This is a genomic window from Roseococcus sp. YIM B11640 (assembly GCF_049727625.1).
Taxonomy (GTDB): Bacteria; Pseudomonadota; Alphaproteobacteria; order Acetobacterales; family Acetobacteraceae; genus Roseococcus.
Window position 1 is genome coordinate 389176 of record NZ_JBBJOZ010000003.1, and the last position, 56241, is coordinate 445416.

Here is a 56241-nt window from a genome sequence, read left to right on the forward strand (position 1 = left end):
AGCGCGCAGTTCATCGACAAAAGCTGACCGCTCTGCGCTCCATATAACGCCACCGGCCTGCTCTCCGGCGCGCAACTGGCCAAGTTCGACCTTAGTCGCGGGGTCGGGTTCGGGGATCGTTGCCGCACGTGGAAGCCCCGCGCGTTGGTGTGCCATTGGGTTCATCAATGCCGCGATGCACTGCTGGGGAACGTCTTGCCATCCGGCCGGCGTCTTCCTCCGCACACAGAGGTTGGTCCTGGCCATGAGCGCCGCGCGGAGCCACCGAGCGTCGGCTTCGAGGGCGCAATGTGCCGCGCGAGAGAAGGGGGCCATCAGTTCAACGAGCTTTTCGCTCGGCGACCTAGTCACCGCCGCGGCTACCGCGCGCTTCGTGGCTTCAAGCGTTCGCTGAAGCGCTAGTGCCTCAGCGGGGTCCAGCGTGCTCATCCGGAGCAGGAACCAGCCCGGCTCCGCATGCTTCCACAACTCGTGATCATCAAAGTAGGTTACGTCCAGCGCCTCGAGCGATATCTGCTGGCTGGCCCAATTGTCGATGATCTCATCATGCAGTTGATCGCCAAAACTCGCGAACCTGAGTTTCCTCCGGATTGGTAGCGCATCGATCATCATCGTCACGCTTCGAAGCGGCGGAGTACCTATGTCTGCGCGGCGGGTGATGAACGCATGCGCATGCCGCGGGCTCCGCTCGTGTGCCGGGTCGGCGCCAAAAGTAAAAACCACCTTTGCGGTAACCGGCCTGTGTCCGAACATGCCGACCTCACCGAAGCGGTACCAGAGAGTGCGGAACCTCGTGCCCGTATCGGGGTCGCTGTTTGCCCGGATGTGATACTCGCCAGCCTTATCGAGCAGCCGCAGCATAGGCTCTATCGCCCGGTCCCAGGCTTTTGGCCCGGCGGACGAGTACTCAGGGATGTCGCCAATAACGGGCGCGACCGGACGCCAGCCTTCCAGGCGCTCGCGCAGGGCGGCCGCCCACCCCACGTGCCAAGGGAGGTGTGGACGCAGCGCTGACGTGAGTTCTTGGGAGGCATCCTCCGCTGCCATCACCGCCGTGCGCTCCTCCAGGCTGCGCCACCTGGCGCTCTCGGGACGCAGCGCCGCGTCCTCGATCGCCTTGGCGACCTCGGCGAGGTGCGCCCCGTCGAGATTGACGCTGCGCTCGAACGCGTTGAACCGGCCGAGAACGGTGACCACCTTCTCGTCCACGAGGCCGCACTGTGCGATCGTGTAGACATCAATCGTATGCGCGGCGCCCTCGCTCGAGAACGCTGCCGCGTTCCCAATTCGATCGAGCCGACCGATCCACTGCTCGACCTCCTCCGGTCTCCACGGAACGCTGTAGAGCACCAGTACACGCGCGCACTGGAGGTTGAGTCCGACCTGCGCGGCCTCCGGCGCGAACAGGACCTGGGCCTCGCCGCGTTGGAACGCCTCCAGGTTCTCGTTCGTCTCATTTCCGAACCCGCCAAGATCCTCGACGGCATCGGTTTCCATGCCCTGGCGCACGCGCGCCGCAACGAGACGGATGCGTGCGCCAATCGGACCGATCTCGGGGAGCCGCGACTGGACGAGCCCAAACAGGTAGTCGACGGTTAGATTATCCTGTGCCGCCACGAGAACACGCTCCTGAGGCGCGTCTGCCCAGATCTTGGCAAGCAGATCGACGAGAGCGTCGGCACGCGAATCTCCGGTACTCTTGTGGAGCAGTGGCTTCACTCTCTCGAGGAGCCCATCGCGCTCGTGGCCCCTTCGACGGAAGAAGTCGACGCGCTGCTCTATCGACGGCGGGCTCAGGATGGCGCGTTTTGCCAGCAGCACGGGATCAAACCGAGCACTGAGACTGTCAAGGTGGGTGAAGTACCTCCACAGGAGCGTCTGGCGGTCAACCTCTGCGCCCAGAGGCTCCACAACGATTGGGTGATGCTGCCGCCGAGGGAGAATGCCGCTGTAGTCGACACGTCGGGTACGGATCACGCGGCGATAGGCGCAAAGCGCCATCGCTGCGTCCTTCAGCGAGTTCTGCTCTGCAGTGGATGCCGCTGCACGATCGCGCTCGAGAAGCGCGTCTATGACTTGCTGCGCCGCCCACTCGGGCCACTTCGAAAGATCCTCATTGACTGTCAGTTCACGCGCCGCGTCTACGACCTCCCAGCGCGCTCGTGCGGCGCGCTCTGGCTCGAGGAGGGCGAACAGCTGTGCGTGCCGCTCAGGGCGTTGGAACGAAGGGGTGGCGGTCAGAACGAGCAAATGCTCGAACTCGCCCGACACGCGGACGATGCGATCCTGAAGGTCGGCGCGCAGTCGATGCAACTCGTCGACGATGAGGACCTGGTAACGCGTCGGGTCAATGTCTGAGAGCGCAAGCCGTAGTGCCCCGGCGGAGTCCTCCTGTCGGAGTTGGTCCTCCCACGCGAGCCTGACGTACTGACCATCTTCCGACTGATTCGTTTCGTACGGCGCGGCATGCGAACGGGTCATCAATTCGTCACGCCACTGCGGCACCAACCTGTCGGGCACGATGACGAGCGCGCGTAGGTCTCGGCGCTGCCTGCGAAGTGCATTCAGGATCATCAACGCCTGGACTGTCTTACCCAGGCCGACCTCGTCAGCAAGGAGGTGCCGGACTCGGACGTCCGTCAGCACTCGGAGCACGTTTGCGACTTGGTGGGTGTAAACTGAACCCGCCACTCCCAGCGCCGGCGCGACCGGAGTACGAATCTCCTCCGCCTGGCGGCGGAGGGCCTGCAACTGCAGACAGAGATCGACGTAAGGGTTTCGGCTCATGCGCCGCCCCAACGTGCTTCACGGGCCCTCAGCGCGAGGTAACGCGTTGCACGCGCAACGGAGCGCTCGACCAACAGCGTGTCGATGGCTGCTCGCCAGTCGGTGGTGAGCGCGAGTTCCGGCGCGATCCAGAGCGTATAGCTAGCCTTAAGTGCATCACGTGCCGGAACTGCGCCCGCGAAGGATCGACGCGCGGAGTTGGCCCAAGCCGATAGCTCATCGGCGACATCGTCCACTGTCATCGTGCCGACCTCGAGCGCCATGAGGCGAGGCGCGCTATCCGACGGCAACAGCATGGCTGCGAGCGCGCGTAACTCGACGCGCTCGCGCACACGGACGAATGCTTCATCCCAGCGCTCCGGACTCTCGCCAGGGTCTGCGTCTCCGAGTTCGACTGCGACGTCGTTCTGGCCGCGTGCGCGGTATCGCGCTGCTAACGCCTCGTATGCTGTCGAGCATGCGCCATCGAGCACCTCATAGTCGTCGTCACCGAGATCTGACGGCGGGCCGACGCGCGCCCATAGTGTCGGAAGCGATCGGCGGATCTCCGCGACAGCGAGTTGTCGGATCTGGGTCTCTTGCTCGTCCGATAGTTCTACAAGCCCGTCGCGACCAAGTGACATCTCCCGACACACCTGCTCGAGGACGCTCCAAGTGCTTCTGCGAGGGATCGTGGCCTCCTCATGCGTCCACTCGGGGCCGCAGCACACCTCCGTCATCCAGCCCTCAATGCGTGCGGCTACCTGACCGCGGTGGATCTCGCCGATCGCGCTGCGCGTCTCCGCCAACGACCAGCGCAGGTATGCCTCCACGAGATCCTCGAGTCCGACACCGTCGCGGCTTCCACGCCGCTGGCGCTTGAGCCTTGGCCTTGTCGCGCCTTCAACCGCGAGGTCGCGAAGCTGAAGGCGTTTGGGTGCTATGCAAAGCGTCGTAAAAGGGGCTGCGGCGCCTAACTCAAGGTGGTCGGCTTCGATCGGAGCTAGCAAGTAGGTCCGGCTCCCCAGCACGCCCTCAGTCGGCTTGCCGACAGGATCGTCGGCGCTGACTACGCCAAACCGGAGCGGGCCACCCTCGCAGAGGAGTTTCGGCTCATCCCGCCCCTGCCACCAACAGGGGCGGACGACGCGATCCAGTTCCCAGGCGGCGCCGGCGATGTGGCCAACCCGCGTACGGAAGGTCGCGGACTCCGCACCCGAGACGAAATCCCGCACGTCCTCGCTGAGGAGGGTCTTCATGACCGCGTGCTCTGATGAGACCGGTTGCGGGACCGGGCCGAGCGCGCCCGTCGCGGTGAAGACGCGTCCGCCAGCCTCCAGATCAATGGTTAGCGGGAGGCCGTCAATCGGCGCCGCACCGTCGACCACGAAACCGAAGCGTCCGCCCAAGAGGGCTTGTACAGTCCGTTCCTCGGACCGCAATTCGACGCGGACCGGAGCCGTCACGGGGGGCGGTGCACCGACGCCGCGGAATACATATTCGCGTGAATCAGTCTCACCGGAAACGCGAAGCCTTTGCTCGCCGAACTCGACAGCGACCCGCACAACCTCGGTCGCGCCTGCCGCCGCCGAGCGTCCGTTGAGATGCACAACAAGCGCCTCGTCGCCGGCTAAGCGTTGTGGGACCAGCACGCGCTTGTCCCCGGTTACGAATGTCGGGATGTCGTCCCCACGTCCCACTGGGGGCGTGCCTGCGAACCGGATTGACACGCCGCGGCGCACGTCAAAGCCGAGTTGCGCGAGTGCGCGGGCGCCGCCGGCAGTATCAGGTGCGAGTTGCAGGCATCTCAGCGGTCCGATCTCGCCAACGATCGGGCAACCACGAAGCGGTTCATCATCCTCACCGATCAGCGCCCAGTACTTCCGGTGGCCCGTGATGGTGCTCCCGTGCACCTGCCGCGCGACATCGCCCTCCGCGCTCACGGCGAACAGCTGCGGAGGTGCCAACTCCAACTCGAAGCCATGCAGGACGGCCAGATCCTGTGCCTCGAGTCCGGCCCTGTCGAGTTCAGGAAACAGCGGCGCATTGCCATCTGGGAGCGCCGTGAACTTCAATGGAAAGGGGAGGCCTGACAGCAACTGGTCGCTGACGACCCGCGCGGTGGTGCCCCAAAGCTGAGGCGCGAACCTCCTACGACGCAGGGAATGACGGAGTCGCTGAGCAATCGTCGCGTCTAGCAGCGGGAAACTCGCCTCAAGGAACAGCGCATCGTTAGTGAGTCGAAGTTGGAGGGCCCCTTTGATGCGAGTCACTGCTGGAAGTTGGACCGTGCTGTTAGTGCCGGACCTAGCTGCGCGCTGGATGCTCCGGGCCACCGCGACCCCACGGCGAGCGACATCGTCTGCCTCCAGATCGGCAGACAGCCGGCTGACGATCTCTGCACTAAGGTCGTGCCCATCTCGCCGCAGCAGGCTGCGAGTGAGCGACACAACCACTCCGAGGTCCTCCAGAAACGTGGCGAAGCGCGCGGTCGGATACGCTGCGGCGCTCCTGACGGCTCGATAGAGCGTAGCTTCGTCCGAGTCGCTCACGCCTACGCGCAGGTTTGCGAGCGTCGCCGCGAAGGGCCGGTGGAACTCGAGAGGCAGGAGCGCATGGGTAATCGGCCACGCAATGAGGTGAAACGCCTCGGCCCAAGCGGTTTTCGGTGGCTGTGCCCCTCGGAACTGCTCGGACGCGCGGACGAATAGATCCTTGATCCGTTGGCGCCCCATCGGCGGCAGTTCGACGCCCAGTTCACGGTCGAGAAGCGGCCAGAAGTCCGTGCCGGAGCCGCGGTACCGGTAGCCGACCTCCGTCGCCGCGACGAGGAGTGACAGATGGTTCTCGTCCCACCAGCCACTGTCGAGGGGATGGAACCGCAAGTAGGCCCGCACTGCCGCACGCAACTTGGTCAGTTCGTCGGCGTCCAGACCATGCTCCACGAAGAACACCGCGCTTTGGCGCGAGTCACGTAGCGCACTGAACCGCTCAGCAAGGAGACGCTGGAACTCTTTCAAGCAACACCGCCACCGACCACAGCAGCGACGGAGCGCCGACGCTGGCTGCTAGGGCAAGGAGCCTCACGACGCCAATCCGCCACCCTTGAGCAAGGGCTTCGATCCCGCAGGAACACGTGGCCCCCTCTAGATGCGGCTTTGAGACCTGGAGCATCTTCCATTACATGTTGGAGAGTATGATATTTGATGCGGAGCGCAACACAAGAGCGGGGCTCTAGACTCGCTTGCGGCGTCGTCGACGTTGTTCAAGATGTTTCGAAGAAGTTCCGGCCCTTACAGATCCTCGAAGAGCGACGTCTGGTTGGGATCCTCAGGCGGAAGCACGACGCGGGCCCCGTGTCGAATTGGCCGGACGAGCGAGTGATCCGCCACTTTGCGCAGTGCGTCATCATTCTGAAGCCGCGAGACGAGCCACCTCTCGATCCACCAGGACACGACAGTTCGCGTTCCCGCCTTTGGGTCACCTAAGTCGAAGAGATAGTCCGGTTCCGTGTCCATCCCGAGCAGGTACTCGCGGAGGTTCCGGATCAACGGTACGCCGTAGACGATGCGGTGGCGCCCGTGCATCAGGAGCGCGTCGGTCGGCAGTTTCAGTCGATCGAGACCGTCACGGATCTTCCGCAACTTCGGGCTTACCCCCTCACCGAAGATGCTGTTTACGCGCTGGCCGGTGAGTGACTGCTGTACGAGCGCCACCAGCGCCTCGACCGTCGCCGACCCAAAGTGAGACGTCCCGTACGATCCGGACCGACCGAGTTCAAGGAAGGCGAGTTGCTCGTCAGCCTTGCCGCCGAGCCGAGCGGCCGACATCCGGATGCGATTGTACTGGCTCGACCCCACGCCATAGAGCGACGTCGTACCAAGGAAGACCAGGTGCGATGGCCGCACGATCGGACGGCCAGCCATCGACGACGCAATCTCGCTCTGTTGGTCGGAATACCGCTGCCGATATGCAGCTATGACTTCTGGGCTCGCAGCCAGCATCGAGACCAGTTTCCCTCCAAGGATGGGGCCGTAAGGGGCAACCGCACCGCAGACCGTGATGTCAGCCATGGCTATGCCGACGCGGTCGGCCTTCGCCTTCCGCAGCACGGTCTTGACCGCTTGTCGGCCCTCTTGGTCCTTAAGCAGTGCACGCACGTCCTCGGCCGTCGGGCTCTCCGGCAGGAACTTCGTGAGGGCAATCTTGACGCGGAGCATGTCCGCCAGCGCGAGTGCCCGCTTGCTACGATACAGGTGTGACAGTGCCTGCTTGCGCCAGTGGGCTTCTGCGCTCTCGGCGCTTGGTCGCACGCTGCGCTTCATCTCTTTGCTGCGCACCAGCCTATGGTGCAGTTCGCGCTGCCGCTCGCCGTAGGTCGCGAGTAGCGTGATGACGTCGCTGGATGGGGCTCGGAAATCTCCCGGCGAAAGCAACTGCTCTTCAATGAAGTCTTCAATGTAGCACTCGCTGATGCTGGCATCGACGGTCTGCTTCAGCCAAGCCGCCAATGCTGCAGAGCCTTCTTCGGCAGCAAACTCGAGGAATGCGTCCGGGTGCCAGCCAATCCAGGCGTCCCGCTCGCGGATCTGCACGATGGGGCTGCCGAGTGCGCCGATGCCGACGATCGGGTGGCAATCGCACGCACGATCGCGGACGAGGAAGGCCATCGTCCGTCCTGGCGTGCTCGTGTACTGATTGCTCCACGTGTGGCGGAAGTACCGCCATATGTCCTGCAGAGCGAGGCCGGTGTGCTCGCACGTGGCTCCATCATCGACAAACTGGAGGTAGGGGTCGACGATCTGCCTCAGGCTTTCGACGACGCTCTCCGGATCCGACGACCGCACACGCCGAAGTCCAGCGGCGAGTTCACGGCCGTCTCGCATCAGTGAGAAGATTGAGACACGCCGACCCTTGTAGAGGCGGCTCGCTTCAAGCCCACTGACAAACCGACGGGTCGATGGCTCACGCAGTTGCTCGTCGCGCTTCACCAACTCCTGATTGCGGATGCGCTCCTTCTCGCGGAGCGGGTCGAGGAGTTCTTCCTCAGGGCGCCTGACTTCGACGGATCCGCCGGCCGTCACGCGAATGGGCCACCGCTGATGGGCCAGGTCGGTCAGGATGAGGAGCGCTGCGCGCAATGGTGCGGAGCGGGAGTGGCCGCCGAGGCTCCGCATTGCTTCGCTTGTAACGCGTTCTATCGCCCCGTCTTCGGGAGGCTGCGAAAGGCTCGACAGTCGTTCGGCGTGCGCGCGGAAGGCCGCGCGCGCACTCTCCTCTTCGGGCAGCGATGGCGCCAGCACGAACCACTCACCTTGGGCGAACTTGCTCATTGGCTAGCTGTCGAGGAGTGTTGCCAGCGTATCGCTCCAACCCTTCCGAATTGACTCAGCGACCTTGATGTCCGTCTCCTTCTCCAGGAGTGCCTCGGTTCGCGCCATGGCGAGGAGCAGGAGGTCGAGGTGTCCTCGTAGTGTCGCCTCGGCCGGGGTGTCTGCGTCGAGCAAGGGCTTGTAGATGATCTTGTAGAATGGGTGCTCCGGATTGATGACCAGCACGAATCGCCCATCGTCGCGGGCGTAGTTGAAGAAGAGCGTCTCGCTCAGCGACTTTGCGAGAATCCGGTACTCTGTCTTACGGTGCAGGTCGCCTGCGTCGCCAGCCGCCGGCAAGGTCTTCCCGAGGCCGCCAAGGACCTGCTCGTCACGAGGTCTGCGCCGCAGCGGCAGCGGAGGGAGCATCACGTCCTTCTCGCTGGCCCGCCCTTCCGATGCGCTGAACCGCTCGGCTGTTTTGACAGCGAGGTGCGCCTTCCGCGCCCGAGCGTTGAGCGCTCTGGCGATTGCCTCAATGTCTGGCGCGATGGCCTCGACCAGGTGCGGCATCGGGCGGATCTGCTGCTTGCTGTGCGTGATCCCGAAGGCTTCGTCGAGCACCGGATCGAAGGTCACCTCGCAGCGCCACCAGTCATCATAGTTCTCCCGCCGCTTGCCGTTCAGGAAGAACCAGCCGTAGTCGACCTCCCGGCCTGCCCGTACGACCGACACGCCAGCGCCTTTGGCGATGCCCCGAAGACGCTTCTCATCGTTTCCGAGTTTGGACCACGCCTCGACGGGCAGTTCTGAAAAGCGGATGCGCACAATGCCTGTTGTCGCCCGGTCGTCAGGTCTGGCTGCGACCTCAATGACCAGTTCATCTCCGAATTGCGTCGCGCCGGAGAATCGGCTGCTGGAATGCAGATACAGCGGATCAACCGGTTCGACGGGGTCTCCATTGATCGTCAACGACACTCCGCCCCAGAGAAAGTGTCGGAAGCGACGTCCGAGGGAGACCAGGAGCCGCTTGGTCAGCGTCGATATGCGGCGGTTGTCCAGACGGTCGCAGCGGGACCAGGTGACCGCGGTGCCGCTCGCGTGGCCGTTGATGAAGGTGGGCCGGGGCACGACTGCCGGCTCGGGAACCGCCGTGATCGCACCACTCGCGATCTCATCGATGTCGAGGTACGAACTGAGGACCTGGCCCCTGCGTGATCGCCACGTGTGGACCGTGACGCGCTTCGCCTGACTAAGCGAACTGTTCGGCAGCCCCATGCCGTAGCGTCCGAGACCGTTCCGATCATTGAACCGCGAACTGCCACCAAAACGCAGCGCGGTCCGTAACGTTCGGGCGTCCATTCCCGAGCCATTATCAACGACGGACAGAACCAAAGGGTGCTCGTCACATGTCTCGTCGACATTGATGGACACGGCGATTTCGGTCGCCCCGGCCTGCAGCGAATTGTCAATAAGTTCCGCCACCGCGCTGGATGTGCCCTTATAGCCGGAATCGCGGGTCGCCTGGATGAATTTATCCAGAGCGACAATCGAGTAATCTTCATCAGTACTTTTCGTCATTGGCCCCGCTCTACCGACTTCATTCATCTCCACCGAGTTTCCCAATATAGGCGCCGGTGTTTCAAGGCGATTTGGCGCGCCCGATCCCGGAATAACGGACGCCGTGCAGCTTTCAAGGTAGCTCTCGAACTCAGCCCGAATCGGCGCTTCGGATAGTAGGGCCCTGAATCAACGGCTGGCCATCTGCCGGATCTCGGGCTGACCGAGAGCCAAGGAGCCATGCTGGATCGTTGCACCAAGGCGCGCTGGCTCGATCTCGTCCGACGCCAAGTTCGATTTGCTGATTTTGCGACGCTCGATGGAACGCGCAGCGGTGTACCTGGGGAGGCACTCACGGGATGAGTCGCTTCCTCACCTGCACCGACAGCAGGGCCGAACCCAGGTCGAAGGTAGCCGCGGAGATATTCCTGGCCATGACGCGGACGGTGTTGTTGGACCACACCGCGGCGTCGAGTTCGATGAAGCGCGTCGACGAGGCGAGCGCCGCATCGGCGAGATCCCCCTGCCGCGCGCCGGTGACGGTGACGTCGAGCAGGCTGGTCGCCCCAGGCGCCAGCGACGGCAGGTCCCACGCCACCTCCGCGGCGAACTCGCGCTGCCCGACCGGCAGCGCGGAGGTGCCGCAGAGCAGCGCCGGCGCCGCTTCCGGCAGTCCGTAGAGCCGCAGCGCCTCGAACTCGATCTGCCCGTCGAAGCCGACGATGCCGATCTGCGCGAAGGCCACCGCGGGCCCGAGCCGCACCGTCATGCGCTTGTTCAGCGAGGCATCGGCCATGGCCGCGCCACCTGTCCAGGCCTTGGAGGGGACGTTCCACAGCAGCGTGGTGATCGAGGCCAGCGCGTCACCGGCGACGTTCTCGCGGACTTTCATCGCCGCATCGAAGCAGCGCACGAAGATCCGCCCGCCGTCCGCCCCGCCGACGAGGGAATGGACCAGGGCGAACTCCTTCGCCTGGCCGCACTCCACCACGAAGGCCAGCCCCCGCTGCGCCTCGAGTAGCAGCCCGCGCGCGGTCGGCGTGATGTCATCGAGCCCGTTGAAGGACAGCCCGGCCAAGGTGGCGGCGCTGGTGGTCGAGGTCGCGACCACTGCCAGCCCCTCGACGCCGATCTCGGTGGTGCCGTGCCGGAACGCCTTCGCTCGGACGTTCGGGACGGAGCCCAGCAGCCGCAGATGCCGCGAGGCCGGTGCCCGGTGGCGGTTGAGCACGCTGTTGCCGCAGCGCGTGGCCGTCGCGGTGTAGTCGATGCCGACCTGGTAGGTGTTGCTCCAGGCGACCTCGTACTCGCAGTCCTGCGCCGCGGCGGTGTGCCGGGCGACAATCGGCGAGCAGGCCTCCATGCGCAGCGCGCGACCGATGATTGCCGAGCCGCTGGTCTCGTTGAGGAAGGGGATCGCCACATTGGGGTCGAGCTGGCGCAGCTCGAAATTCGGCGCGTCGAAGATGTGCCGGTTGTGGTTGGAATAGGCGCCGTCCGCCTTCGACAGCCGGATCCCGAAGCGATCCAGGCTGGGGTTGATCCCGGTCGCGACGGCGAAGTGCCCGCCATAATAGCGGATCGAGGTGTTCCAGGCGGTGGCGGTGGCGCAGTGGATGTCGAGGCCGATGCGGTTGTTGAGGATCCGCCCGAGGTGGAAGGTGCTGTCCTCGACCCCGCGGCCGTCACCCAGCGTTCGCATGCCGATGGTGAAGCCCGACACGAGGCGGAGCTCGACCACCGAGGCGTCGATGTTGCGCACCAGGATGCCGATGTCGGCCTCGTCGAGCCAGTCGGACTGGGTGGCGCGCACCACTTGCAGACCGGCATAGTGCTTCTCGCCATTGCGGGTGGTGCCGCCATCACCCAGCGTCAGCACCGTGGCCGGGGCCGTGCCGCTGTGGCGGATCACCCCGTGCATGATCAGCCCGCGGGCGCCGCCGCCGAGGACCACACCCGCGGAGACGTTCCAGGTGCCGGGCGGGATGACGGCGAATTTCTGGTCCGCCGCCGCGCGATCGAAGGCCGCCTGGATGGCGGTGCGGTCGTCGGCGACGCCGTCGCCCAACCCGCCGAAGTCGGCGGGCAGCACGGTTTCGCGGTCGCGCAGGTACTTCGCCAGGTCGGTCTTGCTGACCGCGGTGTCGAGCACCAACAGGTCGTCGATGCGGGCAGGCATGGTGATTTCCCTACAGCGCGGTCGCTGTTACCGGCCCGGCCAGGGCCGAGACGTTGCCCTCGGCCGAGACGGCGCGCAGCCAGTACCAGCGGGTGTCGCCTGGGCTGAGGCCGATGCGGTCCCAGAAGAGGCTGGTCGGCTCCTCCGGCAGCTTGGCCGCCGCGGCGAGGCTGCTGGAACTGGCCTCGAACACCTGCAGCCGGACGGCATCGGGGGGGAACCCGCCGGCGAGGCGGATGCCGCCGGCAATCCCCGTTGCGGTGGGCGCCGCCACCGCCGCGGGAACGAGCGCCTGCCGCCAGCCGGAGACCGCACCACTGCGCGCCACGGCGCGCACCCGGAAGCCGGTCGGCTCGGCGGTGGGGAGGACGGCCGCGGTGGCGCCCAGCGACCCGCCATAGCCCTGCCAGGCGGCAACGGAGGCCGGGAGGAACTCGACCTGGTAGCCGGCAAGGTGCGAGGAGCCGACCGTGGCCCAGGATACGGCCAGGACAGCGAAGGCCGCCGTCTGCGGCGTCTCCACCGCGATGCTGGCGGGCGCGGCGATGACGCCCGGGTTGGGCAGCACCACGGCGGGGTTCGCACCGGTCGCGCGCTCATCGACCGCCGGGTTCCAATCCCACACCGCGGCGTCCTCCTCCTCCAGGGTGAGATCCACACCGCCCTCGGCGGCGAGCGACCAGGCGGTGACCCGCGCCGGGAAGGGTGTCAGGCGGTCGAGCGCCACCGTCGCCGCCTCCCAGGGCCGCAGCCGCAGGGCGGAGAGGTTGGCGGGGAAGGCCACGGTGCGCTGGCGGCGGTTGCGCTCCAGCTCGACCTTCATCAGCCGCTGGACCGTGCTGACCGAGGTGGTGAGCGGGAATTCGAGGTCGCGGTAGATCATCTCGCCGCCATCCTGGGCGACGTAGTTGCTGGCCAGCAGCGGCGGCGCGTCGGTCGGCTGCCAGTTGGCGGCGGGCTCGACATAGACGGCGCGCACCCCGTTGAAGAGATCCCGCCGTGGCCGCGCGCCCTGGATGGTGACGTCGCCACGGAGGTCGTCGGAGGTGAGCGTCGCCGCCGGCAGCGCCGGCGCGCCGGCATGGAGGAAGAACCGCCCGCCCGAGACCACCAGCGCGCCGGCCATGGCAGCGGCGAGCTTGCGGGTGATGGCGATCTTGCCCTCGGCGAGGGACAGCACGCCATTGGCGGTGTAACGGCGCTGGTAGACCCCGGCGCGGGTGCCGACCAGCTCGTCGCAGATGTTGGCGGCCGCCATCAGCGCCGGGATGTCGATGTCGGACCAGGCGGCGCGCCAGCCGAAGGGCGCGGTGAGGTACCAGGCGAGCAACAGGGCCGGGTTGTCGGACCAGCCGACCATGCCGGTACGCGGATCGAGGATGGTGTCGGCGCCCTCGACGATGGCGGCGATGTTGGGCGGGCCGGCGGGAAACGCCTCGGCTGCGAGCTTGAGGCGGACCGCGACATAGGCGCGGCCGCGGCCGCGATGCTCGGCGGTCCACTGGCCGCCAGTCTCGGCGATCAGGTTGGCGTCGGCCACCTGGTCGGGATCGCCCAGATGCCGGTCGATGCGCACGAGGCCGGAAAACGACCCATCGCTCTCGACCTTGTCGCCGAGATAGACCTCGCCGATCGCCCGCACGCGATGCGCGGCCAGCACGACCACCGAATAGAAGTACCCATCGGCACGACCCTCATCGTCGGTAGCCGAGTGCAGGAAGACGATCGGTCCTGACACCTTGCAGCGGCCGAGGACGATCTGGTGCTCGGTGACCGGCTGGCGGAAGGCCTGGGTGCGGCCGGCGCCGGGCTGGCCGGCATCGAAGCCGGCGATCGCCGCCGCCTGCGGGCTGAGGCTGGCCTGCTTTTTCTGCTTTTGCGGAAAGACCGACTGGCCGATGGCCGAGACGATGAAGGCGGCGCCGGCGCCGACCACGGCACCGATGATCCCGCCACCGACCGCGGCGGAGGCGATGCCGGCGGCGGCGACAGCAATGAGGGGGACAGCGGCAGGCATCGGGCGCGGTCCTCCGTAGCGTCAGTCGATGCGCCAAGCAGTGGTGCAGGCGGTGAGCGAGAACCGCACCAGCCCGCGCGGCCCGACGAAGACGGCGCGGCCGCCATCCACCGCCACGCCGAGGCGCGGTGGCTCGCCGGCGAGGACGACATCGCCCACCCGCGCGAAGGCCGGCGGGATGCGCGGGAAGCCGGCGCTGTCCGCGGTGGCCTCGAGCGTCAGTAGGCTGCGCCAGCCTGGTCGACGACCTGTGCTGGCCAGCACTGCGGCCAAGGCGAACCGCCCGCAGTTCCAGCGATGGGCATCGAAGGGACGCGTCTCCGCCGCGACCAGCAGGTCTGCCAGCCGCGCAGGCCAATCCGGGAGCCGCGCCATCAGTTGGCCGGCAGCCGGATCTCCGCCTCCTGCAGGACGGGGACGAACTCGAAGAAGCGATCCCCCGGATACTCGGCCTGCTGGTCGGCATCGGTGTAGCGCCGCACCTCGGCGCGCTCGAGGTCGACGAGGCGGCTCTCGCAGGTGAGCGAGATGCGCGGCTCGGCCCCGTCCACTACCTGCATGGTGTCCATCAGTCCGGCCCACAGGGGAAACGGGTCGGCGACGAAGGCGCCCTCGGCATCGAGCAGCGCACCCCACAGCCGCGCCGGGCGCAGGCGGAAGGACCGCCTCGAAGGCCAGGGGCATGTGGATGGGCGGCAAGGTGCCGCTCGGCTACGACGTCGCGAACCGCAAGCTGGTCGTGGACGAGCTAGAGGCCGTGCGGGTGCGGCGCGTATTCGAACTCTTCGTCGAGACCGGCTCCGGCGTCGAGACGGTTCGTCGACTGCAGGCGGAGGGTATCGCCAACAGGGCGGGCAAGCTCCTAGACAAGGGCGATGTCTACAAGGCGCTGAACCTGCGGACCTATATCGGCGAGGTCACGCACAAGGGGAACGTCTATCGCGGCGAGCATGAGGCCATCGTGCCGCGGGATCTGTGGGACCGGGCACACGCCGTCCTCCAGGTCAGCCCGCGCACTCGGGCCGCGCAGAATCGCCAGCATGCGCCGGCGCTGCTGAAGGGGCTGATCTTTGGCATCGACGGTCGGGCAATGTCGCCGACGCACGCTGTGAAGAATGGCCGACGCTATTGCTACTACGTGGCGCAGCGTGTGCTGAAGGCCGACACGGTCGTGGATGACGGGATCGTGCGGCGCGTGTCGGCCGCGCAGATCGAGGGCGCCGTAGTCAGCCAGGTTCGTGCTCTCCTCCACCAGCCCGAGATCATCGTAGGCACATGGCTCGCGGCGCGGCGCGAGGCGCCGGACCTGACCGAGCGCGAGGTCCGGGATGCGTTGCACCGGCTTGATCCGCTGTGGGAGGAGTTGTTCCCTGCTGAGCAGGCGCGGATCGTGCGGGCGCTGGTTGAGCGGGTGGTGGTCGGGCCCGCCGGCGCCGACATCCGCCTCCGGGTGGAAGGGTTGGCTAGCCTGGTCCGCGACCTCACCGCCATCGCGCCCAGCGCGCTGGCGGCGGCAGCATGACCGCCGCGACCAGCATCACGGTCCGGGTACCGCTGAAGATCCGTCGGCGGCCAGGGCGGAAGACGGTGGTCACGCCGATAGTGGAGGAGGGCGCCGATGCCGCCATCCCGACGCGCGCGGATCCGGCGCTGCTCAAGGCCCTGGCGCGGGCGTTTCGGTACCAGCGACTGCTCGACGAAGGGCGCTTCGCCTCGATCACCGAGATGGCGGCGGCGGAGCAGATCGAGCGGGGATATCTGGGTAGCCTGCTGCGGCTGACATTACTCGCTCCCGCGTTGGTGGAGGAACTGCTGGAGGGAAGTGCGGGATCCGCCCTAAGCCTCTCCAAACTGCTTCAGCCATTTCCCCAGTGCTGGGAGGATCAGCGAATGGGCTTGGCAGAATAGCGCCCATGCCCGTTCGTCCGCTTTACGCCCAATTAAGCCGTTCCAAGTGCTGAGCGCTTGAACCCGAAGCCGGCCATTCGTTCAGGTTGCACTTGCCCCTGGTGGAACGATCAGGGTGGATACTCATCAATCACTGTGGAGCTCGGCTTATCCACACGAGTCCTTGCGCTAGCGGCTTTGTCATCGCCGTGCTCAACTATCGCGCGAGTATTGAGGGCACGACGCGCACATGAGCGTTGCAATTGAGAATTCTACGGCGGCAGCTGCCGTGACAACCGCATCCGGACTATGGATGTCTCCACAGGTCGTCGCGGCCCTACTCGCGCTTGCTGGCGTGATCGTCGGCTTGGTCGCTCGCGACATCGTCATGGCAATCTACCTGGTGCGGCAGAAGCGCGCCCAGGAGCTTGCCGACAGGAAAGAAGCCGAGGGCAAGCAGCATCAGGACCTAGTGCGCCTCTATTCGGATCCGCTCAAGGACGCGGTGACGAGCCTGAGGCATCGGCTCAAGGAGATCGTGGAGCAGAAGCAAGCCCGCTATCTACTCGCCAACGCTCCCAACATTCCCTTCCTCGACTATAAGCGGATCAGCACCCTGTACCGGATCGCAGCTGTTCTGGGCTGGATCCGGGCGATCCGGCGCGAGCGCAGCTATCTCGATCCGCAACAGGCATCAGCCTCGGGCGAAATGCAAGCGATCGACGAGTTCGAGAAGGCGCTCGCTGATGGAACGCATGTCGAACTGCAGCGGCTTGATGAGCTATCCAATCTGTGGCGCGTCTCCACTATTGCTCCTCAGCAGAAGGGCCCTATCGCCAGTCTAATCGATGGCGAGCGTGCGGGCTTTCTCGCCGAGAAGGAAGCGCTCACTGCAAGCAGCATGTCCGAATCGGACCAGGTAGAGTTGGCGGAGCGATGCGCCGCGATCATCCGGCGGGAGGCCGGCGTTGATATTCCGGCCAATCTCGTGGCCGCAACCGCGAAGCAGAGCACAGTCACCTTTGGCATCAAGGAAGCCTATATCTATCGCGACTGGCAGGTCGCGATCGGCGATATGATGCTCCAGGAAGACAAGCGAGGCGTCCGCCATTTCTCGGTGCTCGGCTTCGGCATTTTCGAGGATCAGGTTCTCGAGGCGCGCAAGGACACGCAGTCGCATGTGGCGCGCTGGATCGGGCGCCTGGAACGTCTCATCCATGATCTGGACATGACGCAGATTGGCATGTTCGACGCGAGACGCGAGCAGCTGCGCAAGATCTACGACAGCGTGATCAAGCTAGAGGCCGCGCTCGATCAGCGTATCCGCGGCACGACAGTTCTGTAGGGCTGGCCATGCAACCGGATGCGCTCGCGGACGCTCCCCTCGCGTTCGGCGAGCGTGGTGAAGTAGACGCTGCACCCGGCCTTCGCCGAGCAGTTCAGGAGCAGGCACGGCTGCGACGGCCCACTACAAATTTCACCCGGACCGCCTGATGGGGGCTGGTCACCCGGCTACCTAAGCCAATCGGGGGGAACCAGCTTGATGCCATCCCTCCACCTTTCGACAGTGCCTTCCCGGAACCAAGGTTCCAGCAATTCGAAGTGGTCCATCACGATTACCTGCATCGTGGGGGCGAGGTCCTTGCAGTAATCATCGAGAAGGCGGAACAGCCGCGCTACTGCAACCTGGTCCTCGTCGTCGGCACCTCCGACCTCCCCGACATCACGCTCGCGCGGATAGTGCGCCTGTGATGGCTGGTCGAGCATCAGGAAGGCGGGCACCGGGCGACGTCGAGCGCGCAGGACTTTGTGGAGAGCGAGGTGGGCGGCCACATGATAGCCGACCCAGTTCTCGCCGCTGCCGATCTGGGGCAATGCCAGGGGGCCCTCCGGCGCATCGGCCACGACAGTCAGATTCTTGCGGTCCAGTCGAAGGGGATGCTCGCCGTGTTCCAGCTTCAGCGTGCCCGCGTACTCGGTCAGGGATTTGCCCACGAGCGCCAGAGCAGTAGCCAGCCTTTCCTCGACAGCCTCGGGGTCCAGCGCCTGCTCCAGTTCGGCAACTTCGGCTCTGACCCGGTTCACCTCCGCCGGGAGCCGGGCTCCGACACCAACCGACCTAGCATTCTCGAGATAGTAGGTGATGCGGCCAATAACCCGTGCCTGGGTAGCCAAGTTGTTCTGCTCGATGCGTAGCCGCTCGTTCTCCGCAATCCTGGAAGCGATGTCGGCGTTGATACCTCGCAGTTCGGTTTCTTTCGATGAACGGGCTCGTTCGAGTTCGGCGAGGCGTGTCTGCACTCGGGGACTGTCGCGCCTGACTGCCTGGAGCTGCTGGCTGACGCTTTCAAGGCCGCGCCTGACATCGACGACCGAGGGAACCGCGACAGGGAGGCGGCTATCACACAGCGGACAGATTCCATGGTCGGCGTCATCACGCCCCGATACCAGGCCAATCGATGCCAGACGTGCCTCGTGCTCCTGAGCCTCCGTCTGGAACGCCGAGGCTTCCCGTGCGAGGCGACCAATGTCGGCTATCTCGTCGCGGAGGTCTTCCAGTTCGACGCGGAGGGAGCGTTTGCGCTCTTCCAACTCCGCCATGTCTGCGGAACCGTCCTGGACATCCCCCAGCAGGGCTGGACGGGCCTCCGCAGCTTGAACGAGGAGGGCCCTGATTTCTCCTGGCGATGAAGCTACGGCATCGGCTGGACATAGGCCGACGCGCTTCGCATCGAGCAGAAGACGCGATGCCGCCTCGGACGCCTCGCTGGCAATGGCCTCGGCGTCGGCAAGTTCCCGCTCCAGCCTGCGAAGGCGCACCCTTGCGTCGCCGAGCCGCTTTTGCGCGATGAAGTGCCCCTCATCCACCGCACCGAGGAAGTACGGCAGGACGTCCTTGATGGCTTGCGGGATCCACTGTTCTCCCTGTCGATGGAACAGGAAGCGGCGGTTCGCAATCTCGTCCTGGGACTGCAGGCAGAAGAGGATCGCGTGCCCAGCCGACGCCTCGAGCGGGCGCCGTGTCGCGCCTGTGGGCGGGACGTGCAGGTTCTCCGGGATTCCCAGCAGAGCGGCGAACTGGTTGCGGAGCGCATCGGAGGTGATGTTCTTGGTGAAGATACTGGCGTCCGGCGGCAGTTCGGCGACGTTCCGCTCGAAATAGATGTCGTCGCTGGTGATGGCAGGCAGCGGCGGGTTCCTGCGAGCGACGAAAACGCCCTCACCATCGCGGTCAAAGAGAACCGCGAACCACGAGACCGACCGCCGGATTTCCCCGGCCGGGACGGTGCATTCTGAACGTCCCCAGCAGTAGTCGACAATATCGAGGAGGGCGGACTTCCCTGTCTTCGAGCCTCCGGCCACGATGTTCAGCTTGCCCAGCTCGAATTTGACATGCCGGAGTTCCCCATCGTTCGAGTAGATGCTGATGGCCCGGATCTGCATGGTCACGGTTCGACACCCATTGATTGGAGCACGCTCCCAGGAGACGGTTGCTGGGCAAACCAGCGCCCCACCAAGGCAGCCGATCGCCGCATGGCATCGGTTTCGGGCGTCGTCGCCGACGCGCGAGAGGCGGCCCGCAAGGGGCGCTCGCCGACAGCCAAGCCCCCCTCGGAAATCGCCAGTGCGTTGACGCGGATCACGAACATCAGAGCTTCACGAGAAATCGGCCGAAGCTGAAGCGTCCGGCTAGCAACCAGCGCGAGGACCGGGCCGTTCTCCGCCATCCATCCCGCCATGGCTGCATTGGCTCGCCTCGGTAGGCTTTCACGGGTAGCGGCGTGCATCACCAATGGCAGGACGAGGAACGCCAGCGGCAAGGCGAAGGGCGCATCCTTGGCGTGGACATACTCATGCGTCGCCCTGAAGATCAGCTCTCCGGAGAACGCTGGATTGAGCAGGGCTGCTTCTTCGCGTGGCCGCTTGTTCCAGGCAATTTCCCAGCGGGTTCCGAGGGCCATCCTATGTCCCTCCATCGCCGCAAAGGCTCAGGTAATCCCGATGCCAGCCGACACGCAACTCGTTCGAGAGGATTTGGTAGGAACCAACGTTAAGGAAGCGGAAGGTGACCGTGCGGAAGGGGAAGCGAGCTTCCTGTTCAACCCATCGGTAGACCTTCTGTCCTGCGGCTTGGAGAGCCGTGTCACATGGCAGGCAATGACCGTGCTCATCGCACATAACGTTGAAACGCGCTTCCCATTCCTCGATCAGGCGTCCTTCGAAAAGGCGGACTTCACCGTCGAGGACGAGATGCTCCCTCAGCCATTGGGAGCGTTGGCAGAACGCGCGATAGAAGTCTCTCTTGGCTGCCCAGATCCGGGCGCTTCCAATTCCGACTGCGCGCAACTGCGCCACGAAGCGAAAGCCCTCATACTCGGCGATATCGGCATCCGGTGGCTCTGCGTTCTCGAAAGTGGCTATCAGCGCATCGCGCCGGAACATCTCCCGGATCTCGTCTAGTCGCGTCTCGAGCTCTGAAATCGCAATGCGGCCGTGGGAGCCCGGAGCCAGGATTGAACACACTCGGGGCCACCACCAGCCTTCGAGGATCTCGCGAGCCTCGGCGACTCTGCCCCGCGGCGTCATGAGCCGAAGGCTTTCCTCGATGACGTTCGTCAGGTCCTGCAGCGTGGGCTGTCCGTCGAGCACCTCAACCGACGAGAGTAAGGACGAGCGCATTTCGGGCGTCAGGTCTAGGAAGGCCCGAAATGCCGCCTGAAGGTCGGCGTTCCTGGAGGAGTTGGCCACCTCGGTCAGCATTTCCGCGGCCTTTTCGGGATCCCGGTTCTGACCTGACGCACCCGGCATCGCTGGACGGAGAAGGGACGCTGCGGAGCCGTCAGGCGCGACTCCGGTCGTGACGAACTGGAAACGGACACGCGAGGCGACGTTGGGAGCGGCCCGGACCGCAGTGGACCAAATCCGAAGGGTCTTCCAGATGTCGGGGCTGGCATCGGTTAGTCCGGCGGCCCGAGCTATCCGGTGCTTGGTCTGAAGCAGTTCAAAGGGGGTTCCATTGCTCTCGAAGGCAACGTCATCGAGTTGTTCTATGGAGACTTCGATGCCTGGCGTTCCGTTGACGTGCCTGAGACTCAACGCGAGGGCGAGCCGCGCCTGGTAGAGGTATCCTGCAGCAGATGCCGACGCGTCGAAGTCAGGCACCTCTGCCCCCACGCACGTCCGATTCCTGGTCTTTTGCCGCCATCGCCTTGGTTGACCGAGATACACGGCAGGCCACGCGCCGCCACCCGCGAATCCCATCTCACATTGTTCCAAAGCGACACCAGCATACGGAAGCGCAATGTCTCAAGCGATTCCGCGGGCCGCCCTACAGAGGCTTGGCGGGTGCAGGAGGCGGCGAATTCTCCTTCGACAGAGAGTATTCTCCGGCCGGACACATCCCTCAAGCGGTCGAAATGCTGAATATCCGTGTGCCGGTTTTCAGCAAATTCTCGCTGGATCAACAGGTTAAAGCTTGAGGGTAAAATCGGCCTACCCTCGAGGTTCGGAGACTCACCGCTCTCTCCGGCCAAAATTCGTCGCTGGTTGCGCCCTCGAACCATCAAGGTCCACGCGCAAACGACGGCCAAACCTGCGCCTCAGCGCGGTGCCCTGACCAGGAGAGACAGGTTGTGAGAGAGAAGAATGGAGCGGGCGAAGGGATTCGAACCCTCGACCCCGACCTTGGCAAGGTCGTGCTCTACCCCTGAGCTACGCCCGCCCGCTCCGTGGGGGAGCATGTGCCACGGGTGCCGCGCGTTGGCAACTACCCCCCGTCATGCATTTGCAGCATGGTGCCTCAGCGCAGATTCATCCCACTGCATGCCCAGTCCGGGACGGTCCGGAATCAGCGCCATTCCATCCTTCACGTGCAGCCTCTCGCGCAGCAAAGCGCCAGCAATATCCAGGTGTTCCAGGTAGTGCCGGTTGGGCGAAACGCTCAACAGATGCGCGCTCGCCTCGATGAAGATGTGCGAGGAAAGCGGCACGCGCTGCGCGCCTGCCAGCGCCATGCCGCGCAGGAAACCCGTGACGCCCCCCATCTTCATGACGTCGGGCATGCAGAGGTCGGTGGCGCGCAGCGCGAGGCTCCGTGCCATTCCCGTGACGCCCCACCAGTTCTCGCCACCTTGCACGGGCATCTCCAGCTGGCTCGATAGCCAGGCGAGGCCCTCGTCGTCGGTGACGTGCAGCGGCTCCTCCAGCCAGCGCACGCCCTCCGCCTGGATCGCGAGGCCGCGCCGCAGCGCCTCCGGCCGGTCAAGGCCCTGGTTGTAGTCCACCAGGATCTCCACCGAATCGCCCACGGCCTCGCGCACGGCGCGGATGGTCGCGATGTCGTCCTCCAGCCGGGCCGCGCCCAGCTTGAACTTCACGGCCCGCAGGCCGAGATCGGCGACCGTCCGGCCTGCTTCCTCCGCCAGCATCGCGGGGCCCCAGCCACGCAGGCTGCCATAGGCCGGCAGAGGCGAGAGATCGCCGCCCAGCAAGCGCGCCAGCGGCAGGCCGGCCTGCTTCCCGAGCGCGTCCCACAACGCCATGTCGAGGACCGAGATGGCCATCTGCACCAGCCCCTCGGCGCCGATCAGGCGGTTGCCGTTCTGCAGCCAGTCCCAGATCCCCTGGGGCGCCACCTCGCGCCCCACGAGTCCCTCGCCGATGTTGCGGGTCAGCGCGGCCAGCGGCCCCAGCGCCTGCGGCGCATAGGCGAAGGCATAGGCGGTGCCGCGCGGACCCTGCTCGGTCTGGATCTCCGCGATCACCAGCGGCGCGCGCGTGATGACGTTCAGGCTGTTGCGCAGCGGCGGATCCATCGGGGCATCCACCGCATGCACCGTCACGTTGCGAATCGTCAGCGCGCCCATTTTGTCCTCCCGCGATTTTTCGGAAGGAAGCTGACCGCGAATCGCGGCCTCGGCCAAGTCAGCCGAGAAGGACGAAGGTCAGCTCGTGCTTGTTGTGCGCGGAGTGGAAGACCATGGCGCCCGGGATGGCCGCGAATTCGGCGGCGATGTCGTGGTCGGTCTCGCCCTGGAACTTGATCGAGCAGAAGAAATTCGTCGCGAATCCCTGCCAGCGCTGCACGAGGCCGAGCAGGCGCTTCGGGTAGCAGATCACGTCGCTGAACAGCCAATCCACCTTCTCGGGCGCCAGACCGAAGGCGCTTTCCTGCCGCAGCGCGACGCCGGGCATCGCCATGACGCGCGGATCGAGCGGCGCCTTGTCCACAGCCGTCACCTGCGCGCCAAGTCCTGCGAGCGCCCAGGTCCAGCCGCCTGGCGAGGCGCCGAGGTCGAAGCAGGTCTCGCCCAGACCGGGATGCCGCCCGATTCGAGTCAGCCCTTCCCAGAGCTTGAGATAAGCGCGCGACGGCGGGCCCTCGCGATCCTCGACGAAGCGCGGCGCGCCGCCGGGGAAGGGTGAGGATTTGGTGGGTGAGGCCAGGATGGTCTCGGGCCCCAGCAGCGTCCAGGCCCCCAGATGGCCCGTGGGCGCCGGTTCCGGGAACGCGAGGGGGCGCGCCCTCACGGGCGGCAGCCGGTCCTCGATCAGCGCCGCGCGCCGGTGATGCGCGGGGCCGGGCACATAGGACCAGTTGCGCTGGATCGCCCGCAGCCCGTCGGCGGCGAGCTTGACGGAGGGTGCCTCGATCTCGCGCGGGGCATCCCAGATATCGAGCGCCCAGGAGGCAGGGGCCGGCGGCTCGGGCGAGAGCGCCAGGCGTCCATGCCAGGAGGCGATGCTGCGCCCGCTGCGCGCAAGCTCCTCAGCGAGCGGCTGCTCCAGCCCCTCATCGGCGAGGTAGGCCGCGCGGATCATCGGCGCCACGCCACGACGGCCAGGATGGCCCAGGCCGCTATCGTCAAGGTGCCGCCGATCGGCGCGGCCGGCCCGAGCGAGGTTCCCGTGAAGGCCCGCACCAGCACGGCCGCGCTGAACAGCGCGAGCCCGAGGGCCATCACCATGGCGACCACGAAGCCCTGCCTGCGGTTCCACAGGCCGAGCCCGATCAGCGCCGGCGCGTGCCAGCCCAGCAGGGCGGCCACGCTCTGCACCATCTCCCGCGCATCCAGCGCGGCATGGGCGCCGAGGGCCGCGAGGCCAACGGCGAGAAGCCCGGAAATTCCGGCGAGGCTGAGGCACAGGCGCTGCATGCGTCCCTCACTACGCCGTGGCCGCCTTCCGCACCACCGCAGCCGCCTCATGGGCGAGGCGCGTGGGCTCCGGCAGGCGGCGCCCGCGCCCTGTCGCCCGTACCCAGCGCAGCGCCGTGGGGAGCGACACGCGATGGCCGGTGGAGATGTAGAGCGGATTCGCCCCGGCGCGGCTGCGAAGCAGCACCCCGATCTCCTCCTCCCTGTCGCGCAGGCCTGCCGTGCTGCCGGCGGCGTCGCCCACCGGTGCGGCATGGCCGACCAACCGGGACTTGGCGACCCCGATGGTAGGAAGGTCGAGCATCACGCCGAGATGCGAGGCGATGCCCAGGCGGCGTGGATGGGCGATGCCGTGCCCGTCCACGAAGAGAAGCTCCGGCTTCTCGGGCAGGGCGGCGAAGGCTTCCATGGCGGCCGGCACCTCGCGGAAGCCCAGAAACCCGGTGAGGTAGGGCAGGTCCGGCGTAGCGGCGATACCGGCGCGCGCGACCTCGCGCAGGCTGGGCCACTCCAGGACGACGATGGCGGCATAGACGCGCCCCGTCGGATCGTAGCGCGAGCAGGAGATGTCCACGCCGCCGATCAACCCCGGCGCGGCCGGAAGCGCATCCTCGCGCCGCACGCGCGCCGCGAGCTCGACCTGCCGGCTGCGGAGCGCGGCGAGGTCAGCCCGCGCCACGCATCGCAGGCACCATCAGCCCGACATTGTGCCGCATCATGGCCTCATAGGTCGCGGCCGGCCCCTCGGGTGCGGAGAGCGCATCGGCGAAGAGGCGCCCGCCCACTCGCACGCCCGCTTCTTCGGCGAGGCGCCGGAGCGTGGCGGGATTGCCGATATTCTCGAGGAAGAGCGCACTCACGCCCTGGGCACGGATCTGCCGGATCAGCCCCGCCACCTGCTGCGCCGAGGGCTCGGCATCCATGGACACGCCCTGCGGCGCCAGGAAGCGCACGCCGTAGGCGGCGGCGAAGTAGCCGAAGGCGTCATGGCTGGTGATGACGATGCGCCTCGCTTCCGGGACCGTGGCGATCTCGGCCCGAATCCAGGCGTCGAGCGCGGTCAGCCGTTCGGCATAGGCCCGCGCGCGCGCCTCGTAGTGAGCGGCGCCGTCGGGGTCGGCGCGGCGGAATCCGGCCTCGATGTTGCGGACATAGCCGATGGCCAGGCGCACATCCTGCCAGGCATGCGGGTCGCGGCCGCCATGGCCGTGGCCGCCCGTGGCGGCGCGCAGCGCCAGCCCTTCCGTCGCCAGCACCTGAATGCCCGCGAAGCGCGTGGATGCAATGAGGCGGTCGAACCAGGAATCGAAGCCGGCGCCGTTGCGGATGGCGAGCCGGGCCGCCCGCAGCGCCGCCGCCTGGGAAGGGCGCGGCTGGAAGTGGTGCGCGTCCGTGTCGGGCCCGACCATCGCCTGCACGGACGCACGCTCGCCGCCGACCTCGCGCGCCATGTCGGCCAGGATCGAGAAGGAGGCGACGACGGGGAGAGGCGCCTGGGCGCGGGCGGTGGCGACAAAGGGCAGGGCGAGGCCCGGCAGGAAGCGGCGGGAAATGGTCATGAGGACATGTTACAAGATAACATGCCGGCCGGCCAGCGCGGTCAGCGCCCCATCAGGCGCCGCAGCCAGCCGAACAGGCCCTCGCCACGCCGCACGCTCTTCTGGTGCGAGACATGCGGGCGCCGCAGGGGCGGGGGCAGGGCGGTGGCCACGCTATGCCGGCCCGTATCCATGGCATCCACCAGCCGCAGCTCCAGCAGCAGGACCTGCGCCACCGCCTCCGGCGGGTCCTCGCGAAGAAGGGCTCGGGCGGTGTCCGCGGCATCCTCCCACTGCTCGGCGCGGCGCAGAGCATCCACGATGCGCACGGTTTGCTCGGCATCCAGCGGCGGGCCGCTGCGCCAGAGCGCCACCGCCTCGAGCCTCCAGCTGCGGGCGAGGTCGGCGCGCCCGAGGTCGTCGGCCGTCCAGGCCGCATGGAGCGTGGCCTCGGCGGCGGCATGCAGCGCGCCCGTCTCCTCCAGCACCAGGGCCCAGGCCAGGAAGCGCCGGGCCAGGGGCGGGTGGGAGGCGTCGTTCAGAAGGGCGCGGAAATTGGCGGCGCCCACGGCCTGGGCGGCGGCGGGGTGGGCCTCAGCGATGTTCGGGGCGGCGTAGCCGCAATGCGGGCATTGCTGCAGCCAGCGCGACATGGTCGCGCGCACCGGCGGGCCGGGCCGCAAATCGAGGTCGGGCGCCTGCTCGGGCATGCCCAGCCGGAAGGGTTGCTGGCGGCTTTCGGTGCCGCAGACGCCGCAGATGGCGCCGTGCGCGGCCATCGAGGCGGAATGGGTTGCAGGCCGTTGCTGTGCCATTTCGGCTAAATCTAGGCGCTGACGGCCGTTTGGCGAAGGGGCAAAGCGACAAGTCCGTTCCGAAATGCCGCCCGGGAGGGGAATGCGTTGCAGGGAATGGGTCTGGAAGCCTTCTGAACTCTCACCTATTCTTGCCTTCCCATCAGGCTCGGACACCCAGGATTTCCATGCCGCGCGGCGATCTTTTTCCCGATATCGCCCCTTTCGAGACGGGGCTCCTGCCATTGGGCGACGGGCACGTCATGTATTGGGAGCAGGTCGGCAATCCCCGCGGCCAGCCGGTGCTTTTCCTGCATGGCGGGCCCGGTGCCGGCGCGGGCGCGGTCCATCGCCGTTTCTTCGATCCCATGCACTGGCGCCTGATCGTCTTCGATCAGCGCGGTGCCGGCAGGTCCCGCCCGCTGGGCGAACTCAAGACCAACACCACCCCGCATCTCGTCGAGGATATCGAGACGCTGCGCCGCTTCCTCGGCGTCGAGAAGTGGCTGCTCTTCGGCGGTTCCTGGGGCTCCACGCTGGCGCTCGCCTATGCGCAGGCGCATCCGGAATGCGTGACCGGCTGCGTCCTGCGCGGGGTCTTCCTGGGCCGCGACGAGGAGGTCGATTGGTTCCTCTACGGCCTGCGCCGCTTCTTCCCCGACGCCTGGGCCGCGTTCGCCGAGCACATTCCCGAGGCCGAGCGGCATGACCTGCTGGGCGCCTATCTCCGCCGCCTGACGGACCCGGACCCCGCGGTCCACCTTCTCGCCGCCCGGGCCTGGAGCCACTACGAGGGCAGCTGCTCGACCCTGCTGCCCAGCCCCGAGACGGTGGCGAGCTTCGCGCAGGACCGCACGGCCCTCGGCCTCGCGCGGATCGAGGCGCATTACTTCGCGCACAAGCTCTTCCTGCGGGAAGGGGGGCTGCTGGCGGGGATGCAAACCATCGCGCAGATCCCGGCGGAGATCATCCAGGGCCGCTACGACATGGTCTGCCCGGCGGAGACGGCGTTCGAGCTCGCGCTCAACTGGCCGCGTGCGCGGCTGACGGTGGTGCCTGACGCGGGCCACTCGGCGCTGGAGCCGGGGATCAGGACCGCGCTGGTGAGTGCGGTGGAGCGTTTCCGCCGGCGATAGGCGCTACTTCGCGCGGACCACGTCCATCACGGCGCGCAGGACCTCTGGCACGCCTTCGCCCGTCACGCCCGAGCACAGCAGCACCTTGCGCCCGCAGGCGCGCTCCAACGCCTTCACGCGGGAGGTCCTGGCCTGGGGCGTCATGGCGTCGAGCTTGTTGAGCACCACGATCTCGGGCTTGTCCTCGAGGCCGGCGCCGTATTCGGACAGCTCGTTGCGGATCAGGTGATAGGCGCCCGCCGGGTCGGCCTGGCTGCCGTCGATGAGGTGCAGCAGCACCCGGCAGCGTTCCACATGGCCGAGGAAGCGCGTGCCGAGTCCCGCGCCCTCGCTGGCGCCCTCGATGAGGCCGGGAATGTCCGCCAGGACGAATTCCTCGGTGGCGTTGAGGCGCACGACGCCGAGCTGCGGGTGGAGGGTCGTGAAGGGGTAGTCGGCGATCTTGGGACGCGCGGCGGAGGCAGCGGCGAGGAAGGTCGACTTGCCCGCGTTGGGCAGCCCCACGAGGCCGGCATCGGCGATGAGCTTCAGCCGCAGCCAGACCCATTTTTCCTCGCCCGGCCAACCCTTGTCGGCACGGCGGGGGGCGCGGTTGGTGCTGGTCTTGAAATTGGCGTTGCCGAAGCCGCCATCGCCGCCCGTGGCGAGGCGCACGCGCTTGCCGGCGACGTCGAGGTCGGCGATCAGGGTCTCGCGGTCTTCGTCCACGATCTGCGTGCCGACGGGCACCTTCAGCGTCACGTCGTCGGCGGCAGCGCCCGTGCGGTCGCTGCCTGCGCCGTTGCCGCCCTTCCGGGCCTTGAAATGCTGTGCGTAACGGTAGTCGATGAGGGTGTTCAGCCCCTCGACCGCTTCGGCATAAACATGGCCGCCGCGGCCGCCATTGCCGCCATCGGGCCCGCCATACTCGATGAAGCGCTCGCGCCGGAACGCGACGACTCCGTCGCCGCCGTCGCCGGACTTGATGAACACCTTGGCTTCATCGAGGAACTTCATGGGGATCTCTCAAACGAAAACGGGGGCCACGAGGGCCCCCGCTGTCGCACCGATTGGGGCGAGCCTTACTCGGCGGCCTGCTTGATGGGTTCCACGGAAACGTGGACCCGGTCCTCGGCCTTGCGCGAGAACTTCACGTGGCCCTCGACCAGCGCGAAGAGCGTGTGGTCACGGCCGACGCCGACATGCGTGCCGGGCTTCATCTTCGTGCCGCGCTGCTTGACGAGGATGTTGCCGGCCAGCACGTGCTCGCCGCCGAACTTCTTCACGCCAAGCCGCTGGCCGGGAGAGTCGCGGCCGTTGCGAGAGGAGCCGCCTGCCTTTTTGTGTGCCATCTGTCTTGCTCCTTACGCCGCGATGGTGGCGATGCGCAGAACGGTCTGCATCTGCCGATGGCCACGCTTGCGGCGGCTGTTCTTCCGGCGGCGCTTCTTCAGGATCAGCACCTTGTCGCCGCGGTTCTGCGTAACGACGGTCGCCGTCACGGTCGCGCCCGGAACAGTCGGCGCGCCGATCTGCAGCCCGGCGTCGCCGCCCAGGGCGAGCACTTCATGGAAAGTGACGGTCGAGCCGGGCTCGGCGTCCAGCTTCTCGACGGCGAGCACCGCATTCGGCGTCACCCGGTACTGCTTTCCGCCGGTGCGGATCACTGCGAAGGTCATCTCACGCGCCTTTCGGGACTTCCGCGAAATGCGGGGTTGCCCGTGAAATCTGATGGTTCTGGCCGTCGGCGGGGCGGTAGGCCGACCCCATGAAACGACCGCGGGCGACACGCATGCGCCGCCCGGGAGGCGCCGTTTAGGGGGGAGTGGGCCTTTGAGTCAAGTCACTCCCGCGCGACCCCCCGTTGCGCGGCGGCGCACATACCCCTATACGGCGCCCCGGCCTGGACAGGTGGCGGAGTGGTCGATCGCACCGGTCTCGAAAACCGGAGTAGGTGCAAGCCTACCGTGGGTTCGAATCCCACCCTGTCCGCCAGGTTCGACGCGCGAAGCGTCGGCTGCGCCAACCGAATACGCCCTTGACCGCCGTCCCGGCGCAAGGCGAGTTTGCGCGATGTCCCGGAAATCCCTGGAGTTCCGTCACCTCGAGGCCTTCCGCGCCATCATGCGCAGCGGAACGGCTACCGGCGCGGGGGCCATGCTCGGCATTTCCCAGCCGGCGGTCAGCCGCCTTCTCTCGCAAATGGAGGCGCTGGTCGGCTTCCCGCTCTTCGAGCGCGTCCATGGGCGGCTGCTGCCCACCGTCACCGCCCAGGCGCTGCATGAGGAGACGGAGCGCATCTTTACCGGCATCGAGGAGATCGCCGCGCTGACCGAGCGTCTGCGCATCCAGTCGCCGCGCCGGGTGGTCATCGCCTCGCTGCCCACGCTCACGCTCTCCATCCTGCCCGGCGCGGTGAAGGCCTGGCGCGAGGCAGGGCGGCGGGAGACGCTCTCGGTGCATTCGCGCACGGCGGGCGGGGTGCTGGGGCTGGTGGCCTCGCGCCAGGCGGATATCGGCATCGCCGTCGGCGTGCCGGCCATTCCCGGCGTGCGCTCCACACCGCTGGCGCGCACGCGCGCCTGGTGCGTCATGGCGCCAGGGCATGCGCTGGCGGCGAAGCACGTCGTGCGCGCGCCCGATCTCGAGGGCCAGTCGTTCATCGCCCTCTCGCGCGAGGAAGGGCGCCAGGCCGTGGTGGACGAGGCGCTTCGGGGCAGCGGCGTGCGTTTCCATGAAACCGTGGAATGCCGGATGACCGCGGGAGCGGTCGGCATGGTGGCGGCGGGCGTGGGCATCACCATCGCCGATGCCTTCTCCATCTCCGTCTATCTGGAGCGGGGGCTTGTGTTGCGGCCTTTCGAGCCCAACGTGATCTTCGAGTACCGGCTGATCTGGCCCGAGGAGGTGCGCGACACCTTCGGCCGCGCGGCCCTCGCCCAAGCCATCCGGCAGGAGGCGAAGCGCGTCGTCGAATACGTGGCGGGGGCCGCCGCCGAATAACCGAGGTCCATAACCAGGGTGCATAACCCTGGGGGTGTCCGCATACCGCATTGGTATGATGCAGCGGGCAAATGCCGTGCAACCGTGACATCGGCATGACAGACACCTCCGACCCCTTCGCTCCGGGATTCGTCGAGCGCCCCTATTGGTGGGATGCGGCCCCGCCTAGCATCGCGGACGCGCCGCCGCTGCCCGAATACATCGACGTCGCCATCATCGGCGGCGGCATTGCGGGCCTCGCCACGGCGCTGGAGCTCGGCCGCAACGGCGTGAAGAGCCTGGTCATGGACCGGGAGATGATCGGCTGGGGCGCTTCATCGCGGAATGGCGGCGCGCTGGCCGGCGCGGGCAGCCTCGGCAAGGTGCGCGCGGACCTGGAGCAGGTCCTGGGCAAGAAGTTCCTCCATGAGCTCGCGGAGGAAAGCGAGGGCGCCTTCGAGAGCTTCGAGGCGCTGGTCGCGCGCGAGGGGCTGGACTGCGACTTCGTGCGCTGCGGCCGCTTCGTGGGCGCCCACGCCCAGAAGGCCATGGACGGGCTGAAGCGCCGTGCCGAGATGATCAATTCCGCGATGGGCGAGCAGGCCTTCCTGATCCCCCGGGAGCGCGTGGCGGAGGAGATCGCCACCGACCGCTTTGTGGGCGGCATGGTGCTGCACCGCGCCGGTTCGCTGCATCCGGGCAAGTATGTGCGCTCGCTCGGCCATGCGGCGGAGCGCCAGGGCGCCATCATGGCCGGCGGTACCAAGGTGCTGGGCTACCGCCGCGAGGCCGATGGCGGATTCGTCGTCGATACCAGCCGCGGCCGCGTGAAGGCGAAGCACCTGATGGTCGCGACCAACGGCTACACGGGCAAGGCTACGCCCTGGCACCGCCGTCGCCTCATCCCCGTCGCGAGCTACATGATCGCGACCGAGGAACTGGGCGAGGAGCGTGTCCGCAAGGCGCTTCCCAAGCTGCGCGTCTATGGGGACACCAAGAAGGTCCTCTACTACTTCCGGCCCTCGCCGGATTACCGCCGCATCCTCTTCGGGGGCCGCGCGAGCTTCGTGGATGCGGATACCAGGCGCTCCGGCGCGCGGCTGCACCGCTTCATGACGGATCTGATCCCCGACCTCGAGGGGACGAAGATCACGCATAGCTGGAAGGGCAACGTCGCGTTCGCCTTCGACATGATGCCGCATGTCGGCGAGCATGAGGGCGTCCACTACGCCATGGCCTGCAACGGCAGCGGCGTGACGACCATGACGCATTTCGGCACCGTCGCGGCGCAGCAGATCATGGGCGGCTCCAACCGCGTTTCCGCCTATGCGCGCCTCCCGTTCCCGACCAAGCCCTTCTACAACGGCAATCCCTGGTTCCTGCCCGTCGTGGGCATGAGCTACCAGCTCCGCGACCGGCTCGATGGCTGGCGCCTGCGGGACAAGCCCTGATGGGCCAGCATCCCTACTTCACCGCCGCGGAGTACGAGCAGCGCCTCGGGCGGCTGAAGGCCCGGATGCGCGCGGCCAGGGTCGATGCCGCGCTTTTCGACGAGATCGAGGCGATGATCTGGGTGACGGGCTTCGGCAGCTCGGCCAATCGCTGGCGCTGCGCCGTGATCCCGCTAGAGGCCGAGCCCTTCTTCCTGATCCGCGCGCTGGACGCCGGCATCTGCCGCGAGCGGAGCTGGATCGAGGACGTGCCCTTCTATCGCGACTGGGAGGATCCCATTCCGGTGCTGGCCGCGAAATTCGCGGAGCGCGGGCTTTCCGCCGCGCGCATCGGCCTGGACTTCGAGAGCTACGGCATGTCCGTCGGCCGCTTCGCCGCGCTGCGCGAGGCCATGCCGAAGGCCGAGTTCGTGGATATCGGCCCGGTGATCGCCGAGCTGCGGCTCATCAAGTCGCCCGCCGAGATCGAACTGCTACGCCGCGCCGCCGCGATCGCGGACCAGGCGACGCTGGATGCCGCCGCTGTCTGTATTCCAGGCGGTTTCCAGCGCGATGCCGCCAAGCGGGCCCAGATGACCTTCGTGGAGATGGGCGGCGACCCTTATCGCCCGGGCCCCATCACCGCCGGCCGCGGCTGGAATTTCCTTCACGCGCCCTCGGGAGACGAGCCGCTGCGGAAGGGCGACCTCGTCCATATCGAGCTGACGCCGCGCATCCACGGCTATAGCGCGCGCATTATGCGCAACGCCGTGCTCGGGCAGCCGGAGCCGGAGCGCCAGCGCGCGCTGGATATCCTGATCGAGCTGCAGGATCGTCAGATCGCGGCGATGAAGCCGGGCGCCATCGCCTCCGACATCGACGCCATCCTGCGCCAGGGTGTGGTGGAGGCGGGGCTGCGCGACAGCTACGACAACATCACCGCCTATACGCTGGGCCTCTACGGCGATGCGGGGCCGCGTACCAGCGACTTCACCCGTATCTTCCATCCCGAGGCGCATTGGCCGCTGGAAGCTGGGATGGTCTTCCACGTCTATGCCTCGGCCGGCGGGGCGGCGATCAGCGAGAGCGTGCTGGTCACCGAGACCGGCTCCGAGCGGCTGACGCAGTTGCCGCGCGGCTTCATCGTCAACGCATGAGCGCTGGCCGGATCATCGTCCTCGGCGCGGGTGTCGCGGGGCTGTCGGTGGCTTTGCCGCTGCGCCGCGCGGGCCGCGAGGTGACGGTGATCGATGCGCTGCCGCCCGCCGGCGGCAGTTCCTTCGGCAATGCGGGGCTGCTGAGCCCCGATACCTCCGTGCCGGTCGCGCTCCCGGGCATGCTGCGAAAGGTCCCGGGCTGGCTCTCCGATCCGCTCGGGCCGTTGGTGGTGCGGCGCTCCTACCTGCCGCGCGCCACGCCCTGGCTCTGGCGCTGGATCAAGGCGGGGCGGATGGACCGCGCCCTGGCGATCTCCGCCTCCATGCGGGCGCTGCATGTGGGCAGCTTCGAGGCCTGGCGCGCCCTGCTGGGAGCCGGCGGCTTTTCCGAATTCATCCGCCAGTCCGGCCAGGTGCAGGTCTTCGACCGGGCAGAGGAGACGCCCGCCGCCGCGCTGGAGCGCGAATTCCGCGCCCGCCAGGGCATTCCCACCGAGGTGCTCGGCGCCGACGAATTGCGGCAGATGTTTCCCGGCATTGCGCGGCACGTCTCGCGCGGGGTGCTGATCCCGGGCAACGGCAACACGGTCAATCCGGGCCGCATGGTGCGGCGCCTTGCCGATCTCTTCCTCGCCGAGGGCGGGGAGATCCTGGCCGAGCGCGTGCTGAAGCTCATTCCCCGCGAGGGCGGTGGCTGGATGGCGATGACCAATGTCGCGAACCATGTCGCGGCCACCGTCGTCGTCGCGGGCGGCGCCTGGTCGCGCGCGATGCTCGATCCCTTGGGCATCCGCGTCCCGCTGGAGACCGAGCGCGGCTATCACCTGCTGCTGCCCGGCGCGAATGTGGCGCCGCGCATGCCCATCCTCTACAAGTCGCGCAGCTTCACCATCACGCCGATGGAGGAGGGGTTGCGCGCGGCCGGGACGGTCGAGATCGCGGGGCTGGACGCGGCGCCGGACGAGCGCCGCGCGGAGCAGCTCCTGCGCCTGATGCGCACGCTCTTCCCCGGTCTCGAAGGCGGCACGCCCCGGCTCTGGATGGGCCATCGTCCCTCGACGCCCGATAGCCTGCCCGTGCTGGGCCCCGTGCCCTCGCGGCCCGGGCTGCATCTCTGCCTGGGCCATGGGCATTTCGGCATGACGGGTGGGCCGCCCAGCGGCAAGCTCGTCTCGGACCTCATTCTGGGTGCCGCCCCGCGCATCGACGCCGCGCCCTATTCGGTGAATCGTTTTCAAGGAGGCTCCCCATGACAGAGACGACCGTATCCACGCGCCTCGGCCGGCGCCTGCTGCTGGGCACTGCGCTGGCCGCGCCCGCCTTCCGGATGGGCCGCGCGCAGGCCACGAACGAGGTAATCGTCCGCACGCCGGGCGGTGCCTATGACGACATCATGCGCCGCTACGTCTACGACCCCTTCACGGCCGAGACGGGCATCCGCGTGACGGTGGTGGCCGCGACGGCCGCCAAGCTCATCGCCATGTTCCGCGCCAACAATGTCGAGCTGGACCTGATCGACACGGGCGACGCGCAGCTCATGACGCTGGAGCGCATGGGCGCGCTGGCACCCATCGCCTATGACCGCTGGCGCTGGTCCAAGCCCGAGGACATCACGCCGGAGGTGCGGAAGTCCCACCGCGTGGGCAACTTCACCTATGCGACGGTGCTCGCCTACAACACCGACAGCTTCCCCGGCGACAACCACCCGAAGAGCTGGGCGGATTTCTGGGACGCGGGGAAGTTCCCCGGGCCGCGCATGCTCTCCGATATCGCGAGCGCCTCGGTCAATTTCGAGTTCGCGCTGCTCGCTGACGGCGTGCCGCGCGAGCGGCTCTACCCGATCGACGTGGATCGCGCTCTCTCCATCATGTCGCGCATCCGCCCGCAGATCCGCCGCTTCTGGGACACGGGCGCGCTCTCCGCGCAGATGCTGTCCGACAAGGAGGTCGTGCTCGGCTCCATCTGGAACGGCCGCCTGCAGACGCTGATCGATCGCAACGCGCCGCTCGGCTACACCTGGAACGAGCACATGATCCAGGTTCAGGCGCTGGGCATCTTCAAGGATGCGCGCAACGTCGAGGGCGCGCAGCGCCTCGCCGACTTCATGATGCAGCCGCAGGTCCAGGCGCAATACGCCAAGGCCCTCATCTACGGCCCGACCAACGAGCGAGCCTTCGGCCTGCTGACGCCCGCGGAGATCGCCCGCATGCCAGGCGGCGAGAATTCCCGCCGCCTGGGCTTCTATCAGGACATCGCCTGGTGGGACGCCAATCGCGACCGGGTGAGCCGCGCCTGGGCCCGGTGGCTGCTGCGTTGAGCATGGCTGTCGATCTCCAGTCGGTCACCAAGCGATACGGGGCCGAGACCGTGGTGGCGGGGGTATCCCTCGCCATCCCGGAAGGCGAGTTCTTCACGCTGCTCGGCCCATCCGGTAGCGGCAAGACGACGACGCTCTCCATGCTCGCGGGCTTCGTCGTGCCCGATGAGGGGCGCGTGATGCTGGGCGGGCAGGACATGACGCGCGTTCCGCCGCGCGGCCGCGGCCTCGGCATGGTGTTCCAGAACTACGCCATCTTCCCGCATCTCAACGTCGCGGAGAATGTCGCCTTCCCGCTGACGGTGAAGGGCGCGCCCAAGGCGGAGATCCAGGCGCGCGTGGCGGAAGCCCTCGCGATGGTGAAGCTCGACGGCTTCGGAGCGCGCTATGCCCGGCAGCTCTCGGGCGGGCAGCAGCAGCGCGTGGCGCTGGCGCGCGCCATCGTGGCGCATCCCAAGGTGGTGCTGATGGACGAGCCGCTGGGCGCGCTCGACAAGAACCTCCGCTACCACATGCAGGTCGAGATCAAGGAGATCCAGCAGCGCCTGGGCATGACGGTGATCTACGTCACCCATGACCAGGAGGAGGCGCTGACGATGTCCGATCGCATCGCCATCATGAACCACGGCAAGATCGCCCAGATGGGACCGCCGCGCGAGGTCTACGAGAATCCGGAAAGCAGCTTCGTCGCCGCCTTCCTGGGCGAGGCGAACCTGCTCAAGGTCCGTCGTGACGGCGAGGCGGTGCGTGGGCCCGGCGGCGCGGCCATCTTGGCCGCGCGCGGCGCGCTGCCCGGCGCGGATGGGCTGGTCTTCGTCCGGCCGGAGAAGGTCAGCGTGCTCGCCGGCACCCTGGATGCCGCCTCGAACCACCTTCCGGGCCAGGTCCAGCACGCCTCCTTCCTCGGCAACATCGTGCGCTATGCCGTGACGGCGGCGGATGGCGCCTCGCTGCTCTGCGACGTCGCCAATGGCGCGGGCGCCGTGCTGCACCGGCCCGGGGACGCGGTGACGCTGAGCTGGCGGGCCGAGGACAGCCGGCTGCTGGCGGGCTGAGGCGATGCCGCTCGGACGCCTCTCCGCCTGGCTGCTCATCGCCCCGGCGCTCATCCTGCTGGCTGCTGTCTTCATGGTGCCGATCGGCTGGTTCCTGGTCGGCTCGCTGGGCGAGCTCGGCACCGCGGCGGAGATCTGGGAGGAGGCGCAGGCCGTCCTCTTCTCGCCCACCGTGCTGAAGGTGATGCTGAACACCAACCTCATCGGGGCTGTCGTCACGCTGCTGGTGCTGGTGATCGGCTACCCCGTCTCCTACGCGCTGTCGCGCGCCAAGGGCTGGGCCTTCACGGCCATCCTGCTCTGCATCGTGTTGCCCTACTTCACCAGCACCATTGTCCGGACCTATGCCTGGATGGTGCTGCTGGGGCGCAACGGCCTGATCAACCAGATCCTGCTCGGCCTCGGGTTCATTGATGCACCGCTGAACCTCATGTACAACCGGCTCGGCGTCGTCATCGGCATGACCTACGTGCTGCTGCCCTACATGGTGCTGACGCTTTTCGCCGCGATGAAGGCGGTGGACCACCGGCTGCTGCAGGCGGCCGAGGGCATGGGCGCCTCGCCGGCGACGGTCTTCTTCAAGGTCTTCATGCCGCTGACCCTGCATGGGGTGATCGCGGGCGTGCTGATCACCTTCATCCTCTCCATCGGCTTCTTCATCACGCCGGCGCTGATGGGCGGGCCGGGCGACATCATGATCGCCATGCTGATCGAGCGCGAGGTGGAGCTGACCCATGACTGGCCGACGGCCGCGCTGATGACCATCCTGCTGCTGGCCGTCACGCTCATCCTCTACGGCGTCTACAGCCGGTTCGCGGAGAAGGAGGAGGCAGCGCGATGATGGGTCCCGTGATGCGCGCCACCTTGCTCAAGGCCCTGGTGGCGCTGCTCTGCTTCGGCCTGGTGGCCCCGATCGTGATCGTGGCCATCGCCTCCTTCAGCGGCGACGGCTACCTGAAGTTCCCGCCCGAGACGCTGTCCATGCAATGGTATGCCCGCTTCCTCGGCGATCATCGCTGGCGCGCGGCCATCATGAACTCGGTGCTGATCGGGCTCATGGCCTCGGTGTTCTCGACGGTGATCGGCTTCCTCGCCGCCTATGCGCTGGTGCGCGGCAACTTCCGCTTCAAGGCGGCGATCACCTCGCTGCTGCTGATGCCGGTGATCGTGCCGCACATCATCACGGCGGTGGCGGTCTACTTCCTCTCGGCGAAGATGGGGCTGGTGGGCGTGAAGCCCTGGATCTCCGTCGCGCATTCGGTGGTGGCGTTGCCGGTGGTGCTGGTGATCCTGCAATCGGCGCTGAAGACGGTGGACCCGGCGCTGGAGCGGGCGGCCATGGTCTGCGGCTGCTCCCGCTTCGGGGTGTTCCGCCGGGTGGTGCTGCCCATTGCGCTGCCAGGCATGGTCTCCGCCGCGCTCTTCTCCTTCCTGACGAGCTTCGACGAGCTGGTGATCTCGCTCTTCCTCGCGGGCATCCGGTCGGAGACGCTGCCGGTGCGCATCTGGAACAGCCTGCTGCTCGAGGTGGAGCCCACCATCGCCGCCGTCAGCACGTTGCTGATCGCGGTGACGACGCTGGCGCTCGCGATCGACGGCGTCATCCGCAAGCTCAAGGGCGGGCAGATGGCGGCGCTGAAGTAACCTTTTCGGCGATGGCGGCTTCGTTCGGGTAGAAGGAAGCCGCCATGACCGAACCCGAGGCCCTGCGTTTCGCGCCATCCGGCGCGATTCCCAATCACCCGTCCCTTCCGGTGCTGCTCTACCGCGGCGTCCTGCCGGCGGGCGCGAGGGACCCCGCCTCGGCGCTGGAGGCGCTGTTCGAGCGCAACGGCTGGCCGCCGCAATGGCGCAACGGCGTCTACGACTTCCATCACTTCCACACCCAGGGTCATGAGGTGCTGGGCTTCGCCGCGGGAAGCGCGCGGCTGATGCTGGGCGGTCCCGGCGGGCAGGAGGTGGAGGTCCGCGCGGGCGATGTCGCGGTGCTGCCGGCCGGGACGGGTCATCGCAACCTCGGCTCGACCCGCGATTTTCTCGTGGTCGGCGCCTATCCGCCGGGCCAGGAGGGCGACATCTGCCGAGAGGCGCCAGACGCATCGGGGCTGGCCCATATCGCCAGCCTGGGCTTTCCCGGGAGCGACCCGGTTTTCGGTCCGGGCGGGCCCCTGCCGCGGCTCTGGCGGCCTGGCTGAGGCCCTGTATCCTCCCCGCCAACAAGGGAGGAAGCCACCATGGCCCGATTGCCTTATCTCAACCCGGAGGACCTGCAGGAAGCCGATCGCGACCTGCTGAAGCGCATGATCACGCTGCACCGATGCCTGGTGCACAGCCCCGGTGCGGCGCGGGCTTTCGGCACGCTCGGCCAGTACATCCGCTTCGGCGCCAAGATCGACCCCCGGCTTCGCGAACTGGCGATCCTGCAGGTCGGCTGGCTGGCGCGCTCCGCCTATGAATGGTCGCACCACATCAAGATCGGCCATGATTTCGGCGTCTCGGACGCGGATATCGAGGGGCTGATCGCCGAAAGCGAAGGGCGGCAGAGCAGCCTGGAGCCGCTCGCCCGGCTGGTGCTTCAGGGCGCCCGCGAGGTCTATGCCGGCGCCATGACCAAGCCCACCTTCGACGCGCTGCGCGAAAAACTGAGCGACGAGCAGATGGTGGACCTGACCGTCACGGCCTCCTTCTACTGCGCGGTGGTGCGGACGCTGGCCACGCTGGAGATCGATGTGGAACCGGAATACCGGCCCTATCTCGAGCGTTTTCCTCTGCCCAAACCGCAGGGCTGACCTGCTTGGCCGCAATTTAACGCGGCGGTGCCTATATCGGCTTGGCGGGCGGTGGTCTGCTCGCTAAGCCATTGCTGCATTGCGGAATGAGGTGAAGCGGATGTCGGAGCATAAGATCTGGGTCGTCTGGGGCGGCATCTTCACCGACTTCACCTTCGAGACGCTGGAGCCCGGCACCGAGGAGCTCCACGGCCCCTACCACGACGAGGCGACCGCGCTGCGGGCCTGGCGCGACGAGACGCGCCGCAAGGTGGACATCGCGACGCACCGCCTCTTCGTCCTGCTGGCCTCCCCGACGCCGGCGGAAGGCTGAACGCCTGAAGGGGCTCAGCCCTCCAGGACCACACCGCCCGCGAAGCTGATCCGGCACAGCAGCCCTTCCGGGCGCCATTCGGTCTCGAAGCGGCCGCCCAGCCGGGCCTCGAAGGTCTGCTGGATGAGCTGCGAGCCGAAGCCCCGGCGCGGCGGCGGCCCGGCGAGGGTCGGCCCGCCCTCCTCGCGCCATTCGATGCGCAGCGCGTTTCCGTCCCAGTTCCAAGTGACGAAGAGGTGCCCGCTGGCCGCGGAGAGCGCTCCGTACTTCGCGGCATTGGTCGTGAGCTCGTGCAGCGCCATGGAAAGCGGCTGCGCGACGGCTGCCTCGATCATGACATGGGGCCCGGTGAGGTGGACGTGCGGCCCGCCGGGTCCGGTGAAGGGCTCCAGCTCATGGCCGATCATCTGGCGCAGGCTGGCGCCTCGCCACCGGTTCTCGCTGAGCAGGGTCATGGTCCGGGCCAGGGCCTGGACGCGGCCCTCCATCACGTCCACGAAGGATTCCTGATCCGCCGCCGTCGTGACGCGCAGCAGGCCCGAGACGATGGCCAGGGCGTTCTTCGCCCGGTGCTCGACCTCATGGGCGAGGAGCGTCGCTTGCTCCTCCGCCAGCTTGCGCTCCGTGACGTCATAGGCCACGCCCATGAGGCGGGCGCCCCCGCGGTCCTCCAGGCGGCGGGCGCGGGCGGCGATCCAGACCGTCTCGATCTCGCCGTCCGGCTGGGGCAGGCGCAGGCGGAACTCGCTCTTGAATTGGCCGGTGCGCCGGGCGAGGGCCATTTCCCGGCGCACGCGGCCCCGGTCGGCCGGGTGCATGCGGGCGAAGGCTTCCGCCATGGGGGGCGGGCCCAGCGAGGGATCGAAGCCCCAGAGCTCGATCATCTTGGGCGACCAGACCAGGCCCTTCGCCGGGGGCTCCCATTCCCAGGTGCCGATACCCGCGGCCTCCTGCGCGAGGCGCAGCCGGGCATCGCTCTCGGCCAGCGCCCGCTCGGTCGAGCGCAAGGGCGTCACGTCCACATGGGCGCCCCGCATCACCAGGGCGTGGCCCTGGGCGTCGCGCTCGATCTCGCCGCGCGCCGCGATCCAGCGCACCTCCCCGTCCGGGCGCACGATCCGGTAGCTCTGCGAGTATTCGGTGATACCGCTCTCGTCCGAGGTGGCCTCGAGGAAGGCGCCTTCGGCTCGCTCGCGGTCGTCGGGGTGGAGGCGGCGCACCCAGTCCGCGTGGCGCTCCTCGGCCGCCGACCGTGTCTGGCCCTGGAGCGCCATGTACTCGGCCGAGCGCCTGTTCACGCCGGACTTCAGGTCGATCTCGAAAGTGGCCACCAGACCGAAGCGGGCGGCGCGGTCCAGCCGGTCCGCGGTGCGGAGCACGTCGCTGGCAAGCTGGGTATTGGCGGTGTCGAGCCGTTGCTGGTCCCGTCGCACGCGCAGGGCCAGGAGGAAGAGCATGAGCGTCGCCGGCAGACCGAATACGAGATGCGAGGCCAGGGTCCGCCGCCAATGCTCCACGACGGTGGCGCGCGGGCGGAGCGCCGTCGCATAGATGGGAAAGCCATCGACCCGCCGCATCACGGCCAGGATGGGCGTGTTGTCCACCACGCTGATAGCTTCGTACTGCCCCATCTCGGAGCCCACGAAGTCGTGGTACGGCCGGCCCCGCGCGATGGGCGGCAGCGGCCGCTCCATGCCGGTGGTGCGGCTGAGGATGTGCCCGTCATCCCGCGTCAGGACCAGCACATCCCCCGACTGCCCGGCGAGGCGGCGCAGGCGCTCTGCCAGGAAGTTGGGATTGACCGAGACGGAGACGACGCCGTCGAAGGCGCCCGGGCTGAGGCCGTTGCCCGTCTCCCTCCGGGCGCGCGCGATGGAGAGGCGGAGCCGGTTGTCGTAGCGCCCGACATAGGGCGGGCTGATATAGGTCTCGGGTGGATTGGGCTGCTGGAAGGCGCGGAAGTAGTCCCGGTCGGCCAGGGAGCGGTCGCGGCTGACCGGGAAGGTGTTGGTCGCCAGCAGCAGCGTTCCCTGGCGATCGACGACGAGTGCGAAGTCGCTTTGCGGCAGCTCGTCGACGATGCTCCTCAGGTCGTTGTGAAGCGCATGCTGCTGGTGCCGGATGGTCTCGTCCGAGAGATGACGCAGCCGGTCGTTCACGCGCCCCGCCGCCAGCGCATAGGTCTCGAACGCCCTGGCCGCGTATTCCGCCGCGGCCTCGGAGGTGCGCTGGAGCTGGATGAAGGCGTCTTCCTTGGCGGCGCGCCAGCTGAGCCACGCACCGCCCGCGAGCACGAAGAGCGGAACCAGCAGCGCCGCCGCGGGCAACAGGAAGCCCGCCCGCGAGATACGCTTGCCGTTCCGGCGCTGGCCAGGCTCTCCGCCGGTCGAACTCACTCGAAAGCCCCCGCTGGCGGGCGTCGCCTATTCCTGGACATCATCCATCGCGGCCTTCCCGGCGCCATGCCGGATGTGGGAACAAGTCGCGGCTCCGCTGGTTTCATGCCGACTTGGAGGCTTTTCCGATGAGCGCCATGGCCGCCGCCGGGTTACGGGGTTTAAAGCCGCTGATGACGTAGAGGAAGACGTCGCGTGGGCGCATCTTGTCCGGCGCTCCCGACGGCGGGGCCAGTCCTTTCGGCGGCTCGCCCGCGGCCCAGGCCTGGGCTCGCGCCGCCCAGGCTGTCAGTGCCCGGGCCGGATAGCCCAGCTCCTCATCCTCCTTCGTGCCCATGATGCGGGCGTAGATGAAGTCGGCCGTGGGATCCGTGATCTGCGGAAATTCATCCGTGTCGCCGGCGAGGACGATGGCGACGCCATGCTGGCGGGCGAGGGCCACGAAGTCCGGATCGCGGAAGCTCTCGTGCCGGACCTCGACGGCGTGCCGCAGCGCGCGGCCGCCATGCTCGTGTGGCAGCAGTTTCAGGAAGGCTTCGAAATCCGCGGGGTCGAACTTCTTGGTCCCGGCAAACTGCCAGTTGATCGGGCCGAGCTTGTCCTTCAGCTCCAGGATGCCGCTGTCCAGGAAGCGCCGGACGGACTCGCCCGCTTCGGCCAGGACGCGGCGGTTGGTGGTGAAGCGCGGCCCCTTGAGGGCGAAGACGAAATCGTCCGGCGTCTCGTCATGCCATTTGCGGAAGCTCTCGGGCTTCTGGGACCCATAGTAGGTGCCGTTGATTTCGATAGAGGTCAGCTTGCCGGCCGCGTATTCCAGCTCCCGCTTCTGGGCCAGGCCCTCCGGATAGAAGGTTCCGCGCCACGGCTCGAAGGTCCAGCCGCCCACGCCGATGCGGATGCGTCCCTTGGCCATGCGGTTCCTCCTGCGGGTTGGTGGCCCGCAGGATGTGCGGCGATAATGCTTTCCCGCAAGCGGGGCCGTTGCGGGGACGCGATGCCGCACCTAGGATAACGGCACCTACCGACCGTCCGGTTAGGTCAGGGCCTGGATGAACGCGGGCCGCAGGGGAAGGGAGTTCATTCATGCCGGCTTTTCGCCGAATGACGGACCTTGCGAAGCTTTGACGCCCATGCAACTGCGGAGCATGGACGATCTTGCCGAAATTCTGGAGCTGGACGGGTCCGGCAATCCGCCGCAGGGGCGCATTGTGCAGATCTTCCAGGTGGCCTGCCGCCTCTTCGCGCAGCGGGGCTTCGATGGCGTCTCGATGCGCGACATCGCGGCCGAGTGCGATATCTCGAAGGCGACGCTGTACCACTATTTTCCGGATAAGGACTCGATCCTGCGGCCCTTGGCCATGGGCACGACCAAGTCGATCTTCCTGCATGTCTCCAAATTCGACGATCCCTCGCGCCCGCCGGTCGAGCGGCTGCGGACCTTCCTGGTCGAGACCGCGACCTTCTTCGAGAAGTTCCGCTGGGCCTGGATCGCCGGCGCCAGCGCCTTCTGGAGCGACCCCAAGGCCCGCAGCCGGAAAGAGCGCGTGGGCTGGCGCGACCGCTACGAGGCCCTCCTGCGCGACATCCTGCAGGCGGGCATCGACAGTGGCGAGATGCAGATCAAGGACGTGCGCCTCGCCGGGCGCTTCGTGCTGGGCAGCGTGAACTGGATGGCGCGCTGGTACGACCCCGAGGGCCCGATGACGGCGGCGGAGATCGTGGACAACTTCTGCGACATGATCATCCACGGTATCGGCGCGGCGGAAGCGGGCAAACGCAAGCGCGGCTGATGTTGCGGCGGGAGGGCGGGTCCGTCAGGATCGGCTCTCACCCGCCGAAGGCCGCTTCCATGAACCAGATCAGCACGCCGGACCGCCATGGCCAGGATTTCCTCTCCCTCCTGCGCAATGGCCCGCCAGAACGCTCGATCGAGGAGGAGCGGCTGCACCGCAAGCGCTGCCTCGCCGCCACCTTCCGGCTCTTCGCCCGCTACGGCTACGACCAGGGCCTCGCCGGCCACGTGACGGCGCGCGACCCCGAGAAGCTCGACCACTTCTGGGTGAACCCCCTCGGCTTTCACTTCGGGCGCATCCGTGTCTCCGACCTCATCCTCGTGAACGATGACGGCGAGGTGGTGGAAGGTTCCCATGCGGTGAACCGCGCGGCTTTCGCGATCCATTCCGCCATTCATGCGGCTCGGCCGGACGTGGTGGCCGCCGCGCACACGCATTCGACGCATGGCAAGGCCTTCTCGACCCTGGGCAAGCTGCTCGACCCGCTGACGCAGGATTCCTGCGAGTTCTACCAGTCGCACGCGCTCTTCGACGACTTCACGGGCGTGGTGCTGGAGGAGGAGGAAGGCCAGCGCATCGCCGCCGCGCTCGGGCCGCACAAGGCCGCGATCCTGAAGAACCATGGGCTGCTGACAGTGGGCCAGTCGGTCGAGGCCGCGGCCTGGCGCTTCATCGCCATGGACAATTGCGCGCGCGCCCAGCTCCTGGCCGAGGCCGCCGGCAAGCCGCAGCTGATCAGGCCCGAGATCGCGGAGCTCACGGCCTCGCAGATCGGCAACGAGCGGGGCGGAATCCTCAACTTCCATCCGCTCTGGGACAAGATCACCAGCGAGGAGCCGGAACTGCTCGCCTAATCGATGGACGCGCCGGACGCCCGGATGATGGGCGTCCAGGCGGCCAGCTCGTCGCGCACATATTGCTGCGCGTCGTCCAGGAAGAGGCGCCCCGGTGCCGTGGCGCTTTCGGCGTAGCGGCGCAGCAGTTCGGGCGATTGCAGCGAGTCCCTCGCGGCTTCCGCCAGCTTCTCCACGATCGGTCGCGGCGTGCGGGCGGGCGCCGCGATGCCCGACCAGCCGTCCACCACCAGCGACGGGTAGCCCAGCTCGGCGAAGGTCGGGATGTCGTCGAAGCCCGGCACGCGCTGCGGCCAGGTGTGGGCGAGCGGCCTGAGCGCGCCGCTGCGGATATTGGCGCTGGCGGCGGTGAGGCTGTCGATCATCATGGGAAGCGTCCCGCCCACCACGTCCGACACCACCTGGGCCGAGCCGCGATAGGGCACATGCGTCATGCTGAGCCCCGCTGCCTGCAGGAAGCGCACCATCACCAGGTGCGGCATCGAGCCGATGCCCGAGGTGCCGTAGGAATAGCGGTCCGGCGCGGCCTTCGCCGCCGCCACCAGATCCGCCACGCTGCGGACCGGCAGGTCCGGCCGCACGAGGATGAGGTAGGGCGTGCTCATCACCATGGCGATGTGCGCGAAGTCCCGGTCCGGGTCGAAGCCCGCGCGCTCGCCCTGCAGCACCTTGCCCACGATCATGGAGCTGATGACCGAGAGCAGCAGCGTGTAGCCATCGGGTGCGGCGCGCGCGACTTGGCCTGTGCCGAGCATGGCGCCCGCGCCGGGCCGGTTTTCCACCACGATGCTCTGGCCGATGCGGCGCGCCATCTCGGCCGTCACGATGCGGGCGATGATGTCCGTCGTGCCGCCGGGCGCGAAGGGCACCACGAAGCGGATGGGCCCGGCCGTCGGCCAGGCGGGCTGCGCCAGCGCGGGCGTGGCGAGCAGGGGCAGCCCGGCGAGGGACAGGCTTCGGCGGGAGATCGTCATGCCATTCTCCTCAGGGGATACCCGTGGCGAGCCCGTCGCGCTGCGGATCCGCGCCGCCCTCGAGGCGGCCGTCCCACATGCTAATGCCGTGCACGGCGGCGAAGGGGAAGGTGGCGGCGGTGCGCTTCACCTCGTAGCCCATCTCCTCCAGCGTGCGCTGGACGGCACGGGGGATGCGGTTGCCGATGTCGATGGCGTCGCTGGTCGCGCTGAAGCGCGGCGCCTCCACGGCCTCCTGCATGGTCATGCCAAAGTCGAGCAGGTTCACCAGCGCCTGCGCGATCGCTATGGGAATCCAGGCGCCGCCCGGCGCGCCGAGGGTGGCGACGGGGCGCCCCTCCTCCAGCACGATGCTCGGTGCCATGGAGGAGAAGCGGCGCTTGCCCGGCGCGATGGAGCCGGGGCGGCCCGGCCGCGGATCGCACCAGTTCATCGCGCCGTTCAGCATGAAGCCCGTGCCCGGCACGATGACGCCGGAGGGCACGCCGAGCGTGTGCGTCAGCGAAACCACCATGCCGTCCGCATCGACGCAGGAGATGGTGGTGGTGTGCTGCGCCTCGGCCTCGGTGCGCGGCAGGTGGTGCTTCTGCCCGGCCGCGATCTCGCCCGCGCGCTGGTCGGCGTAGATGTCGGAGAGCAGGCGGTCCAGCGGCGGCTCCACGAAGCGCGGGTCGCCGATATGCAGGTCCTTGTCGCGGCCGGCGATCTTCATCGCCTCGGCCACCACGCGGATGTACTCGGCGCTGTTGTGGCCAAGGGCGGGAAGGTCGAAGCGCTCCAGGATGCGCAGCATCTCCGCCACCATGATGCCGCCCGCCGGCGGGGCCGGCACGGCGATCGTGCGGCCGCGATAGGGGATGGTGAGCGCGGGGCCGATCTCGGGCCGCATGCCCGCGAGATCCCCGGCCGAGAGCAGGCCCCCATGGGCCTGCATGTCGGCGATGATCCGGCGCGCGATGCTGCCGGTGTAGAAATCCTCCGCGCCCTCGCGGGCCAGCGTGCCGAGCGTCGTGGCCAGCTCCGGATTGCGAACGGAATCGCCCACGCGCTTCGGCGTGCCGTCGGGCCGCAGGTAGAGCCGCTGCCCGTCCTCGGTGAAGGCGAGCTTGGCGCGGTAGGGCAGGCGCCCATAGCCCGCCTCGTCCAGCGCCATCATGGTCGCGACATGCGGCCGGACGAGCCAGCCTTCGTTCGCGATCGCGATGGCGGGATCGAAGAGCTCCGCCCAGGGGCGGCGGCCCCACCGCGCATGCGCCTCCGCGAAGACGCGCAGGATTCCGGGCGTGGTGACGGCACCATGCCCGAGTTCGTTCACGAAGCCCTTCAGCACATAGCCGTAGCCGTCGCTGCATTCGCGCTCGAAGGCCTCGGCCCACATGTCCTCGGTGCAGGCGCCGGGGCAGGTGGAGAGGCCGTTGACGACGACATGGTCGCCCGAATGCGGCTCCAGGAGATGGAGCACGCCGAGGCCGCCGATGCCGCACATCAGCGGGTCCACGACGCCCTGCGCCAGCGCGCAGGCCAGCGCCGCGTCGAGAGCGTTGCCTCCGGCGGCGAGGACGGCGGCGCCGGCCTCCACCGCCTCGGGCTGGGGCGCCACGATCATGGCGCGGGCTTCGGGCAGGCGGCGCTGCGGGCGGGCCATGCGCTTACTCCACCCGGATGCCGCGGCGGCGGATGAAGGCGCCGATCTCGGCGCTTTCCGTCCGTGCGCGATCCTGGATGGACTGCGCCGTGCCGGAAATCGGCTCCAGCACGGCCTCGCGCAGCTTCTGCGTGACGGCGGCGCTCTCGACCACCGTGCGGGTCGCGGCGTTCACCCGTTCCACCACGGCGGGCTGCAGGCCGGCGGGGCCGATGAAGGCGTACCAGCCCGGCAGGGTGATGAAGTCCAGCCCCACCTCGCGCAGCGTAGGCACGTTGGGCAGCGCGGGCGAGCGCTCATGCCCCATGGTCACCAGCGGAACGACGGTGCCGGCCTCGATGGCGCTGAGCGTGCTGCCGAGCGGGCTGAACATGCAGTCGATGTCGCCCGCGATGATCGCGGTGAGCGCGGGGGCGGAGCCCGCGAAGGGCACGTGCGTCAGGCGGATATTGGCGCGCTCGGCCACCATCTCCATGCCGAGATGCGTGGAGTTGCCGTTGCCGGCGCTGCCATAGGTGATGCGCTCGGGCTGCGCGCGGCCGCGGGCCACGAACTCCTGCATCGTGTTCACGCCCATCTTCTTGCCCGCGATGATCACGAAGGGCGTATCGGCGATCGGCGCGATCCAGGAGAAGTCGCGCCAGGGATCATAAGGCAGGTTCGGGAAGAGGTTCGGATTGAACGAGAAGATCGAGACGCCGCCGAGCATGATGGTGTTTCCATCCGGGCGCGACTGCTTCAGCGCGTTGATGGCCACGATGCCGTTGGCGCCGGGCCGGTTCTCGATGACCACGCTGCGGCCGAGCTCGCGCGAGAGAGGCTCGGAGAGCAGGCGGGCCAGGATGTCGGTGGCGCCACCGGGGGGCTGGGGGATGATGACGCGCAGCGGGGCTTCCTGCGCGATGGCGACGGCGGGCGTGGCGAGGGCAGCGAGCAGGGCGCCGCGGCGGGGGAGGGAGATCGTCATGGTCCGGGACTTTCGAGAATGCGTAGCAACGGGGCGACGCTGAGCGCCGCCAGGATGGTGAGTTCGGGCAGCTGCGCCGGGCCGTAATGGCCGGCCCGGTGCAGCAGGTTGAGCGAGCCTAGGGTACGCCCGTCCCAGCGGACGGGCATGTTCACCGCGCCCTCGCAGCCCAGCGAGAAGATGAGCTCATGGTCCGGGAAGGCGCGGATGACCTCCGCGCGATCCCGGCAGAAGCGTGCCTCGCCGGCCTGGACGACGACCCTGTAGAACTCGCTCTCCCGGTTGATCGGCTTGTAGCCGGAGACCGGGTATTCCGCCGGATGGCTCGAATGGAACCGGCGGTTGCGGTCGCGCGCCTCGTCGAGCACCAGCACCGTGAAGAGGCGGTGGCCGACCAGGCCGGCCGCCGCTTCCTCGATGGCGCCGAGCCCTGCCTCCGGCTGGCCGGGGAGGGCGAGGGCCCGCGCGGCGCGCGCGAGGATCACAGGATGGTCTGAGAAGCGAGGTCCTTCGGCGCGCGGGTGATGATCTCGGGCGTCGCGCCCACGATCACCGTGTCGTCGTGCCGGAAGCCGCCGAGGCCCCACTGGTAGAGGCCGGGTTCGGCCGAATAGACCTCGTTCGCGATGAGGGGGCGGTGGTTGAAGGCCATGTCCTCGGGGAACTCATGGCCCATCGTCCCCATGCCGTGGCCCGTGCGGTGCAGGATCAGGTCGGCCACGCCGGCCTTTTCGATCACCGCCTGGGCGGCGGCGTCGATGCCCGAGACGGGCTTGCCCGTGATCGCCGCTTCGCAGGCGGCCTCGTTCGCGGCGCGCGCGGTCTCGTAGAGGAACTCCTGCCGCGCCGTCGGCTTACCGCAGAACCAGGTGCGCTCGTTCTCGACGACGAGGCCGTTCACGCGCGGGATGACGATGTTGACCAGCCCGTCGCCCTTCTCGATCCGCTGGCCGGAGGAGCGGCCGTCGCCATGCGGCGCGCAGCTCGCGGGGCCCGAGAGCGTCCAGCAGCGCATGATCTCGAGATGCTGGCCGGGGAAGCGCACGGCCGATTCCTCGGCGAGCTTCGCCGCCATGGACATGTCGAGCTCCTGCACCAGGCGGCCGGGGCGGATGTTCTCGCGGTACTGGTCCTGCACCCAGTCGGTCAGCGCCGCGATCTCGCGCAGCAGCTGCAGCTCCTCGGGATGCTTGACCCAGCGGAGCGCGCGGCAACCGGCGGTGGCGCCTTCCAGCTTCACGCCGGGCAGCAGGGCGGTGGCGCGCGCCAGCATGCCGCCCGCGGCGTCCGCGCCGATGCGCGCCTTGGCGAGTCCGGCGCGGCGCAGGCGGTCGGCCACCAGCTGCGGCCATTCGGTGACGAGCGGCACGCGGTTCGAGAGGCGCGGATGCTCGGCATAGAACTCGACATCCGTGACCCAGAGCTTCTGCGCCTCGATCCCGAAGCGCCAATGATTGGTCGAGAGTTCGCAGAGGATGACGAAGGGCTCGCCGTTGCGGGGCACGATGCAGACGATGGGGCGTTCCCAGGGCTGCACGTCGGTCGCGAAATTGGTGGCGAACTGGAAGAAGTCGGCGCCGGTGAAGGCCAGGGCGTCATAGCCCTCGCGGTCCATGAGCTCACGCATCATGGCGTGGCGATGGTCGCGGACGGCGGTGCTCAGGGTCATTTGGTTCTCGTGGGGTAGTTAGCTATGCGCCGCGACATACCATGAACGGGGCGTCATGTCGCGGGGGCAGGCTTGCCGGCTCTCCGGGCCGGTGCCACATCCGGCCCATGGAGCAGGATCCGACCGAGACGCCGCGGGGCGAATTGCAGATTCGCCAGCTGGCCATGCCGGGCGATACGAACCCGGCCGGGGATATCTTCGGCGGCTGGGTCATGGCCCAGATGGACGCCGCGGGCGGCATTGCCGCATCCGCCGTCGCGCGGGGACGGGTGGTGACCGTCGCCGCCTCCAGCATGGTCTTCATCCAGCCGGTGAAGGTCGGTGACGTGGTCTGCGTCTATACGGACCTGACGCGGATCGGCCGGACCTCCGTCACCTTCGATATCGCGGCCTGGGTGCTGCGGCGCGGCAATGGCCAGCGCATCAAGGTCACGCAGGCGGAGTTCACCTTCGTCGCGGTGGACGAGGGCGGCCGCCCCCGCCCGGTGCCGCGCGACTAGGCGGCCTGATCGCTCTTTCCGGTGAAGTCGGCGAGCCGGTAGGAAGCGGTCACGTTCTGGGCCATGCCGGTGGCCCGGTCCCAGTCATAGGTGCGGTAGCTGTGCCCGCGCGTCACGTACTGGCCGCCCGCATAGAACATTTCATACTGCAGGTGGCGCGAGGCGAATTCGGTGCCGACCGCGTCCCAGGTCAGCTTCAGCAGCTTCACCCGCTCCTCGCCCGTCATCGCGGGCGAGATCTGCGTGGCCTGGATGATGCGCGAGAGCTCCGGATGCGAGAAATCCTCGACCGAGGAAGGCAGCATCAGCATCGCGCCGCCCGCGAGCTCGCGGATCGACTGGATGATCTGGGGATACATCTCCTGCGACTGGACCTGCGCGGCGTAGAGCAGATGCTTGTTCGGCAGGTAGTGGGGGCCGACCATCTGGCCGCCCGCCTCCATGCCGAGCACCATGCCCTCGATCAGCGCAGCCTGCGAGGCGAGCTTGCCCAGCTGCTCGCGCACCGGCGGGAAGTTCACCGTGCCGATGGTCTCGGCGACGCCACGTGCCAGGCCGACGAGGAAGCGCAGCTTCACCGAGAGGCGAATCTGTGCCTGGTAGTTCTGGTAGACATGGGCATAGGTGTCATGCAGCTGCGCGCGGCACATATCCGTGTCGCGGTACACGAAGACGCGCTCCCACGGCACCTTCACGTCGTCGAAGAAGACCAGCGCGTCGTTCTCGTCGTAGCGGAAGGAGAGCGGGTGGTCGTACTCGCTCAGCGCCGCCTCCTCGAAGCTGCGGCGGGAGAGGAGCTTGAGGCCCTTCGCGTTAATGGGCAGCGCGCAGGAGAAGGCCAGGTCCTCCTCGCCGCGCTTCAGCGGCTGGCCGGAGCCCACGAAGATCTCATTGGCCATGATGGCCGAGGTGGCGAAGAGCTTGGCCCCGCGGATGGTGATGCCGGAGCTGTCCTCGTCCACGATGCGGGCGATCATGTCCTCCGCGCCCTCGCCCTGGTCGCCGAAGGCCTTGGAGCGGTCGCCCTGCACGTTGTTGATGACGTAGGTGAGGAAGAGGTCGTTCGCGCGCGCGTATTCGTACCACTCGCGGAAAGCCTTGCCGCGCCTGGGGTCGTGCGCGTCGAAGACCGCCGCGCCCATGTACTGCGCGGACATGGAGGAGGCGACGTGGTCCGGCGAGCGGCCGAGGAAGCCGCAGGTGAGCTCCGCCCATTCCACCAGCGCCTTCCGGCGCTCCACCATCTCGGCATAGCAGGTCGGAAGTTGCCAGGCGCGGTTCACGCGCCGCCCGCCGCCGAGATCGAAGGTCATGCGCTCGATATTCTCGGGCTTGGCCTGGTGGTCGTACAGCATCGCGGCGGAGCCCACGGCATTGCGATAGGCCGGGTGGCTGGCGACATCGGTGATCAGCTTGCCGTTGAGGTAGACGGAGCGCCCGTCGCGCACGCTGCGGAGGTGCTCGGCGCCGTCCTTCACCAGGGGCTGGGTCGCGCTGCTCATAGGGGGTCCTTCCTTGGGGCCGCTGACGGTGGCTCCTGGTTTTCAATACCTAACCAACGAAGCTATTACAATACATGAAAAGCCATGTGCAAGGCGGTGTCCGCTGGGCCTTCGGCTCCGACGCCGTTCAGGTTAGCCTGGAACCGCAATAAGGCTTTGGTAAATGGCTTCTCTTGCAAGGTATAAACTTCTCTGACAGGCTTTGCGCCGAAGCAGACAACCGGAAATACCCTATGCAGATTGAAATCCGCCGCTGGATGACCGTCGTGGAGAACAAGATGGTCGAGGCCGGCCGTCCCGGCGATCCGGCGCTGCGGAAGGTCGGCGTCATCGCGGTGGTGAAGAATCCCTATGCCGGCCGCTACGAGGAAGACCTCTCGCCCGCCATCGCGGCCAGCGCCGCCGTCGGCGAGTTCATGTCGAAGCTCGCCATCGAGGCGATGGGCGGACTTCCGGTCGAGAGCTACGGCAAGGGAGGCGTCGTAGGCCTGGGCGGCGAGCAGGAACACGCGAATGCCATGCTCACCACCACCTTCGCCGAGCCGCTGCGCCAGGCGGTGGGCGGCGCCTTGGCGTGGATTCCGTCCTACACCAAGGTCGCCGCGCCCGGTGCGACGATCGATGTGCCGCTCGCCCACAAGGACGCGCTCTACGTGCGCTCGCACTATGACGGCATGACGCTGACCATGCCGCCCGAGGCGCCGGCGTGCGACGAGGTCGCGCTCATCATCGTGCTGGCCAATCGCGGGCGCATCAATGCGCGCGTCGGCGGCATCAAGGCCGCCGAGATCGCGGGCAAGGACGGCCTGCGCTGATGCGCACGGCCATCGTCAACCTGGGCGGCATCGTAACGGGCGACCTGGCTTCGCCGGTCGCGGAGGGCGATGCCATCCTGCTCGAGGATGGCCTGATCACCTCCGTGGGCCACGTGGATGCCGGGCGCATCGGCGCGGCGGATGTGGTGGTGGATGCGGCCGGCACCATCGCCATCCCGGGCCTGATCGACAGCCATGTCCACATCACCTTCGGCGACTACACGCCGCGCCAGAAGACCGTCGGCTTCCTCGAGAGCTACCTGCATGGCGGCGTCACCTCCGCCATCACGGCCTCGGAGGTGCATGTGCCGGGGCGGCCCAAGGATCCGGCGGGGGTGAAGGCGCTGGCGCTGGCGGCGCGCGCCTGCTTCCTGAACTACCGGCCGGGCGGGATGCGCGTCCACGCGGGCTCCGTCATCCTGGAGCCCGGCCTGACCGAGGCCGATATCGCGGAGCTCGCGGCCGCGGGCCTCTGGCTCGCCAAGGCCGGCTTCGGCGCTTTCGACACGCCCTTCGGCTATGCAGAGCCCATGGCATGGGCGCGCCGGCACGGCATGGTGACGACCATGCACACCGGCGGCTCCTCCATCCCCGGCTCCTCCGGCATCTGGGCCGAGCATGTGCTGGCGGCGAACGCGCATGTTTCCTTCCACGTGAACGGTGGCCCCGTCGCCATGCCGGAGGAGGGCTTCGCGCGGCTGGTGAACGAGAGCGACGTGGCGATGCAGATCTGCACCGCCGGAAATCTCCGCACCGCGCTGAAGACCGCGAAGCTGCTGGACGAGGCGGGGCAGCCGGAACGTCTGCTCATCGCGACCGACACGCCGACGGGCAGCGGCATCATGCCGCTCGGCATGCTCTACACGATCAGCCACCTCACGAGCCTCGGCGGCATCCCGCCCGAGCAGGCGATCGCTGCCGCCACGGGCAACAATGCGCGGACCTATCGCCTGAACAGCGGCATCCTGGCGCCAGGGCGCGATGCCGACGTGGTGCTGATCGACGCCTGCGCCGGCGGCGCCTGCAACGACGCGCTCTCGGCACTCGCGAATGGCGACATCCCCGCCGTCGCGGCGGTCTTTACCGATGCGGTGCCGCGCTTCGTGGGGCGCAGCCGCAATACCCCTGCGGCCATCCGCCAGGTCCGGGTGGCGCAGTGCCGCCTGCCGATGGATTTTTCCGGTGGCGGGCATTGAGATGAGCATCGACCCCAAGGCCCTCCGCAACGCCTTCGGCCATTTCCCGACCGGCGTCTGCGTCGTCGGCGCGCGTGCGCCGGATGGCGAGCGGCTTGGCGTCACGGTCAATTCCTTCACCTCGGTCTCGCTCGATCCGCCGCTGCTGCTCGTCTGCCTCGCGCGGAAGCTGCGCAGCCATGACGCGCTGGTCGCGGCCCGCGGCTTCGCCATCACCGTGCTGCATGGCGAGCAGGCTGCGCTCTCGGCCCGCTTCGCGAGCCCCGGCGCCGACAAATGGCAGGACATGCCGGCGCGCGAAGGTTCGGCGGGCGGGCTGATCCTGGAGCCGCACCTCGCCTGGTTCGATTGCGAGATGCACGGCTGCATGCCGGGCGGCGACCACACCATCATGCTCGGCCGGGTGCTGGACCACGGTACCGCCGCGGCGGGGCACCCGCTGCTCTATTATCGCGGCGGCTATGCCGCGCTCGCCGGCGCCGCGTGACGGCACACGGTTTGCTTCACCCTCCATGACGCATTTCGGATGAGCGGAGATTGGCCATGACGGCACATTGGGGAAGGCGCGGCCTGCTGGGCGGGGCAGGGGCTTCGCTGCTCGGCCTGTTGGCGCGCGCGCAGAGTTTTCCGGACCGCACCTTGCGGCTTGTCGTCCCCTTCACGCCCGGCGGCACCGTGGACCTGGTCGGGCGCCTCGTCGCCACGCGCGTGAGCCAGACGATCGGTCAGCCGATGGTGGTGGACAATCGCGGCGGCGCCTCGGGCGAGATCGGCTCGGTCTTCGTCGCGCGCGCGGCACCGGACGGGTACACGACGCTGGTGGGCTCGACGACGACGATCAGCATCTCGCCGCAGGTGAATCCGCAGCTCACCTACAATCCCGAGCGCGATTTCCGGCCTCTTGCCTGGGTGGGCTATGTGCCGCAGGTCCTCTGCGTGCGGCCGGACCTTCCCGCGCGGAACCTGCAGGAGCTGATCGCGCTCATGAAGGCGAACCGGGCGCCCCTCTCCTTCGGCAGCGGGGGGCCTGGCGGCCCGCACTACATGGCGGGCGAGCGCCTGCGCTGTTCCGCGGGCGCGGAGATCAACCAGGTGCCCTATCGCGGGGGCGGCGCCGTGCATGCCGACCTCGTGGCCGGTCACATCGACTGCGCGTTCATCGAGCTGTCGGTCGCCTCGCCCTACATGCGCGAGGGGCGGCTGCGCGCGGTGGCCATCGCGGCGCGGGAGCGCCATGCCGATTTCCCCGAGCTCCAAACGGTGATCGAGCAAGGCATTCCCGATTTCGAGATCACTTCCTGGTTCGGCATCTACGCGCCCATCGCCACGCCCGACGCCATCGCGAAGAAGCTCTCGGACGAGATCCTGGCCGCGCTTCAGGATGGCGAGGTCCGAGCGCGACTGACCACCGCCGGGGCGACCGTGGTGGCCGGCGATCCCGCGAGGCTCGCCGAGCACATGGTGCGCGAGCGGGCCAAATGGGGTGAATTGCTCAACCTGCACTGTTAGGACCCTCACGTGAGCTGCAAGCTGCTGATCACGGGCGGCCAGGAGGCGGTCTTCGCGCCCGCCTTCGCCGCCCGCCCCGCCTCGGTCTGCCTCGATCTGGAGGACACCGTGCCGGATGAGCTGAAGGACGCGACCCGCGCGCTGGCGCCGGGCTTCATCGCCGGTGCGCGCGCCGCGGGCTGCAGCCCGGCACTGCGCCTCAGCCCCCTCGGCACGCTGGATGGCCTGCGCGATGTGCTGTTTCTCCAGGAACTGCCGGAACTGCCGGATTCCGTGGTGCTGACCAAGCTCGGCTCACGCGCCGAGCTGAAGCTCTACGAAGAGCTTTTGCAGGGCCGGTGCGCCGGGATCCGCCTCACCGCCATCATCGAATCCGCCGAAGGGTTGAATGCGGTGGAGGAGATCGCGACCAGCTCTGCAAGGCTCGACGCGCTCTCCTTCGGCGGCAAGGATTTCTCGAAGCAGATGCGGATGAAGCGCGAGTGGGAGCCGCTGTTCCACGCGCGCATGCGCGTCGCCCATGCGGCGGCCATGGCGGGCATCGGCATTTATGATGAGCCCTACCACCCGCGCGACGATCTGGAAGGGCTGCACGCCCATTGCCTGCGGGTGAAGGCGATGGGCTTTACCGGCAAGTCGGCGACCGACCCTCGGCACGTACCCGTGATCGACGCCGCCTTCGCCGAAGCCTAGCGGCTCCGCACGGGGAGCTTCGTCGGCACCGTGGCGCGGGCGTTGTCGGCCAGGTAGCGCTGCAGCGAGATCGCCCGGCCACTGCATTCGATCAGCCGCTCGATCATGCTGGAGAGGCTGCGGAATTCCTCGGCGGAGATCCCATCGAATTGCACGTCGTTCACCTGGCGCTGTGTCGGCGCCAGCGTGGCCAGCAGGTCGCGTCCCTGGCGTGTCACGGTCAGGCACAGGCGGCGGCGGTCCGTCGGGTCTGTCCGCTTCGCGATGAGGCCCTTGGTCAGCAGGCGGTTGGTGACGGTGGTCACGAAGGCGCCGCTGAGATGCAGGTGCTCGGCCACGTCCCGCACGCTCACATCGGCAT

At 67.9% G+C, this 56241-nt stretch carries 52 protein-coding genes and 2 tRNA genes (2 of these 54 cut by a window edge); 24 read left to right on the top strand and 30 right to left on the bottom strand.

What is annotated here, in order from left to right; genetic code table 11:
- From WJM96_RS15720 to WJM96_RS15755, 8 genes are all read right to left on the bottom strand, one after another.
- Positions 1–2787, bottom strand: the 5' portion of a protein-coding gene (locus tag WJM96_RS15720) for an SNF2-related protein (RefSeq protein ID WP_424813465.1). 285 nt of this gene lie to the left of the window's left edge; only the first 2787 of its 3072 coding nucleotides appear in the window; it begins with the start codon at positions 2785–2787; its stop codon lies off the left edge, out of view.
- Positions 2784–5786: a hypothetical protein gene (locus WJM96_RS15725; protein WP_424813466.1), complete on the bottom strand. Its 3003-nt coding sequence runs from the start codon at positions 5784–5786 to the stop codon at positions 2784–2786. The genes WJM96_RS15720 and WJM96_RS15725 overlap by 4 nt, the downstream gene beginning before the upstream one ends.
- 273 nt (positions 5787–6059) lie before the next feature.
- Positions 6060–8099 (bottom strand): Druantia anti-phage system protein DruA, encoded by a 2040-nt coding sequence (locus WJM96_RS15730; RefSeq protein WP_424813467.1) that lies wholly within the window; start codon positions 8097–8099, stop codon positions 6060–6062.
- A 3-nt stretch (positions 8100–8102) separates the two neighbouring features.
- Positions 8103–9659 carry an ATP-binding protein gene (locus tag WJM96_RS15735; protein WP_424813468.1) on the bottom strand — a complete coding sequence of 519 codons (1557 nt, stop codon included), beginning with the start codon at positions 9657–9659 and terminating at the stop codon, positions 8103–8105.
- A gap of 331 nt (positions 9660–9990) precedes the next feature.
- On the bottom strand, positions 9991–11817 hold the full coding sequence (locus WJM96_RS15740) for a hypothetical protein (protein WP_424813469.1): 1827 nt from the start codon (positions 11815–11817) through the stop codon (positions 9991–9993).
- Positions 11818–11827: 10 nt separating this feature from the next.
- Complete coding sequence (locus WJM96_RS15745; RefSeq protein ID WP_424813470.1) at positions 11828–13834, bottom strand: phage tail protein; 2007 nt, start codon at positions 13832–13834, stop codon at positions 11828–11830.
- Between the two features lie 21 nt (positions 13835–13855).
- A complete protein-coding gene (locus WJM96_RS15750) occupies positions 13856–14209 on the bottom strand; it encodes a DUF6950 family protein (RefSeq protein WP_424813471.1) in 354 nt (117 codons plus the stop codon).
- Positions 14209–14403: a hypothetical protein gene (locus WJM96_RS15755; protein ID WP_424813472.1), complete on the bottom strand. Its 195-nt coding sequence runs from the start codon at positions 14401–14403 to the stop codon at positions 14209–14211. The genes WJM96_RS15750 and WJM96_RS15755 overlap by 1 nt, the downstream gene beginning before the upstream one ends.
- Positions 14404–14522: 119 nt before the next feature.
- Between WJM96_RS15755 and WJM96_RS15760 the strand changes: the two genes are divergently transcribed.
- The 3 genes from WJM96_RS15760 (at position 14523) to WJM96_RS15770 (ending at position 17066) form a co-directional block, all read left to right on the top strand.
- Positions 14523–15356: a recombinase family protein gene (locus WJM96_RS15760; protein ID WP_424813473.1), complete on the top strand. Its 834-nt coding sequence runs from the start codon at positions 14523–14525 to the stop codon at positions 15354–15356.
- Positions 15353–15742 (top strand): hypothetical protein, encoded by a 390-nt coding sequence (locus WJM96_RS15765; protein ID WP_424813474.1) that lies wholly within the window; start codon positions 15353–15355, stop codon positions 15740–15742. The genes WJM96_RS15760 and WJM96_RS15765 overlap by 4 nt, the downstream gene beginning before the upstream one ends.
- A 292-nt stretch (positions 15743–16034) precedes the next feature.
- Positions 16035–17066: a hypothetical protein gene (locus WJM96_RS15770; RefSeq protein ID WP_424813475.1), complete on the top strand. Its 1032-nt coding sequence runs from the start codon at positions 16035–16037 to the stop codon at positions 17064–17066.
- Positions 17067–17233: 167 nt separating this feature from the next.
- Here the strand turns inward: WJM96_RS15770 and WJM96_RS15775 are convergent, their stop codons facing one another.
- From WJM96_RS15775 to WJM96_RS15820, 10 genes are all read right to left on the bottom strand, one after another.
- Positions 17234–19165: a DUF3732 domain-containing protein gene (locus WJM96_RS15775; protein WP_424813607.1), complete on the bottom strand. Its 1932-nt coding sequence runs from the start codon at positions 19163–19165 to the stop codon at positions 17234–17236.
- 2 nt (positions 19166–19167) lie between these two features.
- Complete coding sequence (locus WJM96_RS15780) at positions 19168–19683, bottom strand: three component ABC system middle component (protein ID WP_424813476.1); 516 nt, start codon at positions 19681–19683, stop codon at positions 19168–19170.
- Position 19684: 1 nt separating this feature from the next.
- Complete coding sequence (locus WJM96_RS15785; RefSeq protein ID WP_424813477.1) at positions 19685–20884, bottom strand: ABC-three component system protein; 1200 nt, start codon at positions 20882–20884, stop codon at positions 19685–19687.
- A gap of 484 nt (positions 20885–21368) precedes the next feature.
- Positions 21369–21443 (bottom strand) — tRNA-Gly (locus tag WJM96_RS15790).
- Positions 21444–21498: 55 nt separating this feature from the next.
- On the bottom strand, positions 21499–22587 hold the full coding sequence (locus tag WJM96_RS15795; protein WP_424813478.1) for an enolase C-terminal domain-like protein: 1089 nt from the start codon (positions 22585–22587) through the stop codon (positions 21499–21501).
- A gap of 58 nt (positions 22588–22645) precedes the next feature.
- Positions 22646–23542: an SAM-dependent methyltransferase gene (locus WJM96_RS15800; RefSeq protein WP_424813608.1), complete on the bottom strand. Its 897-nt coding sequence runs from the start codon at positions 23540–23542 to the stop codon at positions 22646–22648.
- A complete protein-coding gene (locus WJM96_RS15805) occupies positions 23539–23877 on the bottom strand; it encodes a DUF423 domain-containing protein (protein WP_424813479.1) in 339 nt (112 codons plus the stop codon). Before WJM96_RS15805 ends, WJM96_RS15800 begins: the two co-directional genes overlap by 4 nt.
- Positions 23878–23887: 10 nt before the next feature.
- Positions 23888–24556: a deoxyribonuclease V gene (gene nfi, locus WJM96_RS15810; protein WP_424813480.1), complete on the bottom strand. Its 669-nt coding sequence runs from the start codon at positions 24554–24556 to the stop codon at positions 23888–23890.
- Positions 24543–25436 (bottom strand): metal ABC transporter solute-binding protein, Zn/Mn family, encoded by an 894-nt coding sequence (locus tag WJM96_RS15815; RefSeq protein ID WP_424813481.1) that lies wholly within the window; start codon positions 25434–25436, stop codon positions 24543–24545. Before WJM96_RS15815 ends, nfi begins: the two co-directional genes overlap by 14 nt.
- Before the next feature lie 41 nt (positions 25437–25477).
- Positions 25478–26194 (bottom strand): hypothetical protein, encoded by a 717-nt coding sequence (locus WJM96_RS15820; protein ID WP_424813482.1) that lies wholly within the window; start codon positions 26192–26194, stop codon positions 25478–25480.
- A 203-nt stretch (positions 26195–26397) separates the two neighbouring features.
- On the opposite strand from WJM96_RS15820, the gene pip reads away from it, so the two are divergent.
- A complete protein-coding gene (gene pip / locus WJM96_RS15825; RefSeq protein ID WP_424813483.1) occupies positions 26398–27345 on the top strand; it encodes a prolyl aminopeptidase in 948 nt (315 codons plus the stop codon).
- 3 nt (positions 27346–27348) lie between these two features.
- Here the strand turns inward: pip and obgE are convergent, their stop codons facing one another.
- From obgE to rplU, 3 genes are all read right to left on the bottom strand, one after another.
- Positions 27349–28341 (bottom strand): GTPase ObgE, encoded by a 993-nt coding sequence (obgE, locus tag WJM96_RS15830; protein ID WP_424813484.1) that lies wholly within the window; start codon positions 28339–28341, stop codon positions 27349–27351.
- A 65-nt stretch (positions 28342–28406) separates the two neighbouring features.
- Positions 28407–28676: a 50S ribosomal protein L27 gene (gene rpmA, locus WJM96_RS15835; protein ID WP_424813485.1), complete on the bottom strand. Its 270-nt coding sequence runs from the start codon at positions 28674–28676 to the stop codon at positions 28407–28409.
- Between the two features lie 12 nt (positions 28677–28688).
- Entirely contained in the window at positions 28689–29003 is a 315-nt protein-coding gene (gene rplU / locus WJM96_RS15840) for a 50S ribosomal protein L21 (protein WP_424813486.1), read from the bottom strand.
- 226 nt (positions 29004–29229) lie between these two features.
- Between rplU and WJM96_RS15845 the strand changes: the two genes are divergently transcribed.
- From WJM96_RS15845 to WJM96_RS15900, 12 genes are all read left to right on the top strand, one after another.
- Positions 29230–29319: transfer RNA gene (locus WJM96_RS15845), tRNA-Ser, on the top strand.
- 78 nt (positions 29320–29397) lie between these two features.
- Positions 29398–30327 (top strand): LysR substrate-binding domain-containing protein, encoded by a 930-nt coding sequence (locus WJM96_RS15850; RefSeq protein WP_424813487.1) that lies wholly within the window; start codon positions 29398–29400, stop codon positions 30325–30327.
- A 95-nt stretch (positions 30328–30422) separates the two neighbouring features.
- Positions 30423–31757, top strand: a complete 1335-nt coding sequence (locus WJM96_RS15855) for an NAD(P)/FAD-dependent oxidoreductase (protein ID WP_424813488.1) — start codon at positions 30423–30425, stop codon at positions 31755–31757.
- Positions 31757–32893: a M24 family metallopeptidase gene (locus WJM96_RS15860; RefSeq protein ID WP_424813489.1), complete on the top strand. Its 1137-nt coding sequence runs from the start codon at positions 31757–31759 to the stop codon at positions 32891–32893. Before WJM96_RS15855 ends, WJM96_RS15860 begins: the two co-directional genes overlap by 1 nt.
- Positions 32890–34146 carry an NAD(P)/FAD-dependent oxidoreductase gene (locus WJM96_RS15865; RefSeq protein ID WP_424813490.1) on the top strand — a complete coding sequence of 419 codons (1257 nt, stop codon included), beginning with the start codon at positions 32890–32892 and terminating at the stop codon, positions 34144–34146. The genes WJM96_RS15860 and WJM96_RS15865 overlap by 4 nt, the downstream gene beginning before the upstream one ends.
- The gene (locus WJM96_RS15870; RefSeq protein ID WP_424813491.1) at positions 34143–35210 is read left to right on the top strand and encodes an ABC transporter substrate-binding protein; all 1068 of its coding nucleotides are present in this window, start codon (positions 34143–34145) and stop codon (positions 35208–35210) included. The genes WJM96_RS15865 and WJM96_RS15870 overlap by 4 nt, the downstream gene beginning before the upstream one ends.
- Positions 35211–35212: 2 nt before the next feature.
- Complete coding sequence (locus WJM96_RS15875; protein WP_424813492.1) at positions 35213–36265, top strand: ABC transporter ATP-binding protein; 1053 nt, start codon at positions 35213–35215, stop codon at positions 36263–36265.
- 4 nt (positions 36266–36269) lie between these two features.
- Positions 36270–37106 (top strand): ABC transporter permease, encoded by an 837-nt coding sequence (locus WJM96_RS15880; RefSeq protein WP_424813493.1) that lies wholly within the window; start codon positions 36270–36272, stop codon positions 37104–37106.
- Positions 37103–37909 carry an ABC transporter permease gene (locus tag WJM96_RS15885; protein WP_424813494.1) on the top strand — a complete coding sequence of 269 codons (807 nt, stop codon included), beginning with the start codon at positions 37103–37105 and terminating at the stop codon, positions 37907–37909. Before WJM96_RS15880 ends, WJM96_RS15885 begins: the two co-directional genes overlap by 4 nt.
- Before the next feature lie 44 nt (positions 37910–37953).
- A complete protein-coding gene (locus WJM96_RS15890) occupies positions 37954–38460 on the top strand; it encodes a cupin (protein WP_424813495.1) in 507 nt (168 codons plus the stop codon).
- 39 nt (positions 38461–38499) lie between these two features.
- Positions 38500–39054 (top strand): carboxymuconolactone decarboxylase family protein, encoded by a 555-nt coding sequence (locus WJM96_RS15895; RefSeq protein WP_424813496.1) that lies wholly within the window; start codon positions 38500–38502, stop codon positions 39052–39054.
- 100 nt (positions 39055–39154) lie between these two features.
- Positions 39155–39367, top strand: a complete 213-nt coding sequence (locus WJM96_RS15900) for a DUF4170 domain-containing protein (protein ID WP_424813497.1) — start codon at positions 39155–39157, stop codon at positions 39365–39367.
- A 14-nt stretch (positions 39368–39381) separates the two neighbouring features.
- Here the strand turns inward: WJM96_RS15900 and WJM96_RS15905 are convergent, their stop codons facing one another.
- Positions 39382–41763 (bottom strand): PAS domain-containing protein, encoded by a 2382-nt coding sequence (locus WJM96_RS15905; protein WP_424813498.1) that lies wholly within the window; start codon positions 41761–41763, stop codon positions 39382–39384.
- A gap of 103 nt (positions 41764–41866) precedes the next feature.
- A complete protein-coding gene (locus WJM96_RS15910) occupies positions 41867–42676 on the bottom strand; it encodes a DUF72 domain-containing protein (RefSeq protein WP_424813499.1) in 810 nt (269 codons plus the stop codon).
- A gap of 232 nt (positions 42677–42908) precedes the next feature.
- Here WJM96_RS15910 and WJM96_RS15915 point away from each other — a divergent pair, with 232 nt between their 5' ends.
- Positions 42909–43553, top strand: a complete 645-nt coding sequence (locus WJM96_RS15915) for a TetR/AcrR family transcriptional regulator (RefSeq protein WP_424813500.1) — start codon at positions 42909–42911, stop codon at positions 43551–43553.
- Between the two features lie 59 nt (positions 43554–43612).
- Positions 43613–44410 carry a class II aldolase/adducin family protein gene (locus WJM96_RS15920; RefSeq protein ID WP_424813501.1) on the top strand — a complete coding sequence of 266 codons (798 nt, stop codon included), beginning with the start codon at positions 43613–43615 and terminating at the stop codon, positions 44408–44410.
- On the opposite strand, the gene WJM96_RS15925 is transcribed toward WJM96_RS15920, so the two are convergent.
- The 5 genes from WJM96_RS15925 to WJM96_RS15945 are packed head-to-tail and all read right to left on the bottom strand — an operon-like array spanning position 44407 to position 49665.
- Positions 44407–45384, bottom strand: a complete 978-nt coding sequence (locus WJM96_RS15925) for a Bug family tripartite tricarboxylate transporter substrate binding protein (protein WP_424813502.1) — start codon at positions 45382–45384, stop codon at positions 44407–44409. The two genes, WJM96_RS15920 and WJM96_RS15925, sit on opposite strands and share 4 nt — an antisense overlap.
- A 10-nt stretch (positions 45385–45394) precedes the next feature.
- Complete coding sequence (locus WJM96_RS15930) at positions 45395–47029, bottom strand: gamma-glutamyltransferase family protein (RefSeq protein WP_424813503.1); 1635 nt, start codon at positions 47027–47029, stop codon at positions 45395–45397.
- Between the two features lie 4 nt (positions 47030–47033).
- Entirely contained in the window at positions 47034–47996 is a 963-nt protein-coding gene (locus WJM96_RS15935; protein WP_424813504.1) for a Bug family tripartite tricarboxylate transporter substrate binding protein, read from the bottom strand.
- Positions 47993–48481 carry a GAF domain-containing protein gene (locus tag WJM96_RS15940; RefSeq protein WP_424813505.1) on the bottom strand — a complete coding sequence of 163 codons (489 nt, stop codon included), beginning with the start codon at positions 48479–48481 and terminating at the stop codon, positions 47993–47995. Before WJM96_RS15940 ends, WJM96_RS15935 begins: the two co-directional genes overlap by 4 nt.
- The gene (locus tag WJM96_RS15945) at positions 48478–49665 is read right to left on the bottom strand and encodes a M24 family metallopeptidase (RefSeq protein ID WP_424813506.1); all 1188 of its coding nucleotides are present in this window, start codon (positions 49663–49665) and stop codon (positions 48478–48480) included. Before WJM96_RS15945 ends, WJM96_RS15940 begins: the two co-directional genes overlap by 4 nt.
- A 107-nt stretch (positions 49666–49772) precedes the next feature.
- Between WJM96_RS15945 and WJM96_RS15950 the strand changes: the two genes are divergently transcribed.
- Complete coding sequence (locus tag WJM96_RS15950; protein WP_424813507.1) at positions 49773–50165, top strand: acyl-CoA thioesterase; 393 nt, start codon at positions 49773–49775, stop codon at positions 50163–50165.
- Here the strand turns inward: WJM96_RS15950 and WJM96_RS15955 are convergent.
- Positions 50162–51667: a 4-hydroxyphenylacetate 3-hydroxylase family protein gene (locus WJM96_RS15955; protein ID WP_424813508.1), complete on the bottom strand. Its 1506-nt coding sequence runs from the start codon at positions 51665–51667 to the stop codon at positions 50162–50164. The two genes, WJM96_RS15950 and WJM96_RS15955, sit on opposite strands and share 4 nt — an antisense overlap.
- Positions 51668–51900: 233 nt before the next feature.
- Between WJM96_RS15955 and WJM96_RS15960 the strand changes: the two genes are divergently transcribed.
- Genes WJM96_RS15960 through WJM96_RS15980 form a run of 5 tightly spaced genes read left to right on the top strand, consistent with a single transcriptional unit; the run spans position 51901 to position 55880 of the window.
- Complete coding sequence (locus WJM96_RS15960) at positions 51901–52482, top strand: amino acid synthesis family protein (RefSeq protein ID WP_424813509.1); 582 nt, start codon at positions 51901–51903, stop codon at positions 52480–52482.
- Positions 52482–53678, top strand: coding sequence for an amidohydrolase family protein (locus tag WJM96_RS15965; protein WP_424813510.1), 1197 nt, complete (start codon positions 52482–52484; stop codon positions 53676–53678). The genes WJM96_RS15960 and WJM96_RS15965 overlap by 1 nt, the downstream gene beginning before the upstream one ends.
- A gap of 1 nt (position 53679) precedes the next feature.
- Positions 53680–54165, top strand: coding sequence for a flavin reductase family protein (locus WJM96_RS15970; protein ID WP_424813511.1), 486 nt, complete (start codon positions 53680–53682; stop codon positions 54163–54165).
- Between the two features lie 56 nt (positions 54166–54221).
- Positions 54222–55187, top strand: a complete 966-nt coding sequence (locus tag WJM96_RS15975; protein ID WP_424813512.1) for a Bug family tripartite tricarboxylate transporter substrate binding protein — start codon at positions 54222–54224, stop codon at positions 55185–55187.
- Between the two features lie 9 nt (positions 55188–55196).
- Positions 55197–55880, top strand: a complete 684-nt coding sequence (locus tag WJM96_RS15980; RefSeq protein ID WP_424813513.1) for an HpcH/HpaI aldolase/citrate lyase family protein — start codon at positions 55197–55199, stop codon at positions 55878–55880.
- Here WJM96_RS15980 and WJM96_RS15985 read toward each other — a convergent pair.
- Positions 55877–56241 carry the 3' portion of a MarR family winged helix-turn-helix transcriptional regulator gene (locus WJM96_RS15985; protein ID WP_424813514.1) on the bottom strand. 256 nt of this gene lie beyond the right edge of the window, so the window shows 365 of its 621 coding nt (coding positions 257–621); the start codon falls outside the window, past its right edge; it ends in the stop codon at positions 55877–55879. The genes WJM96_RS15980 and WJM96_RS15985 overlap by 4 nt on opposite strands.

Coding starts and splice junctions, on each gene's coding strand:
- WJM96_RS15895 (WP_424813496.1), top strand. CDS start 38,500: ATGGCCCGATTGCCTTATCTCAACCCGGAGGACCTGCAGGAAGCCGAT.
- WJM96_RS15745 (WP_424813470.1), bottom strand. CDS start 13,834: ATGCCTGCCGCTGTCCCCCTCATTGCTGTCGCCGCCGCCGGCATCGCC.
- WJM96_RS15920 (WP_424813501.1), top strand. CDS start 43,613: ATGAACCAGATCAGCACGCCGGACCGCCATGGCCAGGATTTCCTCTCC.
- WJM96_RS15805 (WP_424813479.1), bottom strand. CDS start 23,877: ATGCAGCGCCTGTGCCTCAGCCTCGCCGGAATTTCCGGGCTTCTCGCC.
- WJM96_RS15935 (WP_424813504.1), bottom strand. CDS start 47,996: ATGACGATCTCCCTCCCCCGCCGCGGCGCCCTGCTCGCTGCCCTCGCC.
- WJM96_RS15780 (WP_424813476.1), bottom strand. CDS start 19,683: ATGGCCCTCGGAACCCGCTGGGAAATTGCCTGGAACAAGCGGCCACGC.
- WJM96_RS15925 (WP_424813502.1), bottom strand. CDS start 45,384: ATGACGATCTCCCGCCGAAGCCTGTCCCTCGCCGGGCTGCCCCTGCTC.
- WJM96_RS15860 (WP_424813489.1), top strand. CDS start 31,757: ATGGGCCAGCATCCCTACTTCACCGCCGCGGAGTACGAGCAGCGCCTC.
- pip (WP_424813483.1), top strand. CDS start 26,398: ATGCCGCGCGGCGATCTTTTTCCCGATATCGCCCCTTTCGAGACGGGG.
- WJM96_RS15930 (WP_424813503.1), bottom strand. CDS start 47,029: ATGGCCCGCCCGCAGCGCCGCCTGCCCGAAGCCCGCGCCATGATCGTG.
- WJM96_RS15915 (WP_424813500.1), top strand. CDS start 42,909: ATGGACGATCTTGCCGAAATTCTGGAGCTGGACGGGTCCGGCAATCCG.
- WJM96_RS15970 (WP_424813511.1), top strand. CDS start 53,680: ATGAGCATCGACCCCAAGGCCCTCCGCAACGCCTTCGGCCATTTCCCG.
- WJM96_RS15885 (WP_424813494.1), top strand. CDS start 37,103: ATGATGGGTCCCGTGATGCGCGCCACCTTGCTCAAGGCCCTGGTGGCG.
- WJM96_RS15950 (WP_424813507.1), top strand. CDS start 49,773: ATGGAGCAGGATCCGACCGAGACGCCGCGGGGCGAATTGCAGATTCGC.
- WJM96_RS15960 (WP_424813509.1), top strand. CDS start 51,901: ATGCAGATTGAAATCCGCCGCTGGATGACCGTCGTGGAGAACAAGATG.
- WJM96_RS15900 (WP_424813497.1), top strand. CDS start 39,155: ATGTCGGAGCATAAGATCTGGGTCGTCTGGGGCGGCATCTTCACCGAC.
- WJM96_RS15770 (WP_424813475.1), top strand. CDS start 16,035: ATGTCTCCACAGGTCGTCGCGGCCCTACTCGCGCTTGCTGGCGTGATC.
- WJM96_RS15775 (WP_424813607.1), bottom strand. CDS start 19,165: ATGCAGATCCGGGCCATCAGCATCTACTCGAACGATGGGGAACTCCGG.
- WJM96_RS15765 (WP_424813474.1), top strand. CDS start 15,353: ATGACCGCCGCGACCAGCATCACGGTCCGGGTACCGCTGAAGATCCGT.
- WJM96_RS15875 (WP_424813492.1), top strand. CDS start 35,213: ATGGCTGTCGATCTCCAGTCGGTCACCAAGCGATACGGGGCCGAGACC.
- WJM96_RS15730 (WP_424813467.1), bottom strand. CDS start 8,099: ATGAGCAAGTTCGCCCAAGGTGAGTGGTTCGTGCTGGCGCCATCGCTG.
- WJM96_RS15735 (WP_424813468.1), bottom strand. CDS start 9,659: ATGACGAAAAGTACTGATGAAGATTACTCGATTGTCGCTCTGGATAAA.
- WJM96_RS15850 (WP_424813487.1), top strand. CDS start 29,398: ATGTCCCGGAAATCCCTGGAGTTCCGTCACCTCGAGGCCTTCCGCGCC.
- WJM96_RS15755 (WP_424813472.1), bottom strand. CDS start 14,403: ATGGACACCATGCAGGTAGTGGACGGGGCCGAGCCGCGCATCTCGCTC.
- WJM96_RS15870 (WP_424813491.1), top strand. CDS start 34,143: ATGACAGAGACGACCGTATCCACGCGCCTCGGCCGGCGCCTGCTGCTG.
- WJM96_RS15910 (WP_424813499.1), bottom strand. CDS start 42,676: ATGGCCAAGGGACGCATCCGCATCGGCGTGGGCGGCTGGACCTTCGAG.
- WJM96_RS15815 (WP_424813481.1), bottom strand. CDS start 25,436: ATGACCATTTCCCGCCGCTTCCTGCCGGGCCTCGCCCTGCCCTTTGTC.
- WJM96_RS15965 (WP_424813510.1), top strand. CDS start 52,482: ATGCGCACGGCCATCGTCAACCTGGGCGGCATCGTAACGGGCGACCTG.
- obgE (WP_424813484.1), bottom strand. CDS start 28,341: ATGAAGTTCCTCGATGAAGCCAAGGTGTTCATCAAGTCCGGCGACGGC.
- WJM96_RS15855 (WP_424813488.1), top strand. CDS start 30,423: ATGACAGACACCTCCGACCCCTTCGCTCCGGGATTCGTCGAGCGCCCC.
- WJM96_RS15795 (WP_424813478.1), bottom strand. CDS start 22,587: ATGGGCGCGCTGACGATTCGCAACGTGACGGTGCATGCGGTGGATGCC.
- WJM96_RS15865 (WP_424813490.1), top strand. CDS start 32,890: ATGAGCGCTGGCCGGATCATCGTCCTCGGCGCGGGTGTCGCGGGGCTG.
- WJM96_RS15890 (WP_424813495.1), top strand. CDS start 37,954: ATGACCGAACCCGAGGCCCTGCGTTTCGCGCCATCCGGCGCGATTCCC.
- WJM96_RS15955 (WP_424813508.1), bottom strand. CDS start 51,667: ATGAGCAGCGCGACCCAGCCCCTGGTGAAGGACGGCGCCGAGCACCTC.
- WJM96_RS15880 (WP_424813493.1), top strand. CDS start 36,270: ATGCCGCTCGGACGCCTCTCCGCCTGGCTGCTCATCGCCCCGGCGCTC.
- WJM96_RS15740 (WP_424813469.1), bottom strand. CDS start 11,817: ATGCCTGCCCGCATCGACGACCTGTTGGTGCTCGACACCGCGGTCAGC.
- WJM96_RS15820 (WP_424813482.1), bottom strand. CDS start 26,194: ATGGCCGCGCACGGCGCCATCTGCGGCGTCTGCGGCACCGAAAGCCGC.
- WJM96_RS15945 (WP_424813506.1), bottom strand. CDS start 49,665: ATGACCCTGAGCACCGCCGTCCGCGACCATCGCCACGCCATGATGCGT.
- WJM96_RS15975 (WP_424813512.1), top strand. CDS start 54,222: ATGACGGCACATTGGGGAAGGCGCGGCCTGCTGGGCGGGGCAGGGGCT.
- rpmA (WP_424813485.1), bottom strand. CDS start 28,676: ATGGCACACAAAAAGGCAGGCGGCTCCTCTCGCAACGGCCGCGACTCT.
- WJM96_RS15750 (WP_424813471.1), bottom strand. CDS start 14,209: ATGGCGCGGCTCCCGGATTGGCCTGCGCGGCTGGCAGACCTGCTGGTC.
- rplU (WP_424813486.1), bottom strand. CDS start 29,003: ATGACCTTCGCAGTGATCCGCACCGGCGGAAAGCAGTACCGGGTGACG.
- WJM96_RS15800 (WP_424813608.1), bottom strand. CDS start 23,542: ATGATCCGCGCGGCCTACCTCGCCGATGAGGGGCTGGAGCAGCCGCTC.
- WJM96_RS15760 (WP_424813473.1), top strand. CDS start 14,523: ATGGGCGGCAAGGTGCCGCTCGGCTACGACGTCGCGAACCGCAAGCTG.